We start from the raw sequence: 57,671 nt of genomic DNA, 5'->3' as shown, positions 1-57,671 counted from the left end.
TTCAGGATCATTAATTCTTGACAGCAGCATCTCCGCAGCTTTTACGCCCATTTCATTGCTATAAATATGAACAGTCGTAAGATGAGGCTCGACGATCATCGACTCTGGTCCGTTATCGAAGCCGCATACGGCGACATCATGAGGAACCGAGATACCCTTGTTCTTCAGCGCCTTCATGAAGCTGACAGCAATAAAGTCGTTGGCGCAGATAAAAGCGGAAGGCAACTTCTGCATCTCATGGAGACGTTCCTCAAGCCAGGTTGGTGTGGAGAAGAAGAGGCGATCATCTTCTACTATGCATTGACCGGGATCAAGTGGAATTCCAGCCTCGCTGAGCGCCCGGTTGAAGCCCAGCCAGCGTTCATTAAAGCTGAGACAGTGGTTATAATCTCCGATAAATCCAAAGCTATTGTATCCGCTCGCTATTAACTTCCTTGTAAGCTGATAAACGCTATGCTGATTCTCCATCAGAAGAATATCGGCTTTAAATTCGGGATAACATACCGTGGAAGCGCAGTCTATAAATATAGTAGGCACGCCAAGGCTTGTAATCATTTCGCTATAAGCAAGGTTAAACAATTCAATACAGATGATGCCGTCAACATTCGATACATCGAAATTATTTGGCAGCGATAACGAGGCTTGATCCACCTCTCTTATAATGTGAAAGGACAGGTTATAGCCCTCGGCGCTGATCTGCTTCTCCAAGCCGCTGATCAGGGTGGAGCCGAAGTGGGACGTATTCGGAAGGTTAGCCGTCAATAGAGCGATATTTCCTGAGTTCTTGGATAAGAGCTGGTCGCTTTCCAAATAAGAAAATTGCTTATATTTTAATTCAATTGCTTTCTTGATTACTTTGTTACGTGTTTCCTCCGGAATTTCGCTTCGGCCGTTTAATGCCTTTGAAGCCGTATTTCTAGATATGCCAAGCGCATCGGCGATATCTTGAATGGTTACCTTTTCCTTAGTCATGCAGATATGCTCACCTCTTGCATTTCCCCTATTTGTGATTTTGTAAACTTAATTCATTCATGTATGTAACTCAAATGTACAATAGTTTGTGGAAAATAGCAACGCAAACTTTACAAATGCACAATTGACTTTACAATTATAAACTTATGGAGTGGTCAAAAATGAATAGAAGTATGCAAAATGCACACTACTTCGAGTATCAAAAGCTTAGTTTGAAGAGATTGATAATAAGAAAATAACCGTTTTTCCAATAAAAACCAACAACTCAACTACTCAATCAAGAAAAACTCTTTAATTATGAACAATTCAAGTTTTCAAATGCGCAAATTTATTTTTACAAAATGTATTGACGTTTGTAAAGCTGTTTGGTAAATTGTAAATGCAGCAAGCGAGATGCAATTGTTTAATTGAAAGCCCTTACTGCACAAAACATAGAACACTTTTGTAAATGGACGGAGGTAAGCCTAACACATGGAAGCCAAACAGGCTCAAATGGTAGCAAAGCCCGGCAACGCAGTACTTGATTATTGGAGAAAACATTACTTTCTTTATATCTTGCTCGCTCCGGCTCTAATTCTGACACTAATATTCAAGTACGGTCCGATGTATGGTGCTGTTATTGCCTTCAAGGACTTCAGCCCGATTAAAGGCATATTGGGAAGCGATTGGGTAGGCATGTATAACTTCGAGAAGTTTCTGTCATCGCCAAACTTCGACGTTATTTTTATGAATACGCTTAAATTAAGCTTTTTTGGTCTTATTCTCGGTTTTCCGATACCGATTCTTCTTGCTCTAATGCTGAATCAGATCAGGCATACTGGCGTTAAGAAAAATATTCAATTATTTTTATACGCCCCTAACTTCATATCGGTGGTTGTTGTGGTAGGGATGCTGTTTATCTTCCTATCGCCGACAGGTCCGATTAATCATTTGATTACCTTGGTGACAGGGGAACCGGTCATCTTCATGTCCCGACCCGAATACTTCAGGGGCATCTATATTTTGTCCGATATTTGGACCGGAGCAGGTTGGGCTTCCATTATATATGTAGCGGCGCTCGCAAACGTTGATCCGGAGCTTCATCATGCGGCTAATCTGGATGGCGCGAACCTGCTTCAGCGTATTCGGCATATCGATCTGCCGACGATACGCCCTATTATGGCGATTGTATTTATTCTGGCGGCAGGCGGTATTATGTCGATTGGTTTCGAGAAGGCTTATCTGATGCAGACGGCAATGAATCTTCCGACATCAGAGATTATTCCAACCTATGTGTACAAAATCGGCTTGCAATCCGGTGACTATGCTTATTCTGCGGCAGTTGGATTATTTAATTCGGTTATTAATGTAGTGTTGCTTATTACCGTTAATTTCATCGTAAAAAGATTGAATGAAGGCGACGGCCTCTACTAAGCTAATGCTTATAAAGCAAGAATTGCTCCACAATTCTTTTTAAGGAGACTTATGCATGACTATCAAGCATTCCAGACTGGATCGTTTTCTTCTTATTTTAAATAGCATCTTCCTGACGCTTGCTGTACTCGTCGTCGTAATCCCTCTACTTTATGTGGTGGTCGCCTCCTTTATGGATCCGTCCGCACTGCTGAGTCGAGGCTTGTCCTTCAAGCTGTCGGACTGGTCCCTTGAGGGGTACAAAATGATTTTATCCAATCCGGCGATGATTCGCGGCTTCGGCAATGCCGTCTTTTATGCGGTTTCTTTCTCCCTCTTGACGGTGGTTGTTTCCGTTTGTGCCGGATATTCTCTGTCCGATAATCGCTTGAAGGGAAAGGGGTTGTTCATGACCCTGTTTATCATCACGATGTTCTTCAGCGGAGGACTGGTACCTACTTATTTGCTTGTGAAAAATCTTGGCTTGCTTAATACCGTATGGGCAGTCATTATTCCGGGAGCCGTAAATGTATGGAATATCATCTTGTCGCGGACCTTCTTTAAAGGAGTACCTCTAGAGCTGAAGGAAGCGGCCAATGTCGATGGTGCCACGGAGATGAGGATTTTCATGCAGGTCGTTCTGCCGCTGTCGAAGCCGATTGTGTTTGTACTTGCATTGTACGCATTCGTCGGGCAGTGGAACTCTTATTTCGATGCGATGATTTATCTCGACAACTCGAATCTCCATCCGCTTCAGCTTGTTCTTCGTTCGATTCTGATTCAGAACCAGGTTGAGCCGGGAATGATTAATGATCAGCTTGCGGCAGCTGAGCTTAAACGTCTGTCGGAGATTATCAAATATGCGGCTATTGTCGTATCCAGCGTGCCGCTCATTGTTATGTATCCGTTTTTCCAAAAGTACTTTGAGAAAGGTGTTATGGTCGGTTCCCTTAAGTAGGAACGGATCTTCACATACGCATGGCCATGCGAGAGACAGAAATCATTCTTTCATTATTATTGGGAGGTCATCGGTAATGAGTATAATGAACAAATCCAGATTGGTATCCAAAGCAGCTACGGCTTCAGCTCTTGCTTCAATCCTTCTGCTATCGGCGTGCAGTGGCGGAGGCGGAGGTAGTGCTGCCAGCAAGAAGCAGGATCCAAGTGGTAAAGTAACCCTTAATTTTATTACGCAGAGCTCTGCCATCGCTCCGGCTGATCCGAATGACAAGCTTGTTAATAAGAGGCTCGAAGAGAAAACGAATGTTCATATTAACTGGAAGAACTTTACGAACGATGTTTTTGTTGAAAAAAGAAACCTCGCTGTAGCAAGCGGCGATCTGCCGGATGCGATTTTTAACGCGGATTACAGCGATTATGAGCTACTCAAGCTTGCTAAGGACGGCTCGATTATTCCGCTTAATGATCTGATTGATCAATATATGCCAAACTTCAAGAAAGTACTGGAGGAAGCTCCTGAGTATAAAAGCATGATTACCGCTCCGGACGGCAATATTTATGCTTTCCCATGGATTGAAGAGCTGGGGAGCGGCAAGGAAAGAATCCAGGCAGTGGACAGCATGCCTTGGATAAACGTAGAGTGGCTGAAAAAGCTGAACCTGAAAATGCCGACCACGACGGAAGAATTGAAGAAAGTACTGATTGCCTTCAAAACGCAAGACCCAAATGGCAATGGCCAAGCGGATGAAATTCCGTTGTCCTTCATTAATAAGCCTGGTGCAGAGGATCTGGCTTTCTTGTTCGCTTCCTTTGGGTTGGGCGAGAATCCGGATCATGCGGTTGTGTCCAATGACGGCAAGGTCATTTTTACAGCTTCGGATGATGGTTACAAGAATGCTGTTTCCTTTGTGAATGAGCTTTATAAAGAAGGCTTGATTGACATTGAAGCCTATACGCAAGACTGGAGCACTTATTTGGCGAAGGGGAAAGATCAGAAATACGGATTGTACTTCTCCTGGGATAAAGCGAATATTTCCGGAGCGAACGATGCCTATGAAGTGATGCCTCCGCTTGCTGGACCAGACGGGGAAATTAATGTAACGAGAACGAATGGCCTTGGACTGGGCCGCGGCAAGATGGTTGTTACTAGCGCAAACAAGAACCTGGAAACGACGGCGAAATGGGTGGATCAGCTCTATGATCCGACGCAATCGGTACAGGATAACTGGGGAACTTACGGCGATGACAAGCAGCAAAATATTTTCGAATACGATGAAGCAGCCAATATGCTGAAGCATTTGCCGCTCGAAGGCACAGCGCCGGTTGAACTTCGGGAGAAAACGAGTATCGGCGGACCGCTTGCCATCCTGGATTCCTACTATGGTAAATATACGACGATGCCGGATGATGCGAAGGGCCGGATGGATATTATCAAAAATATTATGGCTCCGCATATGAAAGCTGACAATGTCATGCCTAGCGTATTCAACTCGATAGAAGAGCTGGACCGTCTCACAACGATTGAAACGGATTTGTTCGCTTACGTGCTCAGAATGCGTACGGAATGGTATCAGAATGGCAAGATCAATGAGCAATGGGATGATTATTTGAAAGAGCTGGACCGCCTTGGTCTGCAGGAATGGCTCAAAATCAAACAAGACGGTTACGACAGAGCGACAAAAGGCTAGTTGCAGACAGCAATGGTAAAGGCCTTGTTCCGGCAAGGGAAACTGCCGGGCAGGGCCTTCTTTTTTTGGAAGAAAGAGAAAAGAACGGGAGTAAGGGAGAGGATCAATGATGTCTATACTAGCCAAACAAAATTTCAGAGGTGCATATCATGTCTCGCCGCAGGTGAACTGGATGAACGATCCGAACGGGATGGTCTATTTCGAGGGTGAATATCACTTGTTCTATCAGCATAACCCCTTTGGAGATACGCATGGACCTATGTACTGGGGACATGTGGTGAGTAAGGATCTTATTACTTGGGAAGAGCGCGACATTGCGCTTCTACCGGATGAGCATGGCGTGATTTTCTCAGGAAGCGCCGTAGTGGACTGGGAGAATACAACGGGACTGTTTCCGGCTGGTCCGGGGCTGGTTGCCATATTCACTCATCATCTGGAGATCCAAGGCAGCCATCCGATTCAACGCCAAAGTCTGGCTTACAGCATGGACAAAGGAAAAACGTGGGTGAAGTATGCCGGCAACCCGGTCCTGGCGCATGAGACATTTGTTGACTTCCGCGATCCGAAGGTATTCTGGCATAAGGAAACGAATCGCTGGGTGATGATTATTGCCTGCGGTCAGACCGTTTGTCTCTATCATTCTTCCAATCTCATAGATTGGACGCTTGGCAGCGAGTTTGGGGACGGAATCGGATCACATGACGGCGTATGGGAATGCCCGGATTTGTTCCCGCTGGCGATCGACGGTGATGAATCCAATACGAAATGGGTCATGCTCGTGAGCATCGGGGCGGATCCCGCTTTCGTGGAAGGATCGAGAACCCAATATTTCACGGGAGACTTTGACGGGGTTGTCTTCACTCCTGATGCCGCTTCCGAGGTAGTTAGATGGGTTGATCATGGTCGCGATAACTACGCCGGTGTTACATGGTCGGATATTCCCGAATCGGACGGCAGACGTCTGATGATTAGCTGGATGAGTAATTGGCATTATGCTAATCAGACTCCTACCGAGGGCTTTCGGGGAGCGATGACGATTGTTAGGGAGATGTCGCTTGAATTAAGAGAAGGAATAGTTACTTTGGTGCAGAAGCCGGTTGCTGAGCTGGAATTAATCAGGAAGCCTATTGTTGCACTACAAGATGCGACAATAAATGAAACAAGTCAGGCGCTGCAGAGGCTGGAGCTTGTCAGTTATGAAATCCAAGCTGAGCTGTCGACGAACTATTCATCAGGATTCATGATTCGGACCGGGGCCGCTAACGGGACCATTGTTGGTTTCGACGCTACTTCGTGCAGCGTTTATGTAGACCGTACCAAGTCGGGCGAGATTGGATTCCATCCGTTATTTTCCGGCATTCAAGCCGCAAAGGTTGTGACTTCTACTTCTGGCGAAAGCATAGACCTTCGTGTCTTTGTTGACTCGGCATCTGTAGAGGTATTCGCCAATAAGGGGCAGGCCGTTATTACGGATCTTATTTATCCGGATCCGGATGCAGTGGGAATTTCGTACTTCACGGATAACGCCAATGAGCCTCTTGCCTCCCTGTCTATTTACGAGCTCGTACCTGATACAAAGGATAATGTGAATTAAGAGGGGGCACTAAGTGATGCGCATTGGAGCGATTGAAGCGGGTGGTACCAAATTTGTATGCGGGGTTGGTAATGAGCAGGGCGTGATCGAGCATTCAATCAGCTTTCCGACAGAGCAGCAAGAGGCGACGCTTGGCAAGGTGATTGACTATTTTCGGGAAAACCAAGTAGAAGCCATTGGCATTGGATCCTTCGGACCTATTGGGCTTCATCCCGGCAGCCCTTTATACGGCTTCGTGACAACAACGCCTAAGCCGGGCTGGGCAAACTGTGACTTCCTCGGGATATTGAAGCAAGAGTTCCATGTTCCATATGGCTGGGATACCGACGTCAACGCGGCTGCTTACGGGGAATCGGTATGGGGAGCTGCGAAAGGGCTTCGGAGCTGTCTGTACTATACAATTGGCACTGGCATTGGAATCGGTGTTTATGCAGAAGGCCAATTGGTACATGGTCTTGTTCACCCGGAGGGGGGACATGTGCCGGTTAAGAGACATCCGGAAGACAGCTTCGGGGGATTATGCCCTTATCATGGTGATTGCCTGGAGGGCATGGCGGCTGGTCCGGCGCTCGAGGCACGTTGGGGAAAGAAGGGGTATGAGCTTTCTTCAGATCACGAGGCTTGGGAAATGGAAGCCTATTATATCGCCCAATCCATTACGGGGGCTATTCTCATGCTCTCGCCGGAGAAGATTATACTCGGCGGCGGCGTAATGAAGCAGACGCAGCTATTCCCTCTTGTGAGAGAAGCTGTGCGTCGTAATTTGAACGGCTACGTTAGCGCAGTTGAGATTACGGACCATATCGAGCACTACATCGTACCGCCCAGACTAGGGGAACAAGCCGGTTTATGCGGGGCGCTGGCGCTTGGGTTGCGGGCGTATAAGCAGGCACACACGCCAACAAATGCAGTGTAATTCAAATGGACAGTGGGATTTGCCGGAGGTCGTACGGCATTCCCACGGTTCTATCGCGAAATAATTCTATAAGAAAAGAGGGATAAATGATGAAGGCAAAGCGTAAATCAAAGAGTTGGGCGGTTGCGGCAATTCTCACTTGTTTAATGGCGGTTACTTCATTCGCGTCGGTAACGGCTAATCCGGAAAAGGCAGAAGCAGCTTCAGGAAATGTTGTAAGCGCATCCAATGTAGAAACGAACCTAACGAACTGGCAAGTGAAAGGAAGAGGACATCTGGACAATACAGAGGAAGGCTTGCTGCTGACATCGGATCCGAAGGAAAATGTAATGGCCATATCCGGTGTCACGGCGGATAATTTTGTTTACGAGGCGGATGTGAAGCTAACCGACATGAAGGCAGATGCCACGTTGGTATTCCGGTCCAACGAAGACGGCTGGGCTTCTTATATGCTGCAAATTGTACCTGCTGCAGGGCTTATTCGACTGCGAGATGCGGCAAGTGATGCAGACTTGAAGGTAGAACGGCAAGTTGAACTCAAAGCAGGCGAAATTTATCATTTGAAAGTCGTTGCAAGCGGAAGCAGCTTGAAAGTTTATTGGAATGGTCAATACAAGCCTGTTATAGACATTAATGATACCGCTTACAAAAAAGGTTATCTTGGGTTGAACGTATGGGATGGGTCAGCCCTATTTCAAAATATAAAAGTAAGTGAATTGAACAGCAATTTGGGGACAGCTGTTTTGACTTCAGGTGTATGGGAGCCGGATCTGAAAGGCTGGCAAGGGATAGCTGGAGCCGGTGCAGCCGTTCAAGTATATAATCAGCAGGCCGCTGACTTTGTATATGAAGGCGATATTGCGTTCGATGCCGGGCAATCTGAGGCTGCTCTTGCATTTCGGATGAATGAAGCGGGCACGCAGGGCTATTTGGCTGTATTAAAGAAGGAAGATGACCACGTAGTTGCCCTGCTGAAGAAAATGGATGGCTCTGTAATACGTGCGTCGGAGAAGGTTTATCCTTCGCAGGACGGAACGAGGCATCATCTGGAGATTACGGCCAGCGGCAGTCAAATAACTTTGTATGTTGACGGCTATGCGGATGCGGCTATTGAAGCTTCCGACAGCAGCTATTCGCAAGGGAACGCAGGATTTGCCGTTATGAACGGCAGCGGCTACTTCCAGAACGTATACATGGTTCCGGCTTCTGAATATTACACGGAAAATTACCGTCCCGATTATCACTATTCGCCAGCCCGCGGTTCAGCGAGCGACCCTAACGGGCTTGTCTATTATGAAGGAGAATACCATCTGTTCCATCAGGACGGGGGAACTTGGGCACACGCTGTAAGCGAAGATTTGGTGCATTGGAAAAGGCTTCCGATAGCTTTACCTTGGAATGATAACGGGCATGTATGGTCCGGGTCGGCGGTTGCGGATCTGAATAATGCTTCCGGATTGTTCACGGACTCGGGCGGTAGCGGTCTGATTGCCTATTATACATCCTATAATCCCGATGCTTATAACGGCAATCAGCGTATTGGACTTGCTTACAGTACCGATCAAGGGCGGACGTGGCAATATTCGTCTGAGCATCCGATCGTTATTGAGAATCCGGGCAAGCAGGGGGATGAGCCGGGCGGTTGGGATTTCCGGGATCCGAAGGTTGTCAGAGATGAGGCGAATAACAGGTGGATCATGGTTGTTTCCGGCGGTGATCATATTCGCTTCTTTTCTTCGACGAATTTAATTGACTGGACGCATACCGACAGCTTTGGCTATGGCAGTTATGTGCGCGGGGGCGTATGGGAGTGTCCGGACTTGTTCGAGTTACCTGTGGAAGGGACGGGGGAGAAGAAGTGGGTGCTGATGATCAGTACCGGTGCCAATTCTGCTACGGAGGGTTCAGACGCTGAATATTTCATCGGACAGCTGACGGCAGAAGGCAAATTCGTCAATGATAATGTGCCTGGCAAGGTGTTGAGAACTGATTATGGCAAAGAATTCTATGCTTCGATGTCCTTCTCGGATCTGCCGGACAACAGGAGAATTATGCTCGCATGGATGACGAATTGGGATTATCCGTTCTCCTTTCCTACTAACGGATGGAAGGGTGAGCTCACCATTCCAAGAGAGTTAACGTTAAGGAATACGAGTGACGGAGTACGGCTTGTGCAGGCTCCTGTTCAGGAGCTTCAGTCACTACGCACGACGATGTATACGGTAAAGAATAAAAGAGTTATGCCAACCAGTGCGAATCTGATTAAGGACTTGTCGGCGGGCGCCTTTGAGATTGAAGCCGAGATTGAGATCGAGGCGGGAAGCGCTGTAACGGAATTTGGTTTTAACGTCAGAGAAGGGGCAGGCAGCAACAAAACCGTTGCAGGCTATCGGATTGTCGATCAACAAATGTTCATAGACCGGAGCCATTCCGGCGTGATAGACTTCTCCGACAAGTTCTCGACTTATCAGGAGGCACCGCTCAAACAGGCAGCAAAACGAGTGAAAATGAATATATTTGTGGATGACTCCTCAATTGAGCTGTTTGGCAATAACGGTGAGGTTGTGTTCTCCGATGTTATTTTTCCTGATCCGGCCAGCCGCAGCATGAGCTTCTATACGAAGGGCGGGCCTGTTACGGTCGTATCGCTGAAGGTACATGCCCTTGCGGATACTTGGACTGCGCGTAATGATACCGGAACCCAAATTATTATGGACAAGAGTGACAAGGAACTTGGCGTGGGTCAGAGACAGACGTTATATGCGGCGGCTGAGTGTTCGAACTGCAACGGAAGCAACAAACAACAGCTGAAATGGGTATCGAGTAACCCAAGTGTTGCGCGCGTTAGTTCTTCTGAGCAAGGTAAAGCGACACTGCTTGCTGGAAAACCTGGAGAAGCCGTTATCAAAGTGTCCACTCCTAATGGTAAAGTCCACGCCAGTACGCAGGTCCGGGTAAATGACGGCCAATTCGTGACGAATCTGACCGATTGGAAGCCGGATCTGTCGCTGTCAAGCTGGGTAGTAACGGAGAACGGTATTCGGGGTAGCTACTCCAGCGATGCGAATTATATCGCTCGAGAAACGGCAGGCAATTTCACCTATACAGCGGATATGAGACTTGGCGAGGATGGAGGAGCCGGTTCGGTTCTGTTCCGCGCAAGCGCTGACGGACGAAGCGGTTATTACTTCAATCTGGATCCGAATATGAAGGCTTACCGGTTGTTCTATAAGGTAGACGGGGCTTTTGAAGACCGGATGGTGATTGCCCGTGTACCTGCCTTCCTTCAACGGGGCGTAACCTATCATGTGAACATAGAAGCGCACGGGCCTCATATTATAATTTCCGTCAACGGACAACGCATCATTGACGTTCAGGATGGGACTTTTCCAGAAGGACATTTCGGCGTGAATGTTTTTGGAGGGCAAGTGTCCTATCAGAACGTTATGGCTGCCAACAGGGAGGATGCAGTTTTATCTTCCGCTATCTTAACGAATGAAGCAAATGGCAAGTCCTTGTTTGTAAAAGGTCAACAGAACGGGGAGCCGGTAAGCTTACAGGCCGAGGGAGTCGCAACGTGGACATTTATACCGACTGGTGACGAACAAGGCTCCTATTCGATTCGGACGGTAGGCGGCAAGACGCTTGATCTCAATACAGGGCAAAATACCATCCAGTTATACAGCTACTTAGGCTACAATAATCAGCGGTGGATTGTTAGTCCCAATGCTAACGGTACAGTTACGATCACATCCGTACACAATGGCAAGGCGCTTGCCGTGTCGGAAGACGGTTCTGCAATTACGCTGAGTGATGTGCAAGCGGGACTAGCGCAGCAAGAATGGAGAATGCAGAAGAAATAACAGTCAAAGGGAGGCAGCGATTCAGCCAGAATCGCGTGCCTCCCTTTTACGATGTTTAGTGATAAGCCGGCGTCTCGATGCCGCATGGCCCGCCGTCCGGATTCGCTTCGAGCGACAGCTCCGAACCGTCTGCCTTATACAGCGGGTTATACCAATGCGAGATGGACATCGCGCTGCTGTTTGCGTAGTGGGAAATAAACGCGCGGCGGAAGCGGTCTTTTGTTTTGTTCCGGTAAGAGCCATGGATCAGATTGCCGTTGAAGAAGAGGATATCGCCTGCTTCCATGATGGCTGCAATTGGTTTTTCTTCTTTTGGCGGCTTTACGTAATGGTTGGTGAACGATTCGTTCGAATCGGACTCTTCCGGGCATACGATCTCATACGTGTTGGTCTTCGGAACAAGCAGCATGCAGCCGTTCTCTTCGTCGCAGCGGTCGATCGCCGCCCAAGCCGCGATACAGTTGCCCGGTTCTACCTTCAGGTAGAAATTATCTTGATGAAGCGCTTGACCGCGGGAGCCCGGAGGTTTGTAGTAGAACATGCTTTGCGCAGCCAACGCTTCTTCTCCGTACAGATCGTGCATAATGTCGAGAACAGCGGGATGCAGCATGTAATGCTTGCTCAGATCATTGTAGCGGTGCGGATGCATCACGCGCGGGTAACGGCGCAGCGGATCCTCTTGCTCGCCGTCCAGAACCGGATCGAAATAGCCGGGAACCGGTGTAAGGCTGATTTTATCAAACTCCGCTCGAATTTCTTCAATTTCCTCCTTGTTCCACACGCCTTTTACGATTACGTAACCTTCCGTCTCGAACTGCTTCATCTGCTCCGCGGTGAGCACTTTAAGCGACTGGTTCAATTGAATTGCCCCTCTCCTTGTTGTGTGCTTCTTCTTGTCTCTAATTGTAGGGTGTTAAGGGAAAAGGTTGAAGTCGCAATCATGCTCATAACTGCTTGGATTCTGCTATTGTACTGGACGAATGGAGGCTGGGGCGTTACCCTTAGGGTAATGAATCGGAGCGGGGTGGAAATGGTGGAGAAGGAATCGAAGAACGGCATCTTTACGGGGCATTTCCTCGAAAATGATTCCTATTGCATGGTACGGCCTGCGGGAAGAGAGGATTGGTTGCTTGTTTATACGCTAGAGGGTCAGGGTTTTTTTCGGACGCCAGCGGGTGATAAATTATGCAAGGCAGGGGAACTGATACTGCTCCGCAAAAGGGTTCCCCATACGTATGGCACTGTAAAAGGAGAAACGTGGAACTTTTTGTGGGCACACTTTAATCGGCTCCCGGAACTGTCCTTGCTGCCGGATGAGGAAGTGCTGCTCTGCCCGCTGCCTTCCAGCGAGCTGCAGCGAAGGGTACTCCGGATTTTCCGATCGCTGCTTCATGATTCCAGGGCGCAAGGCGGCTTCTGGGAGGAGCTATGCGACAATCAATTAAGTGCCTTGATTCTGCTAATGGCTGGGCAGCTCGCGGACAAGCTCGATTACCGCGTCAGCCAGGTAATGAGGATTTTATCCGCGCAGATGCAGGAGCCGCTATCCATTAACGAGCTGGCGGCACGGGTAGGCTTGTCCGCCTCCCGGCTATCCCATCTGTTCAAGTCGGAGACCGGCAGATCCATTGTAGATACGCTTAACAATATGCGTCTCGAGCAGGCAGTTCTGCTTATGCTGCAGGCCGGACGGACGGCAGGGGAGGCCGCCTTTGGCGTTGGCTTCCAAAGCTATAACCATTTTGCCGCCTTGTTCCGCAGGCGGTACGGCTGCGGTCCGGCGGAGTACAAACGGAAGGCGGAGTTATAAATGTAATTTACGTTCTGGCCTTGAATTGGCTTGGCGTTATGCCCACGAATTTCTTGAACTGGCGCATGAAGTGCGTTTCATGCTCGTATCCGCAGCTCGCCGCGATAGCCGATACGGAGAGCGTGCTGTTCTTGAGCAGATATTTGGCCAGCTCCAGCCTGCCGTTTATCATGTCCGTTACGACGGAACAGCCGAAAATATCTTTATAGAGATGCTGGAAATAAGATTTGCTGAGGTGAACGCGTTCAGCCAGCATCTCTACGGTTACATGGCTTTGTGGCGTATTGTACAGCTCATCTCGAAGCTCCGAGAACTGCCGGATGTAACGGCCCGGCCGCTCGGGATGCTGGGAGAGTTCGTGAAGATTACTCAGCTTCATTAGAAGCGCCCGGATATCGGTATCCAGAATGAGATCCCGCAAATGCCCGCCTTGCTTCTGTACCCGATGCAGTTCCATAATGCTTCTGGAGATCAGCATCGGATCGACGGCCGGGACGGGAGTATCGAGCGGGAAACGAAGCTCGGCCAGCAGATGCATTAATTCATCCCCTTGGCAGTGAAACCAGTCATTGACGAATGGCAGCTCAACCTGCGCATAGGAATGCGGCGTATCCGGCTGGAACAGCACAAACGAGTCGCTGTCCACCACGATGCGCTCTCCTCTTATCGTTACCTCTGATTTTTTCTTGAATAATACAAAAGCATAATCCCCCGAACCGTGAGGCCGAATAATCGATATGCCGTTTGGATGGACAAAGCGGTAGCCGCAGCTGTCTAAGCGAATGATTGCCAACAACCCCTTTTCATCAAAAAAAGCAGGATAGGTCAGTTTTTTCTCATTATAGTGAATTGTAGGCGCTTTCTCAATCCCATACAATCTAACTATAGTAGAGGAATACAAAATGTCCTGCCCGCGATGGGAGCTGATGCAAATATGACAATCACAGAATCTGTCAGTAAGAGGGAGCGGGATGGCTGCAAGGGCTGCTCGGCTGACGTCAGAGTGACGGACGAGCAGATTCAGCGTTTATTATCCAAATTGAAACCTGAGGTTTGCGTGTCCGATGCCTTGTACGCGAAACGGCTGGATGCTTGCGGAAGTTGCGCGAGTCTGTCGTATGGCACGACCTGCATGCATTGCGGTTGCCTGGTTCAAGTGCGAGCCAAGCTGAAGGACAAAGGATGCCCGCATCCACGGTCATTATGGGAAGTTGTGTAATCATTCTATTCTTTCTGGGAGGCTTTTATTGAGATGAATAAAGCAGTAGTACATGCGGATTGGTCGATTGGCACGATTAATAAGAATATTTACGGTCATTTTGCCGAACATCTTGGCAGATGTATATATGAAGGTTTGTGGGTAGGGGAAGATTCGGAAATTCCGAACACGGACGGGATCCGCAACGATGTTATCGAAGCGCTCCGCAACCTGAAGGTTCCGGTATTGCGCTGGCCGGGCGGTTGCTTCGCCGATGAATACCATTGGAAAGACGGCATTGGTCCTCGCGAAACGCGCAAGAGAATGGTCAATACGCATTGGGGCGGCGTGGTGGAAAATAACCATTTTGGCACGCATGAGTTTTTCCGTCTATGCGAGCTGATTGACGCCGAGCCTTATATTTGCGGCAACGTAGGCAGCGGAACCATTCAGGAAATGTCCGAATGGGTGGAATATATGACGTTCGACGGCGATTCCCCGATGGCGAATCTGCGCCGGCAGAACGGCCGGGAAGAACCATGGAAGCTGAAATATTTTGGCGTGGGCAACGAGAACTGGGGTTGCGGCGGCGAGATGCTTCCGGAGCATTATGCGGACCTGTACCGCAACTTCCAGACGTACGTTCGCCAATACGGCGATAATAAGCTGTACAAAATCGCGGGCGGCGCAAGCTCCGACGATTACCGCTGGACCGACGTGCTGATGAACAAAGCGGAGCGCTTCATGAGTGGTCTGAGCTTGCATCATTACACGGTTCCCGGCACTTGGGCGGATAAAGGATCCGCAACGGAATTTGACGAGAACGATTGGTTTATTACGATGAAGAAAGCCGAATATATGGACGAGCTTCTTACTCGTCACAGTACGGTTATGGACCGCTATGATCCGAACAAACGCGTTGGCCTGATCGTGGACGAGTGGGGGACTTGGTTTAACGTTGAACCGGGCACGAATCCGGGCTTCCTGTATCAGCAGAATACGATGCGCGACGCGCTTGTCGCAGCGATTAACCTGCATATTTTCCATAAGCATTGCGATCGCGTACAAATGACGAACATCGCTCAAATGGTCAATGTGCTGCAAGCGGTAGTCCTGACCGAAGGCGATAAAATCGTACTTACGCCTACGTACCATGTGCTAGAAATGTATAACGTCCATCAGGATGCGGAGGCGCTTGCCATCCATGGTCAATTCGGCAAAGTAAATGCCGACGGCAAGGAGCTTGATCAAGTAGGCGTTACCGCGTCCAAGAAAGACGGCGTTATCCATGTCAGCCTGTACAACCTGCATCCATCCGAGCAATCGGAGATTAACCTTGAGCTTCGCGGCGCGGAGGGCAGCTTTACCTGCACGGGCAAGCTGCTTGCCGCCGATACAATTCAAGCGTTTAACTCTTTCGAGGAACCGGCGAACGTTAGCGTGAAGCCTTATTATGAAGCGAATATCGAAGATGGCAAGCTGAGCCTCAACTTGCCGGCAGCTTCGGTAGTCACTTTGCGGATCGAGCAATAATAAATAGGGAAAGCCGTGAAGACCAATTGGGTTTTCACGGCTTTATTTATTCGGGGAAGATGATCGCTACGGGATCATCTCCCCACTATTTTATTTCAAATTGCTTCCCGTTGTAATCGCCCGGTCTTGGAAGTTCTCGACGGAGGCGCTTTTCTCGTAGAAATGCGGAACATTGTCCTGAATGCCTTGGCGCGTGTAGAACGGATCGTCCGCAGCAAGCGGGAACGTGACTTTTTCCCCGGTGCTTGCCGACTTATAGATGCCGAGTATCAGCTCCAACGTTGCCCGGCCGCTATGCCCGTCGATGAGTAGCTGCTCACCCCGTTCGATAGCCGACAATACGTTGTCAATCTGTCCGACATGTCCCTCATAGGCGACCTCCGGAAGGTTGTCATAATAAGCTTGAATCTCCGATGCGAGAGCCTGATTCGGAGTAGGGAAGCCATTGTCCATCGAGCTGGAAGCGACAAGCTTCCACGGAGCGGAGATCCGGGCGTCCTTGCCTTGGAAGATCAGTTGCTGCTCTTCGCCGTGATGGACAACGGAGCTCGTAATCTGGCCAAGTCCGCCACCGGCGAACTTCAGCATCGCGATCGAAATATCCTCAACCTCCGCATTATCATGCGACGTATTGCTCATGAAAGCTTGCAATTCGGTAGGCCGGCCCATCATCCACAGCAGCGCGTCGATATGGTGGACGGCATGGTTAAGCGTGCAGCCGCCGCCTTCCTTCTCCCAAGTTCCGCGCCACCACAGATCGTAGTAAGAGTGGCCGCGCCACCAGTAGGAGTCGATCTGCGAGTGAACAACAGGGCCAATCAGCCCACTATCAAGAACGGATTTCAGCTTCATCATCGGCGTACGGAAGCGATTCTGAGCCACAATCGAGAGCAGCTTGCCGCTCTCCTCCGCTACCCGGTTCATCGCGTCGCATTCTTCGAGCGAGGAGGCCATTGGTTTTTCGACCATGACATGTTTGCCCGCCCGGAGGAATTGTACGGCAATATCCGCATGGGTATAAGGAGGCGTGCAGACGGAGACAAGGTCGATATCTAGCTCTAGTAACTCGGTATAATCGGCAAAAGCTTGGGCTTTGGTCAACCCGCATTCCGCAATGCGTTTCTCGGCTTTATCGACATAGATGTCGGTAACCGCAACGACCTGGCATCTCTCCGGAAATTTCAAATAAGAATCGATATGGGCTCTGCTAATGGCTCCGGCTCCAATAATGGCGACTTTCAACATTGTAATCTCTCCTATTCCATGCGTTCCGCAAGATTTTGGGCTAATACGCTAAGCTCGGCAACTTTGAAGGCATGCTCCTGTGTCATCGCATTCTCCGTACGGTGGATGCAGTCAAGAATAAGCTGTCCGAAAAACGGGAAGCCAACCTGACCTTTTACGGAAAAATGATACTCGCCCTCGTGATTGGCCATATACACCTGATCCCCTTCGGAACTGCGGGCGAGATCCACGTATTTGCGCACCTCAATGTAACCGTTTGTTCCAACGATCAGCGTCCGGCCATCTCCCCAAGTACTCAATCCGTCCGGCGTCAGCCAGTCCACTCGGAAGTAGGCCGCCGCCCCGTTATCGCCCGTCAGCATCACATCGCCGTAATCCTCAAGCTCCGGATATTGCTTATGGTGGTAGTTGGCTATCCGGGATTGTACAACCTTGGCATCCTTAGCTCCCGTATAAGACAGAAACTGTTCGATCTGATGGCTGCCGATATCGCAAATAATGCCACCGTACTTCTCGCGTTCGAAGAACCATTCCGGTCTTCCTTGTGCATTCGTCCGATGCGGTCCCCAGCCCATAACCTGCACAACTCGGCCAATCGCGCCTTGATCTATCAACTGACCGGCGAACAACGCGCCTTCGTTATGCAGCCTTTCCCCGTAATAAACCATATATTTGCGGCCGGTCTCGGCGGCAACCCGTTTGGCGTCCGCGAGTTGCTCCAGAGTGGTAAGCGGCGCTTTGTCCGTGAAATAGTCCTTGCCCGCCCGCATAACCCGAAGGCCAAGCGCACAACGCTCGGATGTAATCGCCGCGGAAGCAACAAGCCCAATGCGGGCATCCGCAAAAATCTCCTCTTCCGAAGCCGCCGCTATGGCCTCAGGGTATTTCTCTACGAATCTGGCTACTTTCTCCGGATCTGGATCGTACACGTAAACCAGCTCTCCGCCTGCTTCGATAAGCCCGTTACACATGCCGTACACATGTCCGTGATCCAATGCGATTGCAGCGAATCGGAATTCGCCTGGCGCTACAACGGGGTTTGGTTTGCCTTGCGGCGCATAATTCATGCCGTCTGTCTTATTCAAGCGAGAAACAGCTCCTTTATTGGAATTGCTTCTAGAATATATGGAAAATGATCGGCTTTGTCGCTTGATTTTGCGGTAAAATGTTTATATCTTGCGGTTATTTAGAAAGGGGGAGAAACAATTGCTAGGGGCGAACTGGTTCCAATACGAATATCGCAGAACGTCAACGGAATTTTTCCAAGAGGTGTTTCACGCGCATTCCCAAATGGAGCTTACTTATGTGCATGAAGGCAAGGGACTGCTCATCATAGACGGGAAATCCTATTCGATTGAACCTCAAACGCTGCTTGTATTCCCGCCATTCCAGATGCACCGCATTCAAGTGCACGTGACGTCGGACGAACCTTTTATTAGGAGCGTGCTGCAATTCGAGCCGGCCGTGCTGCAAGGCTATTTGAATGATTTCCCTAGCCTTAAGAGCTTCTTCCAGCGCTTGATGCTGCAGCAGGCAAATGTGCATCCGGTTAACGCAATGGCGGAGACCGAGCCGTTTGCGGCTCTTCTTAAGCAGTTTGGCCAAACGATGGGCGGCATGGGAGAGACGGAGTTCGAGGAAAATAGGGGCGTTTTTTTGCTCAGCCTTGTACATCAATTGAAGCAAAGTCCGGATGGCGGATCGGCTTATCTCAAGTACCATAATCATCGCGTCGAAGACATTATCGGCTGGATCGAGAAGCATTACGCGGAGCCGTTCCGGCTGGAGGATCTGGCCAGCAGCCTTCATTTGTCGCCTTATCATGTCGCTCATCTGTTCAAGGAATCGACAGGCACGACCATCGTTGCATATACCCAGGCGACGCGAATCCGCCATGCTTGTGCGCTGCTGCGCAAAACGACATTGCCCTTATCAGAAGTGGGTTATCGCGTAGGCATAGCGAATCCCTCGTATTTCAGTAAAATTTTCCGCCAAATCATGGGCGTAGCTCCGCTGTCTTACAGGCAGCATTTGATCAAATAATTCTATCGATGGGGTGAACGGATGATTCTTTTTCATAAGGGAGAAATTAGTCTTCGCACACTTGAAGCGGAGGATGCCAAGCGGTTGGTCCACTGGCTCAGCGATCCGGTTGTGCTGGCCTATTACGGCGGCAGGGACAAGCCGCATGATGCGGCAATGGTACAAGAGCATTTCTACCAGGAACCGGATGAGAATACGCGTTGTATTATTCAATCGGGCGGCACCGACATTGGTTATTTGCAATTCTATGAGATTGAAGCCGAGGAGAGGAAGATTTACGGTCTCGCGGATGAGAAGGACGTCAAGATTTATGGCATGGACCAGTTTATTGGGGAGCCCTCCTATTGGAACAAAGGGATTGGTTCGGCGCTCATTCGGGAGACTGTCCGTTATCTTGAGCAGGAGCGGGGAGCAAGGACAATCGTCATGGACCCGCAAGCCTGGAACTCGCGGGCGTTGCATGTCTATGAGAAAGCCGGCTTCAAGAAAGTAAAGCTGCTAGAGAAGCATGAATGGCATGAAGGCGAATACCGGGATTGCTGGTTAATCAGGTATGACCGGGCGGGGGAGTAGGCAGAGACCTAATCATCCGCACCAGATTCATGGCTGAAGCGGGAAGAGGTTCGTTGCGCCGGGTACAAATCGCAATCGTATTCTTGAGATGGATGCCCTCCACGTACACGCGTGCTAATTCGCCGCGCTCGACGTATTCGCGCACGACAAGCGACGATACAAAGTTTGCTCCATAACCTGCGATAACGGCGGTAATCGCTTCATGCAACCCGTTAAATTGCAGCGAAATGGTCGGAACGGAGGCGTTGTGCGTGCGGCACAAGGAAAAGAGCCGTTCCCGCGTCGAACTTCCTTCTTCGCGCATGACAAACGGTTCGTTCATCATCTCGGATAATGTGACCTGCCGATTGGCATAGCGGTGGCCCGGCGCGACAACAAACCATAATTCATCCTCAAATAACTCTTCCGTCTGAATTGTTTCCGGGTAACGCTCGGCTATTCCGCCAAATATTGCGATATCAACCTCAACATCCAGCAGTTGCTGCAAGGCTCCGCTGGAGTTGGTCGTTGTAATGTTCATCTCGACCTGATTATACTTCTGCTTAAACTTAGCGATCCATGCCGGGATGAGGAAGTTTGCGGGCAAATAGGTAGCCGCCATCCTAATGCTGCCAACCGTGCCGCTTGCGTAATTGGAGGCGAACTGCTCGATCTGATGCTCCACGGCAAATAACCTCTTCGCTAGCACGGCAAGCTCCTCGCCGGCATCGGTAAGCGCGATTCCTCTTCCTTGAGGTTTGAACAGCGGAAGCCCCAATTCCTTCTCGAATTTCTTAATCTGCGCGGTAATAGCCGGCTGGCTAATATTCAACCATTCAGACGCTTTGGTTACGCTTCCTACTGAAGCAATCGTATGGAACAACCGTAAGGCATGCAGATTTAGCAAAACGGGATTCCCCCTCCAACTTAGAATAAACTCATATATATAATGTATAAGTTAAGCAAAAACATATATTATTTTTATCATTATAACTCGCTTATGATGGAAGTAGAAGTTATCCCAAAGCGAGGAGAAGTGGTAAACATGAGTACGCTGCACACTTGGGAAAAGGTAGACGATTACTTGTCGGAGCGTTTAGTCCAGCAGGATTCGATTATGGAGCAGGTGCTGCAAAATAATAAGCAGGCTGATCTGCCAGCAATTGACGTTGCTCCAAACCAAGGAAAACTATTGAATCTGTATGCAAGGATGATTGGTGCAACGCGGATTCTGGAGATCGGAACATTGGGAGGCTACAGCACGGTCTGGATGGCAAGGGCTCTTCCGGATAACGGGAAGCTGATCACCCTGGAGCTTGACCCGCATCATGCGGAGACCGCACGGCAAAACATGGCGCTGGCCGGGGTCAGCCACAAGGTAGAAATAAGAGTAGGAGAGGCGTTGGAACAGTTAGCCAAGCTTAGAGAGGAAGGCGAAGCGCCATTTGATCTTATCTTTATAGATGCGGATAAACCTAATAATCCCTTCTATCTGCAATGGGCGCTGCGATTTTCCCGTCCGGGTACCGTTATCATGGCAGACAATGTCGTTCGCGAGGGAGAAGTCATCAGCAAGCACAGCACGGATCCCCGCGTTCAAGGGATACGCAATTTTATGGACCTGCTCTCGGAGGAACCGAGAGTAAGCGCAACGGCTGTTCAGACGGTTGGAGCCAAAGGTTATGACGGCTTTGCGCTTGGGATTGTGCAGGAGTAAAATAAGTAACAAAACCGAAGGAGTGGATGTACAACATGGATAACTTTCGTGCATTAGTAGCGGACGGCAATGAGACGGAGAAGCCGAAGCTCGCAATTAGAAACTTGACGGCTGCGGACCTGCCGGAAGGAGAAGTGACTGTGCAAGTCGCCTACTCCAGCGTGAACTATAAAGACGGGTTGGTTGGGATCCTGGGACGCATGGTGCAAAGCTACCCTCATATTCCCGGCATAGATCTGTCCGGAACCGTGACGGAATCAAGCGATCCCCGATATAAACCGGGCGACCAAGTCATTGTAACGAGTTACGGACTAGGCGTGACGCATGATGGAGGTTACAGCGAGCTGGCACGCGTTCCCGCAAGTTGGGTTGTTCCTCTGCCGGAAGGACTTACTCTCCGCGAGGCCATGATTCTTGGCACGGCGGGCTTTACGGCAGCGTTATCCGTACAGCGGCTGGAGGACAATGGACTTGCGCCGGAGAAAGGTCCGGTTGTAGTGGCCGGCGCCAGCGGCGGGGTAGGCAGCGTCGCCGTTAACATTCTTGCCAAACGCGGTTACGAGGTGACGGCAAGCACGGGAAGAATGAACGAAGAAGCTTATCTGAAGGAACTTGGTGCCGCTCGCGTCATTCACCGGGATGAGCTGACGGAAACGGAGCGCAAGCCAATCCGGCGTCCGCTCTGGGCCGCGGCTGTGGATCCGGTGGGAGGCAAAACATTATCTTATCTGCTCAGCACGCTTCAATACGGCGGATCTGTCGCAACAAGCGGATTAACCGGCGGTATCGAGGTTGAGACTTCCGTCTATCCGTTCATCTTAAGAGGAGTGAATTGGCTTGGCATCGATTCGGTGGAGTGCCCGATGGAGCTGCGCCGCAAGGTGTGGGAACGCCTATCTACAGACTTGAAGCCAACGATGCTGAGCACCGCAATCGTAAATGAAATCAGCCTAGAGCAACTTCCGGGTGAACTTGCCCGCATTCTTCAAGGCCAGGTGCGCGGCAGGACGATCGTAAAGCTTGGCTAAGATAAATTACAAGCTTATAAAGGGACTATAGATTTTCAGGGGAGAGGATCGCCATGGCCGCTTTTTTTGATACCATTACACCGGAGATCAGGGAGTTTATTTGCAACCAGCATCTTTTCTTTGTGGGTACAGCCCCGTCGGAAGCAGGCGAAGTCAGCGTGTCTCCCAAAGGTTACGACACGCTCCGAATACTTGGCGAGTCCAAAATTTTATATCTGGATTATTACGGAAGCGGCAACGAGACGGCAAACCATCTCAATCAGAATAAAAAGATTACGTTCATGTGGTGCAGTTTTGAAGACGAGCCTTTAATATTAAGGGTTTATGGCCGGGGGAAGGTGCTGGATAAAGGGACAGAGGAGTATTCCTCAAACTTGAATGAGCATTTCTCCGGATTCGAAGAAAGAATCGTAAGGCAAATATTCGAAATTGACGTTGTCTCCGTGCAAAAAAGCTGCGGTTGGGGCGTTCCGTTTATGAAGTTTGAGAAGGAACGCACCAAGTTGGATGACATGTCCAAAAAACGACGTTGATTCCTATCTAACTATAAAACCCGCTTGGCTTGCCGTATCTCTTGTGAGCGGCAGCATGCCAAGCGGGTTTGTTTGTTCATGCGAAGTTATTTCCAGTTCTGCTCGATAAATTCATCGCGGCCGGATTGGGCACGGTCTTCCTTGTAATGCTTCGGATTTTTTTTATGGTAATCCTGATGGTAGTCTTCTGCCGGATAAAACGTCTCCGCTTCCCGGATTTCGGTCACGATCGGCTTGTCGAAACGACCGGATGACGCCAGTTCCTGCTTAGAAGCAAGGGCAAGCTCCCGCTGTTCCTCGTTGTGGAAGAAGATAGCGGTGGCGTATTGGCTCCCGCGATCCTGGAATTGTCCTTCGGCATCGGTTGGATCGATCTGAGGCCAATACAGTTCAAGCAGGCGTTCATAGGGGAATACCGCCGGATCGAACGTAATTTGGACAACTTCGAGATGCCCGGTTGTCCCTTTTTTAACTTCTTCATAAGTCGGATCAGCCAGATGGCCGCCCATATATCCGGATATAATTCCGTGAATGCCAGGAAGTTCTTCGAATGGCGTAACCATACACCAGAAGCATCCTCCGGCAAAAGTAGCGTGTGTAAGCTGCATTGTTCAATAACCCTTTCTTGCTTTGACTTGCTTGCCAGTCTTCTAAAAGTAACTTGTCCCGCGCGAGAAGTCAATTTTAGAGCAGGTAAGATACCAATAAGCCTCATGGCTTCCCGCGTTCGGCGGAAAAGCTATGAGGCTTATTGGCTCAAGCGATTGCTCCATCTTTTATATATAGAATACGATCTGCGTAAGAGGCTACCGCCTTATCATGCGTAATGAGGATAATCGTACGGCCTTCGGCATGCAGCTTGGTTAACAGCATCATAATTTCTTTCCCCGTTTGCGAATCAAGTGCTCCCGTAGGTTCATCGGCGAGCAGGATGGAGGGATTCGTTGAGAGCGCTCTCGCAATAGCAACCCTTTGTTGCTGGCCTCCGGATAATTCCGCCGGACGGTGATTGAGATGCGAGCGAAGCCCAACGGCATCAAGTGTCTCCAGCACCGCTTGTTTCCTCTGATGTCCCGGTACCCCCCGGTAAATTAAAGGCAGTTCCACGTTATCGTAAGCCGTCAAGTTGGGGATCAGATTGTAATTCTGAAACACAAATCCGATCCGCCTGTTCCTTACATCCGCCAATTGATTATCGCTCATTGCAGATACCCGTCTGCCTTCCAGCGTATATGTGCCGCTATCGGCAGTGTCCAAGCAGCCCATAATATTCATGAGTGTAGATTTTCCAGAGCCGGACGGCCCCTGAATCGCCACGAACTCGCCTTGCTGCACTTCCAAGGAAATGTGCTGCAAGGCGGTATAACGTTGGCCCCCCATGCGGAAATGCTTCGTAATTTGCTCCATTTGAACGATGGCCATGTTTTTTTGCTCCCCTCCTGAAAAGAAAATTGCCGTAAGCAATTACCTACTATAGAGGCTATTCAAAAGGCTTGTTCATTTTTCCGGTTTCTAGCTTGTTTTTCTTATTATCTGCGGGCATTCAGCCGTCTCAGCTGCATGATCCGATAATACATCGCTTTGCTCGGCAATTTGCGGAACGGGATTGATTCAGGGGTTGTATTAACTTCAAGAATCCAGGGATGCATCTGGTGGTCGAGCGCAATATCAAAACCCAGCTCATTAAGAAAAGGATACCGGGCTTTGAGCATATGCGCGCATTCGATACAGATGCTGTTTAATTGCGCGGTCATGCTCTGAATGAGCTCTGCCCCGCCGTGAGAGGCAATGACGGAGTTAAAGGTGTAAATTTCGGCACCTTGCGCGCCGTTGGTTACCGCCATCCCAGGCTGGGCAACCCGGGCAAGCATGCCGGTAATTTGCCATTCCCGGTGTTCGTTTAATTGCAGCTCGACCCGCAGATCGTAGATCCGCTGTTTGTATCTGGCTAAATGAATGCCCCGTTGCACGATATACTTGGTTCCTTGAATTTTGTTTCTCAAGGAGACGATTAACTGCTTCCAGGTCAGGCGGCTGTATCTCTTTGCGCCAAGCTGATAGGCGTACATGCCGTTCTTATGTTCGACGCGCATAACTCCGACGCCATGGGAGCCGCTGTTAGGTTTTACATAGACCATTTGATAGAGCGAGAGCATTTTTCTAAGAGAGTTTTCGCTAAATAGGAGAGTATGCGGAATATGACTGCGAGTGGAAGCTTTACGGTAAAGAACAACGTGTTTAGCCCATTTGTTATATACGCCTCTTCTTTTTTGCATAGGTACGTCCTCCGAATTCCCGTCATGATAGTCTTACAGAAATAACATATGCTTGCCTTTTCTTCAGGGAGTGGGCGTAATACGGGGCGAAACTATTTTGGGGCGCATAGGATGGTAGAATGATCGACTGACTGAAATGGAGGATGCTTCATGCCTATTACTATGAATATGTCTTCTCTCCAAGCCAAATGGGAGGAAGTGAGACAGCTATATCCTTGGTATAAGCAAATGACAGGGGCTTCTTGCGACTTCAAATGGGAGGAAGTTCCGCTGCTCACGCAGGATAGATTGCTTCCCTATTACGAGAGTGATGAGAGTACGGTTCCGCGGGACTGGAATGTCTATCGGACTTCGGGGACTAGCGGCAACAAACGGAAAGCCATCTATTATGATGCCAATGATGAAGAAGCGTATATCCGGTATAAGGTAGAGATGTTTGCAGAGTTGCTGAAAGGCTATAACGTATCGCGGGCACTTAGCGACATGGGAACAGGCCATGCGGAAGCAACCGCGGTCCCCATATTCGAGGAGCTTGGTCTTGCATGCGAATCGGTTCCTTTTGGCTTGCCTGCGGCTGCGCATTTGATTCGAATCAAGGAATATGTACCGGATGTGCTGTATACGATGCCTTCTCTTATGGATGGCATGCTTCGCGTTGCTCCGCCGGATTTCAAATGGGGGCTGAAATGCGTGCTTCTCGTAGGGGAACCGGCACCGCCTGCATGGAGACAACGGGTCGCGGAGCGGCTTGGCATTGCCGAGCAGGATGTCATGGATACGCTGGGCAGCATCGAGATCGGAACCATTGCCTATTATGACCGGTCGATTGAACGTTATGTCGTCATGGATGGCGTTATGGCCGAAGGAGTTGAACCAGCCGAAGCTGGTCTGCCGGAAGTAGAGCTTCCGGACGGGGAGCAGCTGCTTGTGCTTACTTCGTTAGTGCGGCGGCGGTTCCCGGCGCTTCGATTCGTTACCTACGACGTCGTTAGGGATTTGCGGGTTGACGTGGTGCACGGCAAGCCGGTTACAACGTTTGAGGCTATTGTGAAGCGGGTGGGGCCGGAGCTGAAGCACGGGGAAAAAATCAGCATTTACGATATAGAAAATGCGGTCTTCAAACATGTACGGCAAGCGGTTGTCAAAGTGCTTGTGAACGGAAATAAGCTGCAGGTCGGCATTGCGACGATTGACGAATTGAATGATGAAGTACGCGCTGCGGTACGCGATGAGCTGCACAGCACGATACCGGCGATTGGCGCAATGATTCGCGGCGGTCTCCTAGAGCAGATGGACGTCTTGTTTGGGAGCGGTGTTACGGATGTTTCCTTGCCGGAGGGAACGAGAAAACCAATTAAACAGAAAAAGCTGTTTGTGGAGCCAAGCAGCGAAGGCAGGGAACATGGATGAGCGTGTACGACAATATAGCGGCCATGATTGGCAATACCCCGATGGTGAAGCTTGGGCGATTATTTAAGGATGCCGATTTCGATGTTTATGCGAAGCTGGAAATGCATAATCCCGGCGGCAGCGTGAAGGATAGGCCGGCGAGAGCGATGCTCCAGGCAGCGCTGGAGGAAGGCCGCATTAAACCCGGTTCCGTTATCGTGGAATCGAGCTCGGGCAATCTCGCCGTAGGGCTGGCCCAGCTGTGCAATACGATGGGATTTACATTTATTTGCGTGGTTGATCCGAAAACAACGGAAGCCAATTTGCGGGTGCTTCGGGCTTATGGAGCGAGAATTGATCTGGTCGAGAAGCCCGATCCGGAGACGGGGGAATTTGTTCCGGCACGGCTCGCCCGCGTGCGCCGCTGGCTGAAGAGATTACCAGACGCGTTCTGGCCCAACCAATACGGCAACAAAAATAACGCCTTGTCCCATCAAATGACGACGATGACCGAGATGGCCGCCGATCTTCCGCATTTGGATTATTTGTTTTGCGGCGTTAGTACTTGCGGAACGATTCGCGGCTGCGTGGACTACATTCGAACGAACGGTCTTTCCACGAAAGTGATTGCGGTGGACGCGGAAGGCAGTATTATTTTTGGAGGGGAGAAGGGAAAGGTTACGCGCATGCTGCCCGGGCTTGGCGCGGGCATAAAGCCGGGGCTTTGTCCGGATGAAGGCATACATGAAGTGGTAAGAGTGAATGACCGCGATTGTATTGCCGGCTGCAGGAAGCTGGTCCGTACGGAATCGATACTGGCCGGCGGCTCTTCGGGCGGAGTGATCTCGGCGGTAGAAAAATATAGCGCGAATATTCCTCCCGGTTCGACCTGTGCCGTCTTGCTGCCGGACCGCGGAGAACGTTATTTGAACACCGTATATGACGATACATGGGTATCCCGGTTATTTGGCGATGCCTTTGCGGCAGGGTTGCATAAATAAGCCGTTAGAGTTCGTTAAGGTTCAAACTCTTTTTAGGAGGTAAGAATAACCCATGATTTATTTGAACGAGCGGGATTTGGAGCAGATCGGCATTGATTGGCCGGCATTAGCTCTTCTCATTGAAAATGCTGTCGCTTCGTTTGCCGCTGGAGAATGCGCGCAACCGATCAAACCTTATTTGAAGTATGGAGACGAGCGCAACCGGATTATTGCGATGCCTGCCTACGTCAACCGTCCGGCGCGCGTCGCGGGTCTGAAGTGGATTGCAAGCTTCCCGGGGAATATCGAGATCGGAATTCCAAGGGCAAACAGCGTAACGATTCTGAATGACCCGGACACCGGCGTTCCTAACGCCATCGTTCTAGGCAGCCTCATTAGCGCCATCCGAACCGCGGCTGTTAGCGGAACGCTGCTCAGGAAGCTTGTTGCCGGCGGAGAAAAGAAGCTTCGCATAGCGTTAATCGGCATGGGCCCAATCGGTCGGATGCATGTGCATATGCTGAATGGTCTGCTGGGTGACCGGATTAGCCGAATCGTTGCTTATGACAGGCGTGAAGTTCAAGTAGAGGAATGGCTGAGCGGCGTACCGGCTGTTATTCCAGTCGAAAAAGCCGCTTCCTGGCAAGAGGCATACCGCGATGCGGATGTTGTGTTTACCTGTACGGCTGCGCCGGAGCGTTATATTGACGAGGCGGCTAAGCCGGATGCGATTCTGATGCATGTTTCGCTGAGGGATTACGAACTGGACGCCTTGGCCAACGTAGGCGCCGTTATCGTGGACAGCTGGGAGGAAATATGCCGGGCGGATACGGATACGGAACGCCTTCATCTGCATGCGGGCCTTCAGGAGGAGGGGACGATGACGCTCGCCGAAGCGCTTGCTCTTCCGGCCGATCGGATCATTCAATCCAATGGACCAACGTTATTTACCCCAATGGGGCTTGCGGTATTTGACGTCGCGGTAGCGGCCCACTATGCCGAGGCTGCGGATCGTCTTGGCGTAGGGCAAAGATTGGAGTAACAAATAGAGCAGCTCCGGAGAATTTCCGGGGCTGCTCTTTGCTTATTATTTCGCTGCTCGCAGGTAGAAGCGGCTCGAGTTTTCCCAAATGCCGCCTGGCTCCAGGCTTACAAGTCCAATCTCATCGGCCGGCAGGTTAACGTTGGGCGCATTTACGAGATTAAGCTGCGGCTCCGGACAGAAGAAGCCTTTAGTCGCATTGTTGTTCCAAACCATCCATTGCTTGAAGGCTGTACCCGCATCATAGACGAGCGATACTTGCTCGCGGCTGTCTGTCAGCACCATCTGATTGCGGCCGTTGCGCGGTTCCGCCGTATAATGGTTGTCCATCGCTTCCCAATAAGTAGGTACGCCTGTTGTTTGAATCGCTTGCTCTCCTTCTGATAACGGCAGGAAGTTGCCGGTTGGCAGCATACGCTCGCTCATTTCCCAACGTTTGCCGATCGTCATCGTGAAGGAGCAATCTTCCGGCGTGCTGTTAGGAGCAAACGGTGCGTTAACCGCCGTATGGAAAGCAACCATGCAAGGCATGGCGTCTTGGCCTTCATTATGTACGGAAATATGCTGGAGCAGACCGGTGTCGTTTAGCGCATAACGTAGACGAAGCGTAAAAGCATGCGGCAGGTATTGGTAGATGGCATGATTCTCGTCTACCGATAATTTCAGGGACACGTAACTTTCCGTTTGGGTTACGCCATAATCTTCAACCGCCCACGCGGCCGTATGGGCAAACCCGTGCAGATGGTTGCCTGTCTTAGGCTCGTTGATCGGGAACGTGTACGTTTTGCCGTTAAAGTCAAAACGGCCGTCTTCATAACGGTTAGGCGGGAATAAGACCGGAATGCCGTGGATGCCGGGGTTTGCTTTAAACGCTTCCATTTCTTGCTCGGCTGGTTCGCGAAGAATACGATAACCTTTGCTTGTATCGCGGAATGCGATCAGATTGGCGCCAACTCCGGGCAGTACGGCAGCCTCATAGGAGCCCCATTGCAGCCAAACGGCAGGTTCGCCTTGATATTGTTCTTCAAATGCTTTTCCTTGCGTGCTCATTGATCTTTCCTCCTCCATATAATCAACCTTTCATTAGAATAACAGGATGGACTTGAACAGACAACCGCCGCATTCCATGGTTGGAATACGGCGGTTGTCTGTACATGTAAAGCTTATGGCGTGATGCGCAGCTCGTTATTAATCTTGCGTTGCGTGAACAGCTGCTGCAGCACGTATTGTTTTCTTCTTGGTACCGGTACTTGCTTCGTTTCATGATATTCCGAGCCAAAGTATACGATGCCGCCTGCAATGGACTTGATTTTGCCGATATTAATGTAGCAATTCGTATTGACCGGGTAGAAGCTGCTATTTGCTGTGAGCTGCTGGATCTGTTCGGCAGTCAGTCTTTTCTTTATGTTGTAGTTTCTGCCGTGGAAGCTTACTAAACCAAGAGTACCAAGTTTGAAATAAAGCACATCCGATTCCAGTTCGAAATCCTCGTAGACATTACGGCCGCTCAGCGTAGTATTCATCATTCCGATTCCCCCTTAGAAATGTGAACTACTGATTTGATAGCGCTTACATTATATCATGGCAATTCGAGCTTGAAAAGATATTTTTTTCTAAAACCATTGTGAAGGCTAATGGCATGTGCTATGTTCACTTTACTGTACACTACCTGAAGAAAGGTTGTTGAGCAAATGAGCAAGAAGCAGACTTTTGCTGGCGTTTTATACGTTGGCACTTATGGCGCGGAAGCCGTGCCTACGGTTTATGTATGCGATTTCGACGGTGCGGCAGGCACGATTGCTGTCAAACAAGAAGTGACTCGCATTGAGAATGCTTCATATCTAGCCGTTGATCCGGCAGGTCGTCACCTGTATGCCGTAAGCGAAACGGGTAGAACCGGTGAAGAAATCGGAGGATCCGTTGTCTCTTATGCCATCGAAGCAGGAAGCGGAACGTTGACGGAGCTGAACCGCCAACTGACGCATGGCGCAGACCCTTGTTACATAACGGTTGATTCGACCAATAAAGCTGTACTTGTAGCCAACTACTCGGGAGGCAACGCAACTCTGCTTCCGATTAATGAAGACGGTACCATTGCGCCTGCCACTTCGGTTGTCCGCGAGGAGGCTCCTCTTGGCTCAAATGAAGCGCGCCAGGATGCGCCTCACGCTCATGCGATTGTTGTGAATGGCCAATATGCATACGTGAACGATCTTGGAACAGATCTCATCCATACGTTCAGAATTGAAGAGGGAACGCGGCTTGTGAAGCAAAGCTCTTGCAAGCTTCATGCCGGTGCCGGCCCTCGCCATCTTGTATTCCACCCAACCTTGCCGGCTGCTTACGTTATGAATGAGCTGGATTCTACGGTTACGTTGTTAAACGTCTCCGATCAAGGCGAGCTGACGCCGGTTAACACGGTATCCGCTTTGCCGGCAGGATTCACCGGATATAACGACGCGGCGGATATTCACCTGTCGCCGTCGGGCCGTTACTTGTACAGTTCGAACCGCGGACATAACAGCATTGCCGTATTTTCGGTAGATCAAGCAAGCGGAAGCTTAACGCTTCTGCAAAATGCTTCCTGCGAAGGGGATGCTCCGCGTAATTTCCTGGTGATGCCGGATGGCAGCCAGCTGCTTGTTGCGAATCAGAAGACGGGCAATATTGTGTTGTTTTCCGTGAATGAAGAGACTGGACTTATACAATCGGAAGGTACCATACTCGAAGTGCCAAGCCCGGTATGCATTCGTTTGGGTGCTGCCAAGTAAGCTTGGGTAGGAAAGAAGGAACTCATCATGTCCGTTAGCAATTCGGCGAAAATCTCCCCGGCTGTCAAGCTGGGGACGGTCTATTCGATCCTGTTTGCCATCAGCTCCGTTCATTTGCTTAATGATGCGATGCAATCCGTCGTGTCTGCCTTGTTCCCGATTTTTGAAGATTCGCTTGGTCTGAAATTCGGCCAGATCGGCTGGATCGCGTTTACTCTGAATATGACGTCATCCGTGCTGCAGCCTGCTGTAGGGATCTTATCGGATAAAAAGCCCGCGCCTTGGATGTTGCCCGTCGGGATGGCTTGCAGTCTCGTCGGCATGGCGGGTCTTGCTTATGCGCCAAGCTTCTGGATGCTGCTCCTCGCGGTTGTATTCGTCGGCTTTGGCTCGGCGGTGTTCCATCCGGAAGGATCCCGCGTCGTGTTTTTCGCTGCGGGCGAACGGCGCGGTCTTGCGCAGTCGATCTATCAGGTTGGCGGCAACTTCGGCCAAGCGCTTGCTCCGCTGATGACAATGTATATTTTTGTTCCGCTTGGTCAACGTGGCGCCGTGCTAGGAACGTTTCTTGCATTGGCAGCCATCATCGTGCTTCTGCGGGTCGTGCCTTGGTATGGGGCTCAGCTTGCGGCGAACGGTGCGCCGGTTAAGAAAAAAGCAGGCGCTGCGCCCGCGGTATCGCCATACAACAGCAAAGTCATTGCATTTGCCTTGACGCTGCTTGTTATTCTGGTCTTTGCGCGTTCGTGGTACGCGGCCGGGATCGGAAGCTTCTACAACTTCTACCTGCAAGATAAGTACGGACTATCGATCAAAGCCGCTCAAGTGCCGTTGTTTATTTTTATGGCGGCGGGCGTGCTAGGGACGTTTTTCGGCGGCATATTGTCAGACCGGTTTGGCCGCAAGCGCATGATGTTGTTCTCGATTGCCGGTTCGGCGCCGTTTGCCTTGTTGCTGCCGCATGTGTCGCTTGGCTGGGTATATCCGGTAGTGTTCGTTCTTGGATTTATACTGCAGTCCGGCTTCTCCGTAAGCGTTGTGTATGCACAGGAGCTTCTGCCGGGCAAAGTGGGCATGGCATCCGGTCTCATAACGGGGTTGGCTTTTGGTCTTGGTGGACTTGGTTCCATTGTGCTCGGAACGGCAGCCGACCATTACGGCATTCTGGATACGCTCGTTGCCAGCAGCTTTCTGCCGCTGATCGGCTTGCTTTCTATTTTTCTTCCGAAAGACCGGCGAGAATAAAGGAAGACAACAGATTGGCTTCAATCATGAAATCCGGGTATTGTTATGCCGGTACCCCATTGGTACAGTTGCCTTAACGGCGCTTGCAACCGCTATTACAGCGTGTGGCAGGCGCTTTTTTTTATCGCTGTCCTAACCGGAGAATGAACGAATTGTAGGGGGAATGCGTTGGTGGCGGATCGGAGATTGCAAGAGGTTAACGGATTTGTGAAGCGTGTAGGCAAAAAGATTGTGAATGGCGCAGGCGTGGAAATTTTGTTGCGCGGGGTAGGATTCGGGAGCTGGTTGCTCCCTGAAGGATATATGTGGAAGTTTCCGGAGGCCGGAGACCGTCCAAGACGGATCGAGAAAATGGTGCGCGATCTGGTTGGCGAGGAGAAGGTGGCGTCATTTTGGGAGCGTTACTACGACACGTACATTGCCGAAGCGGATATTCGGCGAATTGCGGAGGAGGGCTTCAATTCGGTTCGTTTTCCGATTAATTGGCGGTTCCTGATGCTTGAAGGCGCGGAGCAGTATAACGAAAAACATCTTGCGCTGCTGGACCGGGCGATTGGCTGGTGCCGGGAGCACCGGCTGTATGTCATTCTGGATTTGCATGGTGCTCCGGGCGGCCAGACCGGTGCCAACATCGACGATTCGGAACATGATCAGCCGGAATTGTTCCTGGACGACAACTACCGGAGAATGGCGATCGACATGTGGCGCATGCTGGCGGAACGTTATAAGGATGAGTGGATAGTAGCCGGTTATGACTTGCTGAACGAGCCGCTGCCGGATTGGAATTCCCAATATAATGACAGGTTAATGCCGTTGCACAAGGAGATGGTACAAGCCATCCGCGAGGTGGATGAGCGGCATATGATCATTATTGAAGGCGCGCATTGGGCGACGGACTGGTCCGTATTTGACGAGGTTATCGACGAGAATCTGATGCTGCAATTCCATAAGTATTGGAACAGCCCGGACACGGCTAGCATTCAGAAGTTCCTGGACAAACGCGAGGAGCTTAATCTCCCGATTTATATGGGCGAAGGCGGAGAGAATAATATCGAATGGTACACAGGGGCTTTTCGCCTATATGAGGATCGCGCTATCTCTTGGAATTTCTGGACTTGGAAAAAACTTAGCACGACCAATTCGCCTTGCTCCGTTATTATGCCGGGTGGCTGGGACAAGCTTGTTGCTTATTTGAACGGTGGAGAGAAACCAAGCGCCGAAGAAGCGGAGCGGATTCTGTGGACCTACTTGGATAACCTGGCTTTGGAACGTTGCGTTTATCACCCGCAGGTTGTGCGTTCCTTGCTGTTTCGGACTCCAATCCGGATTCCGGCTATATTTTACGGCTATTATGGGGAAGGCATTAGTTACGGGGTAGGGGAGCGGACGGTGAGGCAGCTTGGTTTCCGTGATGAGGACGGCACGGATATCCGCTTCACGGACAGCGAGCGGGAGAAAGCGCATTTCCATCATGGCGGAGGACATTCGTGGGAACCGCAAGATTGGCTGCATGTTCGGCTCGCGCCAGGCGACTGGCTGGTGTATGAGCTTTATTTGCCCGAGGGAGCCGAGCCTCAGCACATTGTAACGGTACGCGCAAAAGCGTTGGAAGACGAGGCTGTTATGGTCATTCGCGTGAATACGCAATTTGCCGGCGTATGCGAGTTTAGCGGAGGCGAGTGGCAGGAGTCTGCTGCGATCGAACCGGTAATACTGGCTTCGGGCCGCTGCCGCGTGACGATTAAGGCTGAAGGAGGTCCGCTTGCGGTCGAATGGGTTCGGCTGGAAAGATAGGGTCGATATAAACAATAAACGGTAACATTTGACAAAAAATGATAGAATGCGCTATTATAGAACTAATTTTTGAGCGAAGCACGCCAAAAGCCTTACGGGTTTTTTGTGTGCTTTTTTTCTATTCAAATTTGAGGATACGGAGGGCAAACAGTAGCAAAAGAGAGAGCTAAATCAAAGAAGGAGATGATAGATTGTGAGAAAAGACGTGGTTTCCATTGTACTTGCCGGTGTGGTTGCGGCGGGGAGTTTGGCTGGATGGAGTATGGCAAGCAAAGGGGGGAGCGCCGAGGCCGCGGCTGCAGTTGCAGTTGAGGTGAAAGCTAAACCTTCCTTTACCGATATCGACGGGCATTGGGCGCAGTCTTCCATTGAAACGGCAGTACATGCGGGGGTGCTTAACGGTTACCCTGATGGTTCCTTCAAGCCCAATCATACGATAACGCGGGCGGAATTGTTAAAAGCAATGGCAATGACGTTCAAAGTCGAAGTTGGCGCAGGCGGATCGGCGTGGTATACGCCTTATCAGACGGCTTTGTCCAAGGCGGGCATTTATATGGAAGGGGATTACCCGGGCAATTTGAACAATTCGGCTACGCGTAACGAAATGGCCAAACTCGCTGTCCGTGGCGGATACGCCGATTACCGCGGCAAGAAATTAACCGCGTCCGAGCTCATGTTCCGAGCCGTGAACAAGGGGATCCTGTCCCGTTCCGGGACAAAAGCGGAGAGTATCAATACCGAAGGTACAACAACCCGCGCGGAAGCCGCGGTACTGGTGACAAGGCTGCTGAAGCTGGCGGGCGGCGGCACGTTGACCGTCGACCAAGGCGCTTCCAGCGCCGCCGAAATCGCTTGGCACCGCCATAATATGATCACGATGTTTAATCAAAACGATCTGGTGAAGCTGCCTTATTCGGTGGACATCAGCAAGAAGTATAACGTGACGATTGATAAGCTTATTATTCTAGACCCTGCGGATACGAAGGGGTATTATGCGGAGTATTTGAAGGGGGCTACATACTATCCAGTGAATAAAAGCGATAAGCCAAGTGATGGTTATGTCTTTGCTTATAAGTTGATTGGGAAGAGTTTGGTTGCGGATGGGACTGGAATTTCGATGAGTAGTAGTTTTTACACGTATACAGAAGGAAATGCAGGTACGATTGATCTTACACAGCAGTATATGTATGAGGATGGAAAACTATTTGAAAGGGAAGGTCTCTTCTATAATAAGAAAGTTTTCACATTTAGTAAAATTAATAGTCTGGCACATAATTACTTGTTTGAGCTTATACCTAAGAAGTATGTTCAAGCTCAGATTTTAAAGTATGGTGGACTTCCAATTCATTTAGTTCGGTATAATGTTGCATTCGGAAGTGGCGAACAAATCTACTTGACGGATGTGAAGGATCATTGGGCACATTAACTAGGATACTATCACAGATTCTTATCTTAGCATTAATATGTAGCATCTTTAACTTTCAATTGAAGGCCAGTGCAGCTAACGAATTGACCAGTATTAAAACAGAAACCGTATCTTTTAAGGCTAGCGAAAAATATAATGCAAATTCTTTATTATCTAATTTTGTAATAGATTTAACAGTGCCATCCGGATATAAACCTAAGTCTTATCAATTATGGATGATGGTCGCAGATAATAACGGGAAGCTAAAACTAACGCAGCAGACAACAGGATCCGTTACAAGTAGTAAATTACTGTTGAGTAAGATTAAAGGAACAAAAATCAAAGTTATTGCTACTGGTCTACAGTCCGATATGTATGCTGTAATAAATCGAAGAGCTAATGGAAAACAGTGGGTAATTGAAGGTAACAAGGTTGGACCATATAACGTAACGCCTCGATTAGGAGATGCTTGTTGGAGCGGAAATCTATCAACATGTCCTGGTTTATTACCAGCAAAAGATGATAATGGAATAACTATCAGCAGTAATCTTAGAGCGAGCGATGGATGGATTAAAGCTATTAGTGATGGAGTAGACCCGCCTGTTTACTTCACTTCTCCGATTGATGGTAGCAGTGTCTATAAAACAGGATTAATTCAAGATTCTGTTGCTGTAATCAAGGCAACACCAATCGGAAGAGGACAACATCGAGTTGAGAGTAAGGGAAAGGGAATGACAGGCAAAGGCCAGCTTACTGTCGCTATACCCCCAATAAAAAGCACCTATCTTGATGAAGACACTTGTTCAGGATGCTCTGGTAATGCAATTGCACAAAGATATTTAATGCAGACGGCTTTGGAATGGTCCGCCGAGACCTACTACTACGAAGGCGAAGTCCGAGTTACCTACGAACCGATCCCTACTCCCGACACGCCAACCGTAACTTGCGATTGCACGGCTGAGCCGGACACGATTACTTTTGCCGACAAGGATATTCCCGTCACGGCAACTTTGACCGCCGAGCTCGCGGGCAAAGGAACAAAAACCGTCAAGAACTGGACGGTTTACGGTCGAGCCACTGACGGCAGCCAGTACACAACATCAACTGTCGGGTATGGGCTAGACAAGATCACTCAGAAATTCAATTTCACAATATCGAAGTCCAAACTGGACGGTGCAGACACTTACATCGAAACATGGGTGATGCGTGCTCGGATCAACTTTACCGATGGCACAACAGCCGAGCAGCCGATTGAATGTTCAACTACGGTTGTTAGGCCGGGCACGTCCACTCCGGACCCGGGAGGAACACCAACTCCTCCGCCGGCACCACCGGTTACGGCAGATATCGAGTTTATCCCTAACACCATCATCAATGGAGAACAATCAACGCTAAATAATAACTCTGATGGCTATACCTCCATGAGTTGGACATTCTCAAGCAACTTGCAGGAAGTAATAACCGATAGTAGCCAATACCGCTATCCCGATGTGAAATTTGATAAGCCAGGTTTTTATACGGCTAAGATCACGGTGTCCAACGGTACGGAGACTAGACAAGATACTGCTACTCTTCAAGTTATTGACCCAAAACCGGTTGCTGTTGTAACGGGGCCGTCCAAGGTCATTCAAGGAAGAGACTTCGCAAATGTATTTCATTTGCTCAATTCATACACACCGTTAGCAAGTCGCGGAATTACGATTGATTTTTCCAAAAACCAAATGCGCTACAAAAAGGTCGGAGAAGCTGGCTATACAGACGGATGGCCTGCGAAAGGTCCTGCGAATCTCGGCAATTATTCTATTGAAGGCAAAGTATTTGACTCCCAAGGCCGCGAGAGCGAATGGGGGAAGCATCTTCTCGAAGTTGTCCCTGACCAGCCCCCTATTGTTAACTTAATGGCTCCCGAACAAACGTATCGTTTCAACGAGTCCATGATCTTTATTGATGCGGAAAGCGTAGACGGCGATACAATTACCGACATGCAGCTTGAAGAACGGTATGATCATGATAACGACGGTAATTATGAGGAAGAGCCATGGACTATTATTTATTCAGGAGCCTATCAGGATACATATCCGATCACGTACACAACAGTTGGAAAGAGGCAGTATAGAGCGAAGGTAATTGAAGATTATGGCCTCTCTGCAGATTCAGGAGTAGCCGCAACAAATGTGTTGAATTATGCGCCTTATGTAGATTTCGATGTGTCAGGCCTTACACAGCAACCTGAGCAAGGGGGCGACAGCCAGCCGGAAGATTTGGCGTATACGGGCGAATCTATCATGCGTTCATGGAAGTTGATTAAGCCATATTCGCTGGATGCGAACAACAGCACGGGATGGCAAGCATCAAATGCTTCGTTGCTTACGAAAAAAGCTATATATGCAGACTTCTTTATTAATTTCCCGAATATGGGTCTTGGTTCAAACGGGAGATCCAAATATAACTTGGCTTCGGATATTACTCCTTTGAATCCTTGGTTATTAACTTCGGGCACCATTATTCCGCGTCTTTATGGAGGACATCGGATCTATACATTAGAAGGAAATAGTTCGTATGCAGGACCTGCTGGAACAGCGTTCGCAATAGAAAGGGAAGCCAACACAGGGACTGAACTACGCAGATTTTCCATGCCATTTGAGGAAAATTATTTATATCTAGGAGTCGATAAATCGGAAAATTTCTATTTTCAGAAGACCGACCTTACGGGCATCGATATAACCAGATTTAACAATCAAGGAGATGTAACGGGGCAATATAAGCTTCCTGTAACGGATCCGATAGCAAGTGTTCAATACTTTGAGGTTACGGAGAACGGTAAATCTATTTATTTAGCTTACGTAACTCGGCCGGATAACAGGACGTCCATACAAGTAAACGTTGCGAAGATAGATACCGTTTCTAATTCGGTCGCTTGGAACCTATCGAGAGAGAAAGAAGCTTATATTCCGACTTTTTTACAACGGTTCAGAGGGACGATAGACTCGGATGGCGACTTTTATATGACGTATATCGCAGAAACGACGTGGGATGGAAGCAATGATTATTTAATAGCTGTCGATTCGGATAAAGCGTTGTTGAGCTCGATGAGGGTAGGCTACTCCAAAGGAGAAGACTCCTTTGTAACCGCAAGCGATGATTGGGTGAATACTTATGATCCTAACACCCACTACAAATATCTTTATTTTAATAGAGGCGATTATTACGCGGGATCAACGACAACCATGAGCGTTGGATTTCAAGTCGTCAGGTTCGATCAGACGCATGGTACATTAACCAATACCGGCGGAGGCTCACTTGAAAATTGGCAAGACTGCGGAATGTATTGCGGCAAGTTTAGTTATAAATCTATTGAAGGGGTAGGCACGCCGTTAGTAAGGACGGACGGTAGTGTATTTACCGCTGGTACCTACAATACGAAATCGCGCATCTACGATAAGGCCGGAAATAACTATTCCATTAATGATGGCACTGGTCAGCAAACAACGGTAACCAACTATAAGACCTTCGGGACGCCAGACGGCAAAATGATAGTTCCTGGTTTGTATGTTGCGGATAACTACCCCACTCAAAACGTCATGGCAAACATTACGATTGCGGAAGGCACATCTACAAGAAAATTTGTAAGCAAAACACTCTCTAATGGAATGCCTCAGATGTCTACAACAAAAGATTTTAATCAGTCGTCACAAATCATGCCGGATGGATCGATCTATTTCTTTACTCCGTACAGTAATGCAGATAAAGGATACTATGTATTTCCTTTTGTGCCAGCGAACGGTGGAAGTGGATTTCCGAAAAAAGTTGACGATAACACCGTGGAAATCATCGATTCCTCATGGGCAGGCTTATGGTATGATCCGGCTGTTAAGCTGAAGAACGATCGTCTTTCCTTCAATGTTGCCGTTAATGACGTGGCGAATGATAAGCCGGTTGGCGCTGCGATTCACATTCAGGACGGGAAAAACATGTACGCAGCCGAATGGACGAAGGACAAGCTGATCTTATTCAAAGTTGTAGCCGGCACCAAAACGATTCTTCAATCAGTAAATTACCCAAGATCGCCATTTATTACGTACCCGTTTGAACTGGAAGCAAGCAATGGAACTTTGCGCGTATCTATTAATCATGCCGAATTAATTGAAATTTCAGACAAAACATATGGCAAAGGGTCAGTAGGCCTCATGTCTATTGGGCAGCAGCAAGCGAAGTTTAGCGATGTGAAGGTGAAAAACTATGGTGACTATTACATCGAGGAGACCCATCAATCCGTTCTCGTTGGCGAAGCGATTAAGTATGACAAGCTTTTTGATGATATCGAAAAAGATCTAGAAGCCGAGGAAGAATGGGGTTATGAGCATGATCCGGATTATTTCTCCAACTCGCTTGGTCTGAGTGAATATGACGGGGAATCTTTCGATGAGGCGCTCTCGTCTCTGGACAAGCCGGGCCTTTATGATATTTCGTTTAAGGCAAAAGATAATCCGGGCATGGAAGAGTACGAACAGTGGTCGGAACCGGTAACCAAACAGCTCTATGTGCATCGCCGCCCAGTTGCTGAGCCGGATGTCCGGTTTACGGGCATTGTGTATCCGGAAGGAGAAACGCTCGATTATTCAACCTATGACACTTCCTACGATCCGGATATCCCGGATTACTTGGCAGACCGGAAGTTCCGGACAAGGTGGGCAGATGAAGCGGCGTGGACGGCCGGAGAGAGGGAGTTATATACTCGACCTGGCGTAGAACTGATCATTCAAGAACAAGTGCAAGACGGTTTTGGCGTGTGGTCCTATTGGGTTGAGACACGGGTGTATAAAGATGCCCTTCCGCAAGCCAATCAGCATCGGCCGCAGATGAACATTACTTATCCTAGCGGAACGTTAACGAGTCCAACTTTGCTGGCCAGCGAGCCAACATTGCGATGGACATACAGCGATGAAGATCATGATCCGCAGGAGCAGTTCTATCTCAAAGTGTCCTATGTGGACAACGGGGCGGCTATCATGGAAGGAACCTACCCTGGCGATGACACCTCTTTTGTTCTTGATGAGAACATTCAACAGGGCAGAAAAGTAAAAGTGCAAGGCCGAGTCTACTCCAAAGGCTACTGGTCGGATGACAGCAACATCGTATATTTCATCTTGAATACGCCTCCTGTAACGCATCTGCTTACCTTCAATGGCCCAAAAGCTTCAGAGCCGATGTATACGAATAATAACAGGCCATTATTGAAGGTAGCCGTATCCGATGTAGATGGACAGCTGGTATCTAGAGTGGACTATGAGATTTTCTATAATCCCACGGGCGACCTTGTGATTGATACGAATAACGCTATTAGCGCAACGGCTTATACGCCATCTGCTCTGCAGGAGGGGCTGCATAACTGGCGTGCACGAGCAAATGATGCCATGGCATGGGGCGGTTATTCAGAGAATGGGTACTTCTTTGTAGATACGGTTCCGCCGGATGATACGGAGGAGCGTCTGGACATCAAGCCAAATTCGGTAAAAGTGATGTTTAATCCGTTTAGCGACACGGCGCCGTCATCGGGTCATGCGACAAGAGCATTTTATATGCAAAAAGTTAACGATGACGGTTCAACGATCAATATTGATTTGAACAACAACGGAACAGCGGAGTATAGTATTCCGTTATCGAATGGGTCGACCAGCTACACGGTTGAAGGACTGGTAACAGGTGCGAAATACCGGCTGATGGTTGTGGACTGGGACGTCGCGGGGAATATGGGCGAATACCAATATATTTATTTCACAACGAACCGCCCGCCTGCCGCAGATTTTGACTGGTCTCCAAAACCTGTCTATGAAGGAGATACCGTTGCTTTCACCTCGCTGGCAACCGATCCGGACAATAACGATCTGGCTGTTTCCTATAAGTTGACCAGTCCAAGCGGCGTTATTCGGAACTTTAGCTATACGTTTAATGTCCCTTATCCAACTACGGGGCCAAGCTATCGAATGACCGAAACGGGAGATTGGACGATGCAGCTCACCGTTAGCGACGGCATGGAAACGGTGCAAACGGAAAAAACAATAAAAGTGCTGGCGCTAGGATTAACAGGGTACGTAAAGCACACAGAGCAATGGGATGAGCACCGCAAGGAATTTAACTTGGAGAAGAGCGGCAGAGAGGATTCACCGCGAGGGTATAATGTGTTCTGGGCGGGAGAAAAGTTCCTCTTGTCCGCAACAACAACAAACACCGGAACGGCAACGAAGGCTGACCGGGTTGAAGTCGCGATGAAGAACAACTCCGCAACACTGGCTTCAACGAATACCTCTCGCTCCAATTGGCAAGGCGAGCTTTGGGAAGCTTCGTTCTCCGAGCTGAGAAAAGGACCGCTTACGTTCGAATTCACGGCTTACTATAATAATGGGGTTGTGAAGCGGGATTCCGTAACGGTGCAAATCGAAGGCAACGTGTACGATATCGTAGGCGTACATCGATTGAAATAATAGCAAACAAGCAATAAGACCCCGCGAGGGTCTTATTGCTTGTTCGGGGCAAATGGGCGGAGGCGATAAGACCCTGTCAGGGTCTTGTCCACTTGGTTTAACCGCTTTTTATCTTCGTAAAAAACTTGCTGATCGCATAATACGCGGCGCCTCGTACGGCGGACTGGTCTTGCAGTTCGGCGAACAGAATCTTCAGCCGCTCGCGGTGATAGGGCAGAGTTCTCCTAGCAACCGAGTTCTGTACGGCATCCTCAAGCCAGGCTTCCGCACGGCTCATTCGGTTGCCGATGATGACGACATCCGGATTAAACACGTTGACGATATTCGAGATGCCCGCGCCCATATACTCGCCGATCTTATGGAACAACGCGCGTACTTCTTCGTTACCTGCATCCGCCGCTTCAAGCAGCTCCTCCAGACTGTCAAAGCCAAGCGGAGCAGCTTGCTCGAGCAGGGCATTTTCCGAAGCATAAAGCTCCCAGCAGCCTTCATTCCCGCAACGGCATGGCTTGCCGTTAAATTCAATGGATAAGTGCCCAAGCTCGCCGGAGAAGCCGGTTGCTCCTTTATATAATTCCTTATTAAGAATAATCCCCGTACCAATACCAATCCCAACGCTGACATAGATCTGATGGGCGATCCCGCGTCCGATTCCGTATTTCTGCTCGCCTTGCGCGCCGGCGTTTGCTTCATTATCTATGGTAACCGGAAGCTGGAACCGCTCCTCCAGCAATCGCTGCATCTCGACATCTTGCCACTCGAGGTTGGGCGCAAACAAAATCGAACCTTGATCATCTACAATGCCGGGCACGCCGATGCCGATTCCTACAATACCATAGGGACTAAGCGGCGCTTTGCCAATTAGTTCTTCTATACATTGAACAAGTTCCTTAAGGGTAAACTCAAGCTGATGTTTCTTGAGGCTGCGTTGCAATTCGGCAACAACATTGCCTTCAAGGTCGGAAAGTACACCACGAATGTAGTTGACGCCAAGGTCGATGCCTACGGCGTAACCAGCTTTGCCGTTAAACAAGAGCATAACCGGTTTACGGCCGCCGCTTGATTCCCCGGGACCAATCTCTAATATGAGATCACTGTCTATCAAATCTTGAACCAAATTGGAGACAGTTGCTTTGTTCAGCCCCGTAAGCTCGGATATTTGCGCCCGCGATAGGGGAGCGTTTTTCAGTACAGCTTCTAGTACGATGGATGTATTTATTTTTTTTATAAGGGTCAAATCGCCTGTCGTCGTTACTTTCAACTGCAATTGCCTCCGTCCATGTCGTCCATTCAGCCTATTGTATCAGAATTCCCACGCATGTGGCTGTTGTAAATATTTTAACATAAAAACTTAGTTTGTTTAATAGACAAACTAAGTTACCCGTGCTATATTATTGGTGAGCGTTTTCATGACTCAACTAGCTAACGAGACAATTGAACTTATACTCGTACATCTTAAAGGAGGATATTCATCCCATGACGTATTTCGCTAACATCGGCAAGATCCAATTCGAAGGTAAAGGTTCCGACAATCCGCTTGCATTCAAACATTACGATCCAAACCAAGTGGTTCTGGGCAAAACAATGGAAGAGCATCTTCGCTTCGCGGTTGCTTACTGGCACACGTTTAACGCTAACGGTACTGACCCGTTTGGTAACGCAACGATGTTCCGCGGCTGGGACAAATTCGACGGACTTGACCGTTCGAAAGCTCGCGTAGAAGCTAACTTCGAATTCTTGGACAAAATCGGCGCGCCGTTCTACGCGTTCCATGATGTGGATATCGCTCCTGAAGGTGCTACGCTGCAAGAATCGAACAAAAACCTCGACGTTATCGTCGCTATGCTGAAAGACCAGCAACAACAATCCGGCAAGAAATTGCTGTGGAATACTGTAAACATGTTCTCGAACCCGCGTTATGTACATGGCGCTGGCACAACTTGCAACGCTGACGTATACGCTTACGCTGGCGCGCAACTGAAAAAAGGCCTTGAAGTTGGTAAAGAACTTGGCGCAGAAAACTATGTATTCTGGGGCGGCCGCGAAGGTTACGAGAACCTTCTGAACACCGACATGGGCTTCGAGCTCGACAACCTGGCTCGCCTGTACCATATGGCAATCGCTTATGCAAAAGAAATCGGCTTCGACGCGCAATTCCTGATCGAGCCTAAGCCAAAAGAGCCTACTAAACACCAATACGATTTCGACTCTGCAACAACAATTGCATTCCTTCAAAAATACGGCCTGAAAGACTACTTCAAGCTGAACCTTGAAGCGAACCATGCAACGCTTGCCGGCCATACTTTCGAGCACGAGATCCGTACGGCTGCAATCAACGGCATGCTGGGCTCCCTTGACGCGAACCAAGGCGACCTGTTGCTCGGCTGGGATACGGATGAATTCCCAACTGACCTGTACTCGACTACACTGACTATGTTTGAAGTTCTGAAAGCTGGCGGTCTGACTCGCGGTGGCGTTAACTTCGACGCGAAAGTACGTCGCGGTTCGTTCGAAGCTGAGGATCTCTTCCTTGCTCACATCGCTGGTATGGATTCCTTCGCTTGGGGTCTGAAAGCAGCTGCAAAGCTGATCGAAGAAAGAATCTTCGACAACATCGTTGAAGACCGTTACAGCAGCTTCAAGTCCGGCATCGGCGCTGATGTTGTTGCAGGCAAAGCATCCCTGGCTTCCCTGGAAGCTTACGCTTTGCAAAACAACGCAATCGTTAACAAATCCGGCAAACAAGAGCGCATGAGACTGATGCTCAGCGAAGTTATCTTCAGCGTTTAATTGCTGAGATTAACTTAGGCAACGGGAGGATTATGTCAATGAGTTATGTAGTTGGTATAGATTTAGGTACAAGCGCCGTTAAGGCGCTGCTCGTTGACAAGAACGGAACGGTAGCTGCGGAAGCATCCCGCAGCTATCCGCTGTTCCACGAGCATTCCGGCTGGAGCGAGCAAAAAGCGGAAGATTGGGTGCAAGCTACAATTGAAGCTTTGAATGAACTGGCTTCGTCTAATGGAATTGCGGCCGATCAAATCGAAGGCATTAGCTTCTCCGGGCAAATGCATGGCCTTGTCCTCCTTGATGCGGAGAACAAACCTGTACGCAACGCGATTCTGTGGAACGACACGCGTACAACGGCGCAATGCCGCGAGATCGAGCGTACGCTTGGCGACAAGCTGCTTGGCATTACGCGCAACCCGGCTCTGGAAGGTTTTACGCTGCCGAAGATCCTGTGGGTTCGCCAATACGAGCCGCAAGCCTTTGAACAAGCGAAGCTTTTTGTGCTGCCGAAAGATTATGTTCGTTATGCCCTGACAGGCGAGCTGCACATGGATTACTCCGATGCTGCGGGCACTTTGCTGCTTGATGTTGCGGGGAAAGAGTGGAGCGGCGACGTGTTGTCCGCATTCGAATTGCCGGCAAGCTTCTGTCCTCCGCTCGTAGAATCCCATGGTCTCGTAGGCACGTTGTTGCCTGAGATTGCAGAACGTACGGGTCTTCAAGCTTCGACGAAAGTATTTGCCGGCGGAGCCGACAATGCTTGCGGCGCCATTGGCGCCGGCATTTTGTCCGAAGGCCTTACGTTGTCGAGTATCGGTACTTCCGGCGTTATTCTTTCTTACGAGAATGACAAGGATAAAGACTTCCAGGGCAAAGTCCATTTCTTCAACCACGGCAAAGAGAACTCCTTCTATGCCATGGGAGTAACGCTTGCTGCCGGTTACAGCCTGAGCTGGTTCAAGAAGACTTTTGCTCCAAACGAATCGTTTGACGAGATGCTGCAAGGGGTAGGGGAAGTTAAACCTGGCGCAGGCGGACTGATCTTTACGCCATACCTTGTTGGCGAACGTACGCCACATGCCGATCCGGCAATCCGCGCAAGCTTTATTGGCGTAGACGGCTCGCATGAACGGATTCATTTTGCCCGTGCGGTAATGGAAGGGATCACGTTCTCGCTGAACGAATCCGTAGATATGTTCCGCAGCGTTGGCAAAACCGTTGATAAAGTTGTCTCCATCGGCGGCGGCGCGCAAAATCCGGTCTGGCTGCAAATGCAAGCGGATATCTTTGGCGCTACCGTTGTTGCGCTTGAGAACGAGCAGGGTCCAGGCCTTGGCGCGGCAATGCTTGCAGCTTACGGCTGCGGCTGGTTCGAGAGCCTCGAAGCTTGCGCAGACAAATTCGTGAAGCATGCCGCTTCTTATGAACCTCAACCGGAGGCGGTTGAGACGTACAAAGGTCTGTTCCGCATCTATCAGCAGGTATACGCGCAAACGCGCGGCATGAACGAAGCGCTTGTTGCTTACCGCGGCTAATTACCGCACCATATAACGCGAGTTGATACCGTTTCTTCCGGTTAGCCGGAAGAAACGGTTTTTTTTGGTTAGAGGTGCCGGGCTGTAGCAGGCAAAAAGCCTGCTACAGCCAAAAATAGGCCGCCACCTGCTGGTTGGCAGGTAGCGGCCTACGAGTTGGGGAGTTAGGATTTGCTCTCGGACACGACTTCTTCCTTCGAGTCGGACACGAGTTCCTTCGCCGACGTTTTGAATTCGTGAAGCGTGCGGCCTACGGCGCGCCCGAGTTCAGGCAGCTTGGATGGTCCAAAAATAATCAATACAACAACAAGAATCATCATGAGTCCCGGGAATCCAACGTTTTGCAACATACGATCAGCTCCATTCGATTATTTTAGATGCTAAGGCCAAGGAATTAGTCCTGGTTATGATTGCTTGGATAAGCGGCAACCGCTTCGATCTCGATCAGCCAATCGGAGCTGACGAGGCTTGCGACGCCAACGGTGGAACGGGCAACCTTAACGGGGTTTTCTTTCGTATTGAAGTATTTGGCGTAGGCTTTGTTCCAGCCGTCAAAATCGAACTTGCCGCCTTTTGCCGCATCCGGCGCTATGTATACGCGCAGATAAGTGACGTCCTTCATCGTGAGGCCTTGCTCTTTCAGCAGGGTCTCGATATTTTTCAGGACGCTCAAGCCTTGTTTCTCCGTATCGCCGTAACGCTCATAGATGGTTTTTCCATCCTTATTCACGACTGAAGGAACGGTACCGCTCGTTTCAAAAGTTGCAAGGCTTCCCGGCATCGCTACCGCGCTTGAGATCGAAGAAGAAGGATTGCCGTAAAATTCAGGTTCATGAATTGGAGCAAGCGGGTACTTGTTTGGGGTTACCGCCGCATATACGCTGGCCGTAGCGGCCAGGCAAGAGATAATTACCGCGCCTGTAATTACTTTCATTTTTCCAGTCATCTTCATCTTATTTATCCCTCCTGAACTATTCCTACTATTCCTTCATAACGCGCTCATGGATGTCCGTGACAACCGATCGCGCAGATTCGATGGCACCTGCCATCCAAGCCGTAATATAACTGATGTGCTCGCCGGCCAAATACACACGTCTGTCTGGCTTGCAGAGTACCGGATAGTTGGTCTTCCGGTCATCGCCCGAGTAAGATACCCAGCTGCCTTCATTGTATTTGATCGACTTCCAGTTGACGGAGAAGGAAGATTCGAACTCCTTGTAATATTGCGGGTGAATCTTGGCTCCTTGAGCAAGCGCGTGAGCCTCGCGTTCCTTGAAAGGCATAGCGCCGAGTTTGTCCGCGCTGCCTCCAAACGCGTAATAGCCGAGCAGGAGGCCTTTCTTGGCAAAATAGTTCGTAGGCGGATAATAAATCGACGAGATGTCCATATTGGTCAGCGTATTGCCGCCGTAGATCTGATCATCTTCCTCCCAGAACCGGCGTTTGAACTGCAGACCGATTTTGCCGGCATTGGCGTAATTCGTATTATTAATCGCCTTCGTCATCTCAGGGGACAAGTCATGTTTAATATTTTTCAGCACGGAGAGCGGGATTGTACAGATGAGGAAGTCGCCCTCTATTTGTTGTACCTCATTACTCAAGAGGTCGGTGTAAGTTACTTGCACCTTGTCTCCGACATGCTTAAACGAGGTTACTTCCGAATGGAATTTGATCCGGTTGCCCAATCGTTTCTCGAACGCTTTCGGAATGGCGTCAATGCCGCCAACCGGGTGGAACATCATCATTTGTTGATCGTAACTGTATTCGCTCGAGAAAAATTGACCGAAGCCGGAATTAATAATGGCTTTCATATCAAATGGATCTCGGATGACGCCGGCATCCAGTCTGGAGCCAGGCTCATCTTTGTAGCCGCCTCGGGATGAACCCTTATAGAACAAATCGGAATCCAGATCGCCTTCGGAGCGGAGGTAAGCGACGATTTTCGCTTTCTCTTCCGGCGTCACCGGAAGATCGAGAGCTGATTGATTGATGGCTTTGGCAATCATTTCATTCACATAACCTCTTACGTCTGCTTTGATAGCCCGCTTACGATAGCGGGTACCCGACAAGGCACCAACATCCTCGCTATAATAGTAGGCACTGTCATTGACGTTATTAAACGGCTCCATCGGGATGCCGAATTCACGGCAATAATCCATCGTGACGTGGAACTGCGGGATACGCATGCAGCCCGCATTCAGATACATGCCGTCATCAAAACGCGCAACCTGCTTTTGGCCGCCAATTTCAGATACGGTTGTGCCGCGGCGTACCGACCAGTTCCGACCGCCGGAACGGGCGCGTGCTTCAAGGATCGTACAATTGTAGCCGGCTTTGCCAAGCTCGTAAGCAGCTGTCAGGCCGGCAAGACCTGCGCCAAGGATGACGACTTTTTTGCCCGAACGGTTAGTGCCCTTCAAATCCCAGCTGGATGGCGGCTCATACTCCGCTGCTTTTAACGTCTCCGGCGTAAAAAGTCCCATCGTCCCCATTACACTAAATACAGCGGCAGCCCCGCCGATTTTGCCGACTGTCGTCAGAAATTGTCTGCGCGACAGTTCATTTGGCGTCTCTTTTGTCTCCATGCCCTTTCAGCTCCTTCACTTGATCGAATTGCCCGTCTCGGAAAGAAATGTAGCATGGATTTTTAGCGTGTCGCCAATATTTTGTTAGAAAGTCTGACATAAATAAAATTTATCTGGTAAATAGAAATAATTAATCAATTCTAAAGTTTTAGGTAATTATAACCATTTCTAGGTTTGATTAGAGAGGGGGATTTTCATAAAAACTCAAGAAAATCAGGCTTTAGAACATCATGTCTGTTCGTTTTGTTCATTTGTCTCATGGCATCGCGGACAGACCGTACAGGGCAATCAGTCCCATTGACGAAGAATGGAGGCGCTGATAACATTTCCAATCGAGAGGGTTATGTTAGATTTCTTTACATATCCGTTGAAGGAGGCGTTGGACGATGAAGGACAAAGTGATGGGTATTGGAATCGTTAGCGACTTAACTGGTTTGACGGAAAGGCAAATCCGCTATTATGAGGAGAAGCAGCTGGTGTTCCCGGTGAGAACCAAAGGCGGCGCGCGCAAATATTCTTTCGCGGACGTGGACCGGCTTAAAGAAATCAATGACAAGCTGAGGGACGGGTTTCATACCTTCGAGTTAAGAAAAGCAGGAAGGTTGTGCAGCGAATGAAAGGAAATGAGGAAACAATGACGCTGCTTGGGCATTTGACGGAGCTCAGAAGCAGGATCTGGAAGAGTCTTGCCGTTATCCTGTTGTCGCTTGGCGGAGGATTATATGTATCTCCGAAGCTGCTCCGATATTTGAAAAGCGTACCTCCCGGCTCCGAGATGACCTGGAACGTCTTCTCGCCGTGGGACGGCATCCGAATGTACATGTCGGTTGCGCTAGTGCTTGCGCTGGCCGTATCGCTGCCTTTTATTTTGTACCAGCTATGGGGGTTCGTGAAGCAAGGATTGCACCCCACGGAACAGACGGCTGCCTTGCGGTATGTTCCTTACAGTGTGATCTGCTTTTTCACGGGACTCGCATTTGGTTATTTTGTCGTGTTTCCGATGAGCTTCGCCTTCACTTCCAAAATTACAAAAAGCATGGATCTTGTCGAGACGTACGGAGTAGCGCAATATTTCGGCTTTATGTTTAATATCGTTCTCCCGCTTGCCATAGCCTTTGAGCTGCCGGTTATTGTGATGTTTCTGACGAAGATCGGCATATTGACGCCAAAGGCGCTTCATAAAATGAGAAGGTACGCTTATCTGGTGCTTGTTATTGTAGCTAGTCTGATCTCGCCGCCGGAGTTGATCTCTCATTTGTTAGTGTTTGTTCCGCTTGTGGTCTTGTACGAGTTCAGCGTGTTGTTGTCCCGTATCGTCTATGGACGAAGGAAAGCAACAATGATGGTTGAAGCATAACAAAAGAAGGGATGTCCCGTTTAGCCATTCACTGGCTTTGGGGCATCCCTTGTTTTGTTATCTGTTTCCTCTGCGGACCTTTAACTGCTTGCCTTTTACCGTTGTGTTCTTCATGAGCTCCAGCACGAGAGAGCCTTTGCCGTTCAGAATTTCAACATCGGTCACATGATCGGAGATCGTAATGATCCCGATGTCGTCTGCGGTTACGCCTTCAAGCTTGGCGATGGTTCCGACAAAGTCGACGGCTCTGAATTTTTTCTTCTTTCCTCCGTTGAAGTTAAGCTTCATGATTTGCTTGTTTAGTTGCTCTCGCCGGTCATTTTTGAGCTCAACCCCAACATTGATTTTGCGTTCGAACGCTTCCCGCGCACGGTCAACCGTCTCTTCGGAAGGAGCCGTAACTCTCGGAATAGCAAATCCGATATAATCCTCAATCTCCGCCAACCGTTTGCCGTCATTCGGGGTGAGGAAAGTAATCGCCGTCCCGTTCTTGCCGGCACGTCCCGTACGTCCCGTGCGGTGGACATAGCTCTCCTTCTCCAGCGGGATATCGTAGTTGATGACATGCGTAATGTCCGTAATGTCGATCCCCCGCGCCGCAACATCGGTTGCAATCAGGTAACGGAACTGACCTCTTCGAAACGCATTCATTACTTCGAAACGTTCTTCTTGCTCAAGACCCCCATGAATACGGTCGCAAGGGTAATCGAGATTGGCCATGGCGCGGAACAACTTATCGACATTTTCTTGTGTACGGCAGAAAATAATGCAGCTATCCGGATTCTCTGCGACAAGAACATCCTGAAGCAAGGAAAGCTTGCTCGGTTCCTTTACTTCAATAAGCGAATGCTCGATGGTCGCAGTCGTTAGGCCGCTAGCCTTAATCGCGATTTCGGTGGGGCGGTCCATATACCGGCGCGACAGCTTGGCCACATCCTCGGGGAAGGTTGCGGAAAATAACATCGTAACCCGGTTGCTTGGCAAAGCTTGAATAATGGTTTGTACTTGTTCGATGAATCCCATATTCAGCATCTCGTCCGCTTCGTCAATAACGAGATAAGCCAGTCGTTCCAAAGCTAGCGTACCGCGCTCGATATGATCGAGAACACGCCCGGGGGTACCCACCACGATGTGAGTTCTTTGCTTCAGCTCGGCTCTTTGGATATGGAAGGGAGTTTTCCCGTAAAGGGCGGTTGCTTTGATTCGCTTGAATCGCCCGATATTGGTTATATCCTCCGTAACTTGAACCGCTAGTTCGCGGGTTGGCGTTAAGATGAGAGCCTGCGGTTTATTCTCGTTCCATTCCACGAGCTCGCAGAGCGGAATACCGTAAGCGGCGGTTTTGCCGCTGCCGGTTTGCGATTTGACGACCAGGTCCTTCTTCTCTAATGCAACGGGAATGACCTTTGATTGCACTTCTGTTGGGGTATCGAAACCTAGGCTTGTTAGAGCCGAGGTAATTTCTTTGCTTAATGCGTAATCCGTAAATGAACTCATCTTCTATTTTCTACCTCTTCTGCTGATATTCTTCCCATCTATTTATACAGACTGCTATCATGCCTTCGTCTATACTTGTTCATTATACCCGGAATAGAGCCTGAAAGTGTTATAATCGTTAGATGAATGGAAGGATGGTTGCGATGAGCGTAATTCGTTTGGAGAACGTGACGAAAAAATATGAAGATGCCATGATCATGCGCGACATTTATTTTCGCCTCAGTCAAGGGGAACGCGTTGGCCTGATTGGACGGAACGGTGCCGGTAAGTCGACGGTGTTCAGACTGATTCTGGGCCAGGAAGAGCCTACTTCAGGCAAGGTGGAAGTTGACCAGCAAGTGAAGATTGGCTACTTCTCGCAGTTCTCGGAACTAAGCGGTAACCTATCGGTTCAGCAGGAACTCGAGATGTGCTTTGAACAGGTTGCTCTTATCGAGCGGGAATTGCAGGAAGTAGGGGAGAAGCTGGGGCTTATGGCGGATGACGGCGAGATAGACAAGCTGTTAAGCAGACAAGCGGACTTGTTCGAGCAGATGGAACATCTGGACGGCTGGAATGTGTCGGTTGAGATTAACACGGTGTTAACGAAGCTCGGGTTTAACGACGGCTCGCGAAATCAACCGGTTGACGAATTGTCCGGAGGGTGGAGAAACCGCGCTGCGCTTGCCAAGATGCTTATCCAGCAGCCTGATGTTGTTTTGCTTGACGAGCCGACGAATTACTTGGATATGGAAGGAATAGTGTGGCTCGAACAATGGTTGTTCCGGTTTAAAGGCGCCATGATCTTGATCTCTCATGACAGGCAGTTTATCGACAAGGTCGTTACGCGAATCATCGAAATTGAGAACTACCGTTTTCAGGAGTACGATGGCAATTATACGGATTATGTTCGCAAGAAGAAAATGCGCAAAAAGGAGCTGGACCGCCAGTTCGAATGGGAAGAGGAGCTTCTTCTAATGGAGGCGGAAGCGATTGATGACCAGGCAAGAAGGAAGTCGTCGAAGGATCGGTTGTCCCGGAAGCTGGCGGATAACAAGAAGCGGATCGAACCTCATCCCGTGAACGTGCTGATTACGGATATTTACGAGAAGCTGCGTTTTCCGGACAAGTTATGCGAAGTAAAGGGAATCAGCCAAACTTATGACGGTCGTCAGATCTTCCGGGATATCAGCTTCGATATTCAGAAGGAGGACCGCTTGGTGATCGTAGGTCCTAACGGCAGCGGGAAGTCGACGCTTATTAAGGTGCTAACCGGACAGGAACAGCCGGAATCAGGCGAAGTATCATGGGAACGCGGCGTCGGTTACGCTTACTTCAACCGGATGTGGGAGGAGCTTGATCCCAAGGATACGGTTAGCCATGCGGTGAATACGTATGGTCTGGGACTTGATGCGCCGCGGAAAAAGGTGAACAAGTTCTTGTCTATGCTTCAATTCTCGGAGATGGATCTCGGCAAATTCATCGGCAATCTATCGGGCGGACAGAAGGCAAGGGTTGCGCTGGCCAAATGTCTGTTATCCGGAGCTGCCGTTATCATCTTGGATGAACCGACCAATCATCTGGATTTAACGAGCATTCAGGTGATGGAACAAGCGTTGATTCATTTTCCCGGAGCTGTCATAACGGTAAGTCATGATCGGTTCTTTATTGATAAGATCGGGACGAAGATGCTTGCCTTTGATCCGGAATCAGGCGTGAGCGAACAAAGTTTATAAGATGCTAGTTGAATAGCAGTCTTGGCTTAGAAGCCGGGACTGCTATTTTATTTTCAGAAAATGCCCGTTTATTTAAAGCTTTTGCGTTTTCTTCGCGAATTCGCCTGTTGTAGACAGAAAACGAGCAAGAAAGGCAAAATACCCGATTTGCTGCATGCTTGCGACTTTGGTTGATATTTACATGTGAGCTATACTAACAGCATAGTCGAGAAGGGGGCTTTTTTGATGCAGCAGACGCAGCAATCATTCGCGAACAAATGGAAGTGGAAAATATCAGTTAGCCAAAGACTCATTTTATCCTTCCTGGCTATCGTCATTATTATGGCGGTGAACGGCATGCTTAGCTTTGACCGAATGGGGAAGCTGACGAACAATGCGCGGGAAATTTCGCAGGTGTGGCTCGCGAATATTAAGGCGATCAATGAAATCAATTATTTGAATGAACATATGTTGACGATTCAATACAAGATGGCTTGGGAGAGCAACTCTTTGAAGCGCAAAATGCTGGAGGAGGACGGCGAATATACGATTGTCGTGCTGCAGCAAAAGCTTCAGGCGTTTATGGCGCTTCCGAAAACAGGCGATGACATGAATTTGTCCCGAAATCTGGAGGGCGAATGGAAAGCTTATCTGGCCTTGTACCGCAATGTTATCCGGTATTCTAACCAGGAGGCGGACAAGGAGATTGCCGATGCGTTAATGGCTTCTGAATTGTCTTTCAGCACAATGCAGTCTTACATAGATACATTAATCCGGATCAACGAAGAAGGGGCGAAAGCTGCGGAGGATTCCAGCGAGAGCATCAATCGCGAATCGGTGCTGACAATTGCGTGCAGTCTTGGCGGCGCGCTGCTGCTGGTGCTTGCCTTGCTGTATTACGTAAGGCGGACGATATCAATCCCGATCAAGCGATCGTCGGACGTGATTGCGGAAGTGGCGGGCGGATCTTTATCCGTCGTCATTCCTAAAGTAAAAAGCCGCGACGAGATTGGAGTGATGGTGCGGGCGCTCGAGGATATGGTTGGATCGCTTAGGGCCGCGATGCAAAGCGTGCAAACCGCCTCCTCTAGTATTTCGGCTTCTTCCGAAGAGATGCTGGCGGCTTCTGAACAAAACGCGGGAGTAGTCTTGCAAGCCTCGGCGATGTTCCGGGAAGCGGCTTCGGGTTCGCAAGAGCAGCTCCATAGCTTCGAGGAAATCGGCCGTTCAACCGAAGAGATGGCTCACGGAACGCAGCGGATCGCGGAGAGCAGCCAAACGGCGGCGGAATTGTCGTCAAGAGCGGAGCGGCAGGCACAAGAAGGTGCGGCAACGATTGAACAAGCCGTCATTACGATGGGGGTCATCGACGAGACGGTACGGTCGGCTGCCGAACACGTTGCTTTGTTGGAGCGCCATATGGCCAGCATTGGCAAGATCACGGATTTCATCGGTACTATCTCCAAACAGACCAATCTGCTGGCGCTTAATGCGGCCATTGAGGCTGCCAGAGCGGGGGAAGCGGGGAAAGGGTTTGCGGTTGTAGCGGAAGAAGTGCGCAAGCTGTCAGTTCAGACGGCGGTTTCGGTGGCGGACATCGCGGGCGTAATCGGGAAGATCAAGGAAGATACAAATCTAACCGTGGAAAAAATGAATGAGAGCCGCAAGGAAACCTTAAAGGGGTTTGAAAGCGTTAATGCGGCGGGGATGTCTTTCCGCCAGATTACGGTTGCGGCCGGCAACGTATCCGGCAAGATCGAAGAGGTTGCCGCAGCGGCCGAGCAGCTCGCGGCTAGCTCGGAGGAAGTATCGGCATCCATCGATCAACTGACGGAGATTGCCCGCCGTACCTATGATATTGCGAAAGAAGTTTCGGAAAGCGCGGACAAACAAACCGCCTCGGCCGAAGAGATTGCTTCTGCCGCAGGCGGTTTAACGGATATTGCTCAAGATTTGAATGATCAGGTTATGAAGTTCCGCTTCTAATCTAATAACGCTTGAAGCCGCTCCATATCGTTTCCGGCTTAACCCCCAGCTCCCCGGCTATTAATTCGGCCGTCAGGCGTTGGGGTTTTTTAATTTTGCCGTTGCGGATTTTGGAGATGGTCGTCAGCGAGATTAAGGTGGATTGGGCAAGTGATGTGGCAGTGACGTTCTTGCTCAACATCAACATGCGGAGCTTGTAGGCGGCATCTTCTTCCCGGGCCGGCTGAAGAATGCCCGTTAACAGGATGACATAGCTCTTAAACTCCTTGTTCCCGGAGTAGAAAGGTTTGATGACGGCCGTCGTCAGCCGTACTTGATCGCCAATGTGGAGGCGAATCTCCGCATGTTCGGCTGTGCCGTGAGTTCGCGCGTATTCCATAATGCGGCGAAGCGATTTGCGGTTTTCTTCCGCGACATGATCAAAGATGAACTGATTCATCAGGTTGTTGCCGCGTTGCTTAAAGGGGGAGTAATATCTGGTCGCGTTGGTGATCCGGAATTGCTCGGATACTCGGATGCTCATCAGCACTTGGTTATCCATGGCGAATTCTTCAATATATTTCTCTTCCGATATGTCTTTGACGATGATAATATAACAGGTTTGCTCGCTGGACGGGAGGCGCCGGCTCGTGAATCGAACGGGTAATGACGCCGTTGACTTCGAAATAAGTTCCTGCTCGACCGTTTGTTCATTATCGTCGCCAAATTGAGTCATTAATCCGCCGAAAGTGAACCCTCTTCTTAACAAGCCGTCCGGGTCGGCATCCGTAAGCTCCGCTTTTTTGTACCCGGTTAACGTTGTGAAGGCATAATTAATGTCGCGTATATACCAACGGTTATGCTCAAGCTCGACGATAAACATCGGATCGGTTAATAAATAAAACACGTTATCCATCGCTCTGTCACCTTCCTGGAAGTTATTATGTGGCTACCGGCATAATATAACACGTCATGTTACAAAACCTTACGTTTAGTTGTATAACTTAAATTATATAAAGTTTTGTTGAAATGACAACCGCTTTTCATCATAAATTTCGGTAAAGTTAGGGAATCCTAATGTTTGGAAAGTCTATTGAAGGAGATGAGACAATGAGTTCGGCGATTTTATTTGATTTCGCAGATTCCTTTAGCGCAGCTCTTGCTCGGGATACGCTGCAGGAGCTCGGATACGAGCCTCTCATGCATGAGGGGAACCGCCTGCATATTCATGTAGACGGCGTTGATCTGACATCCGCGCTGGAAATCGCGATGTCTCATGGCGGCCAACTGGTAGAGCAAGCTGCTATACAGAATGGCGCGGTGACCGATTCTGCTTATTCCATGAACGCAATTACGATTCCGGCGCATATGGTGAACGAGGATTGGGTTGGGGCTGAAGAAGCAGCGGATTTGCATAATTGGGATGACGATGCGGATACGGCAAACGAGTTTCTGCCTGATCCCGGTGAGTATAGCCATTTCTCTGGGGATGTTCATACGTAAAAAAAGAAAGCGCGGCTTCAGCTGCCTAAAGCAGCCGATGCCGCGCTTGTTCCTGCAGAATGGCCCGTCGTAAATGCGGCCGTAATATTGTAACCTCCCGTATAACCGTGAATATCGAGCACTTCTCCGCAGAAGTACAAGCCTTGGACAAGCTTTGACTGCATCGTCTTCGGATCAAGCTCCTTCAGATGCACGCCGCCCCCCGTTACAAAAGCTTCTTCAATCGATAAAGTCCCGTTCACCGCTACCGGGAACTGCTTCATTCTTGTAGCCAGCTCACGCCATGGTTCTTTCGGAATATTGTCGTACGTAATATC

General features: G+C 49.6%; 47 protein-coding genes (2 of these 47 only partly in view). 29 read left to right on the top strand and 18 right to left on the bottom strand.

Features of this window, described 5'->3' with window-relative positions; genetic code table 11:
* Positions 1 to 972 carry the 5' portion of a LacI family DNA-binding transcriptional regulator gene (locus tag QQK89_RS02870; protein WP_284236907.1) on the bottom strand. The gene continues 69 nt to the left of window position 1, outside the view, so the window shows 972 of its 1,041 coding nt (coding positions 1-972); the start codon lies at positions 970 to 972; its stop codon lies off the left edge, out of view.
* 471 nt (positions 973 to 1,443) lie between these two features.
* Here QQK89_RS02870 and QQK89_RS02865 point away from each other — a divergent pair, with 471 nt between their 5' ends.
* The 6 genes from QQK89_RS02865 to QQK89_RS02840 all read left to right on the top strand — a co-directional run bounded on the left by QQK89_RS02865 (position 1,444) and on the right by QQK89_RS02840 (position 11,385).
* Positions 1,444 to 2,385: an ABC transporter permease gene (locus QQK89_RS02865; RefSeq protein ID WP_284236906.1), complete on the top strand. Its 942-nt coding sequence runs from the start codon at positions 1,444 to 1,446 to the stop codon at positions 2,383 to 2,385.
* A 55-nt stretch (positions 2,386 to 2,440) separates the two neighbouring features.
* Positions 2,441 to 3,322, top strand: a complete 882-nt coding sequence (locus QQK89_RS02860) for a carbohydrate ABC transporter permease (RefSeq protein WP_284236905.1) — start codon at positions 2,441 to 2,443, stop codon at positions 3,320 to 3,322.
* A gap of 76 nt (positions 3,323 to 3,398) precedes the next feature.
* Complete coding sequence (locus tag QQK89_RS02855) at positions 3,399 to 5,012, top strand: ABC transporter substrate-binding protein (RefSeq protein ID WP_284236904.1); 1,614 nt, start codon at positions 3,399 to 3,401, stop codon at positions 5,010 to 5,012.
* A 109-nt stretch (positions 5,013 to 5,121) separates the two neighbouring features.
* Entirely contained in the window at positions 5,122 to 6,606 is a 1,485-nt protein-coding gene (locus QQK89_RS02850) for a glycoside hydrolase family 32 protein (RefSeq protein ID WP_284236951.1), read from the top strand.
* 16 nt (positions 6,607 to 6,622) lie between these two features.
* Positions 6,623 to 7,522, top strand: a complete 900-nt coding sequence (locus QQK89_RS02845; protein WP_284236950.1) for an ROK family protein — start codon at positions 6,623 to 6,625, stop codon at positions 7,520 to 7,522.
* Positions 7,523 to 7,608: 86 nt separating this feature from the next.
* Positions 7,609 to 11,385, top strand: a complete 3,777-nt coding sequence (locus QQK89_RS02840; protein ID WP_284236903.1) for a GH32 C-terminal domain-containing protein — start codon at positions 7,609 to 7,611, stop codon at positions 11,383 to 11,385.
* 55 nt (positions 11,386 to 11,440) lie between these two features.
* On the opposite strand, the gene QQK89_RS02835 is transcribed toward QQK89_RS02840, so the two are convergent.
* Positions 11,441 to 12,244, bottom strand: coding sequence for a phytanoyl-CoA dioxygenase family protein (locus QQK89_RS02835; protein ID WP_284236902.1), 804 nt, complete (start codon positions 12,242 to 12,244; stop codon positions 11,441 to 11,443).
* An 81-nt stretch (positions 12,245 to 12,325) separates the two neighbouring features.
* On the opposite strand from QQK89_RS02835, the gene QQK89_RS02830 reads away from it, so the two are divergent.
* A complete protein-coding gene (locus QQK89_RS02830) occupies positions 12,326 to 13,195 on the top strand; it encodes an AraC family transcriptional regulator (RefSeq protein WP_284236901.1) in 870 nt (289 codons plus the stop codon).
* Positions 13,196 to 13,202: 7 nt separating this feature from the next.
* Here QQK89_RS02830 and QQK89_RS02825 read toward each other — a convergent pair whose 3' ends face one another.
* A complete protein-coding gene (locus QQK89_RS02825; RefSeq protein WP_284236900.1) occupies positions 13,203 to 13,988 on the bottom strand; it encodes a helix-turn-helix transcriptional regulator in 786 nt (261 codons plus the stop codon).
* A 141-nt stretch (positions 13,989 to 14,129) separates the two neighbouring features.
* On the opposite strand from QQK89_RS02825, the gene QQK89_RS02820 reads away from it, so the two are divergent.
* Together QQK89_RS02820 and QQK89_RS02815 are read left to right on the top strand one after the other, a co-directional pair.
* Positions 14,130 to 14,414, top strand: coding sequence for a DUF6171 family protein (locus QQK89_RS02820; protein ID WP_284236899.1), 285 nt, complete (start codon positions 14,130 to 14,132; stop codon positions 14,412 to 14,414).
* A 33-nt stretch (positions 14,415 to 14,447) separates the two neighbouring features.
* Positions 14,448 to 15,926, top strand: a complete 1,479-nt coding sequence (locus QQK89_RS02815) for an alpha-N-arabinofuranosidase (RefSeq protein WP_284236898.1) — start codon at positions 14,448 to 14,450, stop codon at positions 15,924 to 15,926.
* Between the two features lie 90 nt (positions 15,927 to 16,016).
* Here QQK89_RS02815 and QQK89_RS02810 read toward each other — a convergent pair whose 3' ends face one another.
* Together QQK89_RS02810 and QQK89_RS02805 are read right to left on the bottom strand one after the other, a co-directional pair.
* A complete protein-coding gene (locus QQK89_RS02810) occupies positions 16,017 to 17,171 on the bottom strand; it encodes a Gfo/Idh/MocA family protein (protein WP_284236897.1) in 1,155 nt (384 codons plus the stop codon).
* Positions 17,172 to 17,182: 11 nt separating this feature from the next.
* Positions 17,183 to 18,256 carry a Gfo/Idh/MocA family protein gene (locus tag QQK89_RS02805; protein WP_284236896.1) on the bottom strand — a complete coding sequence of 358 codons (1,074 nt, stop codon included), beginning with the start codon at positions 18,254 to 18,256 and terminating at the stop codon, positions 17,183 to 17,185.
* A gap of 121 nt (positions 18,257 to 18,377) precedes the next feature.
* On the opposite strand from QQK89_RS02805, the gene QQK89_RS02800 reads away from it, so the two are divergent.
* Both QQK89_RS02800 and QQK89_RS02795 read left to right on the top strand, forming a co-directional pair.
* Entirely contained in the window at positions 18,378 to 19,214 is an 837-nt protein-coding gene (locus tag QQK89_RS02800; protein WP_284236895.1) for an AraC family transcriptional regulator, read from the top strand.
* 21 nt (positions 19,215 to 19,235) lie between these two features.
* Positions 19,236 to 19,787, top strand: a complete 552-nt coding sequence (locus tag QQK89_RS02795) for a GNAT family N-acetyltransferase (protein ID WP_284236894.1) — start codon at positions 19,236 to 19,238, stop codon at positions 19,785 to 19,787.
* On the opposite strand, the gene QQK89_RS02790 is transcribed toward QQK89_RS02795, so the two are convergent.
* Positions 19,762 to 20,673, bottom strand: a complete 912-nt coding sequence (locus QQK89_RS02790; RefSeq protein ID WP_284236893.1) for a LysR family transcriptional regulator — start codon at positions 20,671 to 20,673, stop codon at positions 19,762 to 19,764. The two genes, QQK89_RS02795 and QQK89_RS02790, sit on opposite strands and share 26 nt — an antisense overlap.
* Before the next feature lie 138 nt (positions 20,674 to 20,811).
* Between QQK89_RS02790 and QQK89_RS02785 the strand changes: the two genes are divergently transcribed.
* The 3 genes from QQK89_RS02785 to QQK89_RS02775 are packed head-to-tail and all read left to right on the top strand — an operon-like array spanning position 20,812 to position 23,044.
* Positions 20,812 to 21,483, top strand: a complete 672-nt coding sequence (locus tag QQK89_RS02785) for an O-methyltransferase (RefSeq protein WP_284236892.1) — start codon at positions 20,812 to 20,814, stop codon at positions 21,481 to 21,483.
* Positions 21,484 to 21,518: 35 nt separating this feature from the next.
* The gene (locus tag QQK89_RS02780; protein WP_284236891.1) at positions 21,519 to 22,511 is read left to right on the top strand and encodes an NADPH:quinone oxidoreductase family protein; all 993 of its coding nucleotides are present in this window, start codon (positions 21,519 to 21,521) and stop codon (positions 22,509 to 22,511) included.
* A gap of 53 nt (positions 22,512 to 22,564) precedes the next feature.
* Entirely contained in the window at positions 22,565 to 23,044 is a 480-nt protein-coding gene (locus tag QQK89_RS02775) for a pyridoxamine 5'-phosphate oxidase family protein (protein WP_284236890.1), read from the top strand.
* Between the two features lie 86 nt (positions 23,045 to 23,130).
* On the opposite strand, the gene msrA is transcribed toward QQK89_RS02775, so the two are convergent.
* The 3 genes from msrA to QQK89_RS02760 form a co-directional block, all read right to left on the bottom strand.
* Positions 23,131 to 23,652: a peptide-methionine (S)-S-oxide reductase MsrA gene (gene msrA, locus QQK89_RS02770; RefSeq protein WP_284236889.1), complete on the bottom strand. Its 522-nt coding sequence runs from the start codon at positions 23,650 to 23,652 to the stop codon at positions 23,131 to 23,133.
* A gap of 148 nt (positions 23,653 to 23,800) precedes the next feature.
* Positions 23,801 to 24,466 (bottom strand): ABC transporter ATP-binding protein, encoded by a 666-nt coding sequence (locus QQK89_RS02765; RefSeq protein ID WP_284236888.1) that lies wholly within the window; start codon positions 24,464 to 24,466, stop codon positions 23,801 to 23,803.
* 107 nt (positions 24,467 to 24,573) lie between these two features.
* Positions 24,574 to 25,320: a YheC/YheD family protein gene (locus QQK89_RS02760; RefSeq protein WP_284236887.1), complete on the bottom strand. Its 747-nt coding sequence runs from the start codon at positions 25,318 to 25,320 to the stop codon at positions 24,574 to 24,576.
* Positions 25,321 to 25,470: 150 nt separating this feature from the next.
* Here QQK89_RS02760 and QQK89_RS02755 point away from each other — a divergent pair, with 150 nt between their 5' ends.
* Genes QQK89_RS02755 through sbnB form a run of 3 tightly spaced genes read left to right on the top strand, consistent with a single transcriptional unit; the run spans position 25,471 to position 28,731 of the window.
* On the top strand, positions 25,471 to 26,730 hold the full coding sequence (locus QQK89_RS02755) for a CoF synthetase (protein ID WP_284236886.1): 1,260 nt from the start codon (positions 25,471 to 25,473) through the stop codon (positions 26,728 to 26,730).
* The gene (gene sbnA / locus QQK89_RS02750) at positions 26,727 to 27,710 is read left to right on the top strand and encodes a 2,3-diaminopropionate biosynthesis protein SbnA (RefSeq protein ID WP_284236885.1); all 984 of its coding nucleotides are present in this window, start codon (positions 26,727 to 26,729) and stop codon (positions 27,708 to 27,710) included. The genes QQK89_RS02755 and sbnA overlap by 4 nt, the downstream gene beginning before the upstream one ends.
* Positions 27,711 to 27,762: 52 nt before the next feature.
* Positions 27,763 to 28,731, top strand: coding sequence for a 2,3-diaminopropionate biosynthesis protein SbnB (sbnB, locus tag QQK89_RS02745; RefSeq protein WP_284236884.1), 969 nt, complete (start codon positions 27,763 to 27,765; stop codon positions 28,729 to 28,731).
* A gap of 45 nt (positions 28,732 to 28,776) precedes the next feature.
* Here sbnB and QQK89_RS02740 read toward each other — a convergent pair whose 3' ends face one another.
* Positions 28,777 to 29,781, bottom strand: coding sequence for an aldose 1-epimerase (locus QQK89_RS02740; protein ID WP_284236883.1), 1,005 nt, complete (start codon positions 29,779 to 29,781; stop codon positions 28,777 to 28,779).
* Positions 29,782 to 29,894: 113 nt separating this feature from the next.
* Positions 29,895 to 30,257, bottom strand: coding sequence for a LytTR family transcriptional regulator DNA-binding domain-containing protein (locus QQK89_RS02735; RefSeq protein ID WP_284236882.1), 363 nt, complete (start codon positions 30,255 to 30,257; stop codon positions 29,895 to 29,897).
* A 165-nt stretch (positions 30,258 to 30,422) separates the two neighbouring features.
* Between QQK89_RS02735 and QQK89_RS02730 the strand changes: the two genes are divergently transcribed.
* The 5 genes from QQK89_RS02730 (at position 30,423) to QQK89_RS02710 (ending at position 42,428) form a co-directional block, all read left to right on the top strand.
* Positions 30,423 to 31,502: a lactonase family protein gene (locus QQK89_RS02730; RefSeq protein ID WP_284236881.1), complete on the top strand. Its 1,080-nt coding sequence runs from the start codon at positions 30,423 to 30,425 to the stop codon at positions 31,500 to 31,502.
* 27 nt (positions 31,503 to 31,529) lie between these two features.
* Positions 31,530 to 32,747, top strand: a complete 1,218-nt coding sequence (locus QQK89_RS02725; protein ID WP_284236880.1) for an MFS transporter — start codon at positions 31,530 to 31,532, stop codon at positions 32,745 to 32,747.
* A 171-nt stretch (positions 32,748 to 32,918) separates the two neighbouring features.
* Positions 32,919 to 34,541, top strand: coding sequence for a cellulase family glycosylhydrolase (locus QQK89_RS02720; RefSeq protein WP_284236879.1), 1,623 nt, complete (start codon positions 32,919 to 32,921; stop codon positions 34,539 to 34,541).
* A 193-nt stretch (positions 34,542 to 34,734) separates the two neighbouring features.
* The gene (locus QQK89_RS02715; RefSeq protein WP_284236878.1) at positions 34,735 to 35,967 is read left to right on the top strand and encodes an S-layer homology domain-containing protein; all 1,233 of its coding nucleotides are present in this window, start codon (positions 34,735 to 34,737) and stop codon (positions 35,965 to 35,967) included.
* A gap of 821 nt (positions 35,968 to 36,788) precedes the next feature.
* Positions 36,789 to 42,428 carry a hypothetical protein gene (locus tag QQK89_RS02710; RefSeq protein WP_284236877.1) on the top strand — a complete coding sequence of 1,880 codons (5,640 nt, stop codon included), beginning with the start codon at positions 36,789 to 36,791 and terminating at the stop codon, positions 42,426 to 42,428.
* Between the two features lie 97 nt (positions 42,429 to 42,525).
* Here QQK89_RS02710 and QQK89_RS02705 read toward each other — a convergent pair whose 3' ends face one another.
* A complete protein-coding gene (locus QQK89_RS02705; protein WP_284236876.1) occupies positions 42,526 to 43,689 on the bottom strand; it encodes an ROK family transcriptional regulator in 1,164 nt (387 codons plus the stop codon).
* A gap of 215 nt (positions 43,690 to 43,904) precedes the next feature.
* On the opposite strand from QQK89_RS02705, the gene xylA reads away from it, so the two are divergent.
* Together xylA and xylB are read left to right on the top strand one after the other, a co-directional pair.
* Positions 43,905 to 45,218 carry a xylose isomerase gene (xylA, locus tag QQK89_RS02700; RefSeq protein WP_284236875.1) on the top strand — a complete coding sequence of 438 codons (1,314 nt, stop codon included), beginning with the start codon at positions 43,905 to 43,907 and terminating at the stop codon, positions 45,216 to 45,218.
* Between the two features lie 38 nt (positions 45,219 to 45,256).
* Positions 45,257 to 46,753 carry a xylulokinase gene (gene xylB / locus QQK89_RS02695; RefSeq protein WP_284236874.1) on the top strand — a complete coding sequence of 499 codons (1,497 nt, stop codon included), beginning with the start codon at positions 45,257 to 45,259 and terminating at the stop codon, positions 46,751 to 46,753.
* Between the two features lie 164 nt (positions 46,754 to 46,917).
* Here the strand turns inward: xylB and QQK89_RS02690 are convergent, their stop codons facing one another.
* Genes QQK89_RS02690 through QQK89_RS02680 form a run of 3 tightly spaced genes read right to left on the bottom strand, consistent with a single transcriptional unit; the run spans position 46,918 to position 49,338 of the window.
* Entirely contained in the window at positions 46,918 to 47,103 is a 186-nt protein-coding gene (locus QQK89_RS02690; RefSeq protein ID WP_091184450.1) for a twin-arginine translocase TatA/TatE family subunit, read from the bottom strand.
* Positions 47,104 to 47,147: 44 nt separating this feature from the next.
* Positions 47,148 to 47,705 (bottom strand): RidA family protein, encoded by a 558-nt coding sequence (locus tag QQK89_RS02685; RefSeq protein ID WP_284236873.1) that lies wholly within the window; start codon positions 47,703 to 47,705, stop codon positions 47,148 to 47,150.
* A 28-nt stretch (positions 47,706 to 47,733) separates the two neighbouring features.
* Positions 47,734 to 49,338 carry a flavin monoamine oxidase family protein gene (locus QQK89_RS02680; protein ID WP_284236872.1) on the bottom strand — a complete coding sequence of 535 codons (1,605 nt, stop codon included), beginning with the start codon at positions 49,336 to 49,338 and terminating at the stop codon, positions 47,734 to 47,736.
* Positions 49,339 to 49,724: 386 nt separating this feature from the next.
* On the opposite strand from QQK89_RS02680, the gene QQK89_RS02675 reads away from it, so the two are divergent.
* A complete protein-coding gene (locus tag QQK89_RS02675) occupies positions 49,725 to 49,955 on the top strand; it encodes a MerR family transcriptional regulator (RefSeq protein ID WP_284236871.1) in 231 nt (76 codons plus the stop codon).
* Positions 49,952 to 50,695 carry a twin-arginine translocase subunit TatC gene (gene tatC, locus QQK89_RS02670; RefSeq protein WP_284236870.1) on the top strand — a complete coding sequence of 248 codons (744 nt, stop codon included), beginning with the start codon at positions 49,952 to 49,954 and terminating at the stop codon, positions 50,693 to 50,695. The genes QQK89_RS02675 and tatC overlap by 4 nt, the downstream gene beginning before the upstream one ends.
* 57 nt (positions 50,696 to 50,752) lie before the next feature.
* On the opposite strand, the gene QQK89_RS02665 is transcribed toward tatC, so the two are convergent.
* A complete protein-coding gene (locus tag QQK89_RS02665; RefSeq protein ID WP_284236869.1) occupies positions 50,753 to 52,192 on the bottom strand; it encodes a DEAD/DEAH box helicase in 1,440 nt (479 codons plus the stop codon).
* Between the two features lie 143 nt (positions 52,193 to 52,335).
* Here QQK89_RS02665 and QQK89_RS02660 point away from each other — a divergent pair, with 143 nt between their 5' ends.
* The gene (locus QQK89_RS02660; protein WP_284236868.1) at positions 52,336 to 53,907 is read left to right on the top strand and encodes an ABC-F family ATP-binding cassette domain-containing protein; all 1,572 of its coding nucleotides are present in this window, start codon (positions 52,336 to 52,338) and stop codon (positions 53,905 to 53,907) included.
* A 225-nt stretch (positions 53,908 to 54,132) separates the two neighbouring features.
* Positions 54,133 to 55,872 (top strand): methyl-accepting chemotaxis protein, encoded by a 1,740-nt coding sequence (locus QQK89_RS02655; protein ID WP_284236867.1) that lies wholly within the window; start codon positions 54,133 to 54,135, stop codon positions 55,870 to 55,872.
* A gap of 1 nt (position 55,873) precedes the next feature.
* Here the strand turns inward: QQK89_RS02655 and QQK89_RS02650 are convergent, their stop codons facing one another.
* The gene (locus QQK89_RS02650; protein WP_284236866.1) at positions 55,874 to 56,767 is read right to left on the bottom strand and encodes a helix-turn-helix domain-containing protein; all 894 of its coding nucleotides are present in this window, start codon (positions 56,765 to 56,767) and stop codon (positions 55,874 to 55,876) included.
* Between the two features lie 194 nt (positions 56,768 to 56,961).
* Here QQK89_RS02650 and QQK89_RS02645 point away from each other — a divergent pair, with 194 nt between their 5' ends.
* Positions 56,962 to 57,354, top strand: a complete 393-nt coding sequence (locus tag QQK89_RS02645) for a hypothetical protein (RefSeq protein WP_284236865.1) — start codon at positions 56,962 to 56,964, stop codon at positions 57,352 to 57,354.
* Positions 57,355 to 57,371: 17 nt separating this feature from the next.
* Here the strand turns inward: QQK89_RS02645 and QQK89_RS02640 are convergent, their stop codons facing one another.
* Positions 57,372 to 57,671 carry the end of an NAD(P)/FAD-dependent oxidoreductase gene (locus QQK89_RS02640; protein ID WP_284236864.1) on the bottom strand. 981 nt of this gene lie beyond the right edge of the window, so only the last 300 of its 1,281 coding nucleotides appear in the window; its start codon lies beyond the right edge, outside the window; its stop codon occupies positions 57,372 to 57,374.

Source organism: Paenibacillus glycanilyticus (genome assembly GCF_030161375.1).
GTDB classification, from domain to species: domain Bacteria; phylum Bacillota; class Bacilli; order Paenibacillales; family Paenibacillaceae; genus Pristimantibacillus; species Pristimantibacillus glycanilyticus_B.
This window is presented reverse-complemented; position numbering and strand designations above follow the sequence as displayed.

What these genes read in the sequence shown, in the direction of transcription:
- QQK89_RS02665 (WP_284236869.1), bottom strand. Translation starts at nt 52,192, where the DNA reads ATGAGTTCATTTACGGATTACGCATTAAGCAAAGAAATTACCTCGGCT.
- QQK89_RS02675 (WP_284236871.1), top strand. Translation starts at nt 49,725, where the DNA reads ATGAAGGACAAAGTGATGGGTATTGGAATCGTTAGCGACTTAACTGGT.
- QQK89_RS02760 (WP_284236887.1), bottom strand. Translation starts at nt 25,320, where the DNA reads ATGCAAAAAAGAAGAGGCGTATATAACAAATGGGCTAAACACGTTGTT.
- QQK89_RS02725 (WP_284236880.1), top strand. Translation starts at nt 31,530, where the DNA reads ATGTCCGTTAGCAATTCGGCGAAAATCTCCCCGGCTGTCAAGCTGGGG.
- QQK89_RS02755 (WP_284236886.1), top strand. Translation starts at nt 25,471, where the DNA reads ATGCCTATTACTATGAATATGTCTTCTCTCCAAGCCAAATGGGAGGAA.
- tatC (WP_284236870.1), top strand. Translation starts at nt 49,952, where the DNA reads ATGAAAGGAAATGAGGAAACAATGACGCTGCTTGGGCATTTGACGGAG.
- QQK89_RS02655 (WP_284236867.1), top strand. Translation starts at nt 54,133, where the DNA reads ATGCAGCAGACGCAGCAATCATTCGCGAACAAATGGAAGTGGAAAATA.
- msrA (WP_284236889.1), bottom strand. Translation starts at nt 23,652, where the DNA reads ATGCAGCTTACACACGCTACTTTTGCCGGAGGATGCTTCTGGTGTATG.
- QQK89_RS02785 (WP_284236892.1), top strand. Translation starts at nt 20,812, where the DNA reads ATGAGTACGCTGCACACTTGGGAAAAGGTAGACGATTACTTGTCGGAG.
- QQK89_RS02660 (WP_284236868.1), top strand. Translation starts at nt 52,336, where the DNA reads ATGAGCGTAATTCGTTTGGAGAACGTGACGAAAAAATATGAAGATGCC.
- QQK89_RS02860 (WP_284236905.1), top strand. Translation starts at nt 2,441, where the DNA reads ATGACTATCAAGCATTCCAGACTGGATCGTTTTCTTCTTATTTTAAAT.
- QQK89_RS02775 (WP_284236890.1), top strand. Translation starts at nt 22,565, where the DNA reads ATGGCCGCTTTTTTTGATACCATTACACCGGAGATCAGGGAGTTTATT.
- QQK89_RS02645 (WP_284236865.1), top strand. Translation starts at nt 56,962, where the DNA reads ATGAGTTCGGCGATTTTATTTGATTTCGCAGATTCCTTTAGCGCAGCT.
- QQK89_RS02840 (WP_284236903.1), top strand. Translation starts at nt 7,609, where the DNA reads ATGATGAAGGCAAAGCGTAAATCAAAGAGTTGGGCGGTTGCGGCAATT.
- QQK89_RS02765 (WP_284236888.1), bottom strand. Translation starts at nt 24,466, where the DNA reads ATGGCCATCGTTCAAATGGAGCAAATTACGAAGCATTTCCGCATGGGG.
- QQK89_RS02815 (WP_284236898.1), top strand. Translation starts at nt 14,448, where the DNA reads ATGAATAAAGCAGTAGTACATGCGGATTGGTCGATTGGCACGATTAAT.
- QQK89_RS02710 (WP_284236877.1), top strand. Translation starts at nt 36,789, where the DNA reads ATGCAGACGGCTTTGGAATGGTCCGCCGAGACCTACTACTACGAAGGC.
- QQK89_RS02730 (WP_284236881.1), top strand. Translation starts at nt 30,423, where the DNA reads ATGAGCAAGAAGCAGACTTTTGCTGGCGTTTTATACGTTGGCACTTAT.
- xylB (WP_284236874.1), top strand. Translation starts at nt 45,257, where the DNA reads ATGAGTTATGTAGTTGGTATAGATTTAGGTACAAGCGCCGTTAAGGCG.
- QQK89_RS02820 (WP_284236899.1), top strand. Translation starts at nt 14,130, where the DNA reads ATGACAATCACAGAATCTGTCAGTAAGAGGGAGCGGGATGGCTGCAAG.
- QQK89_RS02680 (WP_284236872.1), bottom strand. Translation starts at nt 49,338, where the DNA reads ATGGAGACAAAAGAGACGCCAAATGAACTGTCGCGCAGACAATTTCTG.
- QQK89_RS02845 (WP_284236950.1), top strand. Translation starts at nt 6,623, where the DNA reads ATGCGCATTGGAGCGATTGAAGCGGGTGGTACCAAATTTGTATGCGGG.
- QQK89_RS02810 (WP_284236897.1), bottom strand. Translation starts at nt 17,171, where the DNA reads ATGTTGAAAGTCGCCATTATTGGAGCCGGAGCCATTAGCAGAGCCCAT.
- QQK89_RS02795 (WP_284236894.1), top strand. Translation starts at nt 19,236, where the DNA reads ATGATTCTTTTTCATAAGGGAGAAATTAGTCTTCGCACACTTGAAGCG.
- QQK89_RS02830 (WP_284236901.1), top strand. Translation starts at nt 12,326, where the DNA reads ATGCTCATAACTGCTTGGATTCTGCTATTGTACTGGACGAATGGAGGC.
- QQK89_RS02690 (WP_091184450.1), bottom strand. Translation starts at nt 47,103, where the DNA reads ATGTTGCAAAACGTTGGATTCCCGGGACTCATGATGATTCTTGTTGTT.
- QQK89_RS02735 (WP_284236882.1), bottom strand. Translation starts at nt 30,257, where the DNA reads ATGATGAATACTACGCTGAGCGGCCGTAATGTCTACGAGGATTTCGAA.
- QQK89_RS02855 (WP_284236904.1), top strand. Translation starts at nt 3,399, where the DNA reads ATGAGTATAATGAACAAATCCAGATTGGTATCCAAAGCAGCTACGGCT.
- xylA (WP_284236875.1), top strand. Translation starts at nt 43,905, where the DNA reads ATGACGTATTTCGCTAACATCGGCAAGATCCAATTCGAAGGTAAAGGT.
- sbnA (WP_284236885.1), top strand. Translation starts at nt 26,727, where the DNA reads ATGAGCGTGTACGACAATATAGCGGCCATGATTGGCAATACCCCGATG.
- sbnB (WP_284236884.1), top strand. Translation starts at nt 27,763, where the DNA reads ATGATTTATTTGAACGAGCGGGATTTGGAGCAGATCGGCATTGATTGG.
- QQK89_RS02650 (WP_284236866.1), bottom strand. Translation starts at nt 56,767, where the DNA reads ATGGATAACGTGTTTTATTTATTAACCGATCCGATGTTTATCGTCGAG.
- QQK89_RS02865 (WP_284236906.1), top strand. Translation starts at nt 1,444, where the DNA reads ATGGAAGCCAAACAGGCTCAAATGGTAGCAAAGCCCGGCAACGCAGTA.
- QQK89_RS02740 (WP_284236883.1), bottom strand. Translation starts at nt 29,781, where the DNA reads ATGAGCACGCAAGGAAAAGCATTTGAAGAACAATATCAAGGCGAACCT.
- QQK89_RS02780 (WP_284236891.1), top strand. Translation starts at nt 21,519, where the DNA reads ATGGATAACTTTCGTGCATTAGTAGCGGACGGCAATGAGACGGAGAAG.
- QQK89_RS02685 (WP_284236873.1), bottom strand. Translation starts at nt 47,705, where the DNA reads ATGAAGATGACTGGAAAAATGAAAGTAATTACAGGCGCGGTAATTATC.
- QQK89_RS02850 (WP_284236951.1), top strand. Translation starts at nt 5,122, where the DNA reads ATGTCTATACTAGCCAAACAAAATTTCAGAGGTGCATATCATGTCTCG.